The sequence below is a fragment of the Parvibaculum sp. genome (assembly GCF_045863935.1).
Taxonomy (GTDB): Bacteria; Pseudomonadota; Alphaproteobacteria; order Parvibaculales; family Parvibaculaceae; genus Parvibaculum.
Window position 1 is genome coordinate 57672 of the sequence record NZ_BTVP01000004.1, and the last position, 57142, is coordinate 114813.

Here is a 57142-nt window from a genome sequence, read left to right on the forward strand (position 1 = left end):
GGCGTGCCATGCGCGTAGGAGAGATAGACATATCCATTCTCGGCGAAGTCCGGATCAGGCAGTACCTCGAAGAGGCCGCCCTGGCTCTTGAAAAAGACCTCGGGTACGCCGGCAACGGGCTCGGGCGCCATCACACCATCCCGAAGCACGCGAATCTCACCCGGCAACTGGACGACGAGGATCGATCCGTCCGGCATGAAAGTGAGGTTCCAGGGATGATCGAGCCCTTCCGCCACGGCGGTAATCTTGTAGGGACTGTCGCCGGGAACCTCGTCCTGCGCTCGCGCAAACCCCGGTAGAGAAACCAGTAGCGCGGCCGCAGCCAATGCCCCTATCGCGAATGCCCGCTTCACCATCGGCTCTTTCCCATCCCAACTGCTGTTATTCTGTGCAATCATAGCGCCATATGGCGCTTGAAAGAAATGAGGGGGAAATGCGTATCGTGATGATTGTGCTGGGATTTGTCCTGGCTGTGATCGTGGCGACCGTGCTTGGCGCGATTGCTCATACGCAATTCGTTCTCGCCGAGCTGACGGGACTTGGCATTGAAATCCCCGTTTCGGATCGTCTGTCCACGACCATACATGACATCGCCGGCATGGGGCCGATGTTCGGTCTCATTGTCGCGATCGGGTTTCTCGTCGCGATGTCGGCGGCGGCGCTCGTCTACAGGTTTGCCGGAACTCAGCGCTATCTCGTCTATGGCGTGGCCGGGGCGGCGGCTCTTGCGGTCGCGCTGACGGTGATGGGCATGGTTTACGAGATCACGCCGATTGCGGGCGCCCGGACGACCATGGGCTTCGTCGCGCAGATGATTGCCGGCGCACTTGGCGGGCTAACCTTCGCCCGCGTGACGCGCTAGCCTCTGCCTGCCGGGGTGGCAGCCCCTGCCTGACAACCCGCCATTCTGCCCCTTGTGTGATCACCGCAGTGCAGCGCGCCGAAAAAGCGCTCGACGTGTCGTTTTTTGAGGTCCGGATGTTGTGTCCCCGGTTGCCTTGACGCGGCAATCCGTGCAGCCTTGAAAAACTGATATCGCACGGACCCACCTTCGGGATGGTCGCATGCCGGGGGATCCTGGAGCAGCGTCCATTCCAATGCCGATCAAAACGAAAGAGGCAACTTGCCGAGAGCAGCCAGAGTTTTCGTCCGGTATGTCGAGGCGGTGAACCGCGCGGTCGGCCGTGTCGTCATGCTGCTGATCTTCGTGATGATCGGCATTTTGCTCTACGCCTCCATTTCCCGCACCGTCTTCGACGTTCCGATCGCATGGGTCATGGAGATGGGGCAGTTTCTGCTCGCGGCCTACTATCTGCTCGGCGGCGGCTACTCGATGCAGATCAACTCGCATGTGAGGATGGACCTTCTCTACGGCCGATTGTCGCCGAGAAAGATGGCCTTCACGGACACCATCACGTCGTTCTTCCTCGTCTTCTATCTCGTCGTGTTGCTGATGGGCGGCATATCGAGCACGGAATACGCCATCACCTACCAGCAGGTGAACTACACCGCCTGGGCGCCACTTCTCTGGCCGATCAAACTCATCATGACGATCGGCATCGGGCTCATGCTATTGCAGGCGATCGCCTTCTTCTTCAAGGATCTGGCCCGCGTTCGCGGCGAGGACATCGCATGAGTTATGAACTCATCACCCTGCTGATGTTCTCCTCGCTCATGGTGATGCTGCTCACCGGCCAGCGTGTATTCGGCGCAATCGGTTTTGTGGCCGCTGCGGCGGCACTTCTTCTGTGGGGCGATGGCGCTTCCGAAATGCCGTTCAACGCCACCTTCCAGGTATTGAACTGGTACCCGTTGCTCACTTTGCCGCTCTTCATCTACATGGGCTACATGCTCTCCGAGTCGGGCATTGCGAGCGATCTCTACCGCATGTTCCATGTCTGGATGGGCTCGCTGAAAGGCGGTCTGGCGCTCGGTACGATCGGCCTCATGGTCATCATCTCCGCCATGAATGGTCTCAGCGTCGCCGGCATGGCGATCGGCGCCAGCGTTGCCCTGCCGGAACTCCTGCGGCGCGGCTACGACAAGGTCATGGTCACAGGCGTCATTCAGGCGGGCAGCTCGCTCGGCATTCTTATTCCGCCGAGCGTCGTCCTGGTCCTCTACGCGATGATCGCGCGCCAGCCCGTGCTGCAACTCTGGCTCGCGGGTATCATCCCCGGCCTTCTGATGGCCACGCTTTTCGGCATCTACGTTTATTTCCGGTGCAGGAGGCATCCGGAGCTCGGGCCTCCGCTTCCCGCCGAGGAACTCGAGAAGGTGACCTGGGGAGAAAAGCTCCGCCTGCTGAAAGCGGGCATTGCGCCGATCCTGATTTTCGCCTCGATGATGGGGCTCTTCTTCACCGGCGTCACGAGCCTGGTCGAGAGCTCCGCCGTCGGTGCGACGGCCGCCACGCTTACGGCGTTGTGGAAGCGTCGACTCACCTGGCGCGTGATGGACGACACGATGCGGCAGACGCTCAGCATCACCTGCATGTTTATGTGGATCATTCTGGCCGCGCTCTGCTTCGGGGCCGTCTATGACGGGCTCGGCGCCAAGAATGCGATCAGGGTTCTCCTGCTCGAAACATGGGACCTCGGACCCTGGGAAGTCCTCATCATGATGATGGTTTCCTTCGTGGTCCTCGGGATGTTCCTCGATGACACGGCGATGCTCGTCATCGTGGCACCGCTCTATATTCCGCTCGTCAGGACACTCGGCTTCGATCCGATCTGGTTCGGCGTTCTCTATGTCATTACCTGTCAGGTCGCCTACATAACGCCGCCCTTTGGCTATAATCTCTTCCTGATGCGTGCCATGGCGCCGCCTGAGATTACCCTTGTGGACATCTACCGCTCAATCGTACCGTTCGTGGTGCTCATGCTGATCACCATCGCGATCGTAATGGCCTTTCCGCAGCTCGCCCTCTGGCTGCCCAACATGTATTCCGGGCGATAGGGACGAGAGAAACACGGGCCAGTGAGGCAGTAGCGGATTTCTTCGTGCGAGCGGGCCGGGTCTGGCAATGGGGCTGGAAGCGACCCGAAACCATCCAGAGAAGAAGGAGTCTCTCCGATGACTGACGATCCCAAAAAGATCAATAAACGCGACTTTCTGAAAAAGGCAGGTGTCGGTGTCGCCGCCGTAGGTGCATCCACGCTTGCTGCGCCGGCGATCGTCCGGGCGCAGTCGCCGATCAAATGGCGCCTCCAGACCTATGCGGGTCCGGCGCTTGCGGAACATGTGATCAAGCCGTCGATCGACGCGTTCAACAATGCGGCGAATGGCGAGATGATGATCGAACTCTACACCGCCGATCAGCTCGTGCCGCAGGGCGAACTGTTCCGCGCTGTCCAGAACGGCACGATCGATGCGGCGCAGAGCGACGACGACTCGATGGCCGCGCCCATCGACGTATCGGTCTTCGGCGCCTATTTCCCCTTCGCCTCGCGTTACAGCCTCGACGTGCCGGTGCTTTGGGAATGGTATGGCCTTCGCGAAATATGGGAAGAAGCCTATGCTGAAGTGCCGGGCGTCACATGGCTCAGCACCGGTTCGTGGGACCCCTGCAACTTCGTGACGACGAAGCCGATCCGCAAGCTCGAAGACCTGAAGGGCCTGCGCGTCTTCACCTTCCCGACAGGCGGCAAGTTCCTTGAGCGTTTCGGCGTCGTGCCGGTGACGCTGCCATGGGAAGACATCGAAGTCGCCATCCAGACCAACGAACTCGATGGCGTTGCCTGGTGCGGTGCAACTGAGACCTACACGGTCGGCTGGGCCGACATCAACAAGTACTACCTCACCAACAACATCTCCGGTGCATGGGCGGGTTCCTACATCGCCAACACGGAGAAGTGGGAGGCGCTGCCGGAGCATCTGAAGACGCTCTTCAAGCTCACCATCGACAGCTCGCACTACTACCGTCAGCATTGGTACTGGTGGGGTGAGGCGCATTACCGTGTCACCGGCGGCAAGCTCGAACTCACCACCATTCCGGAATCCGAATGGAAGACGGTCGAAGACGAGGCGCTCAAGTTCTGGGATGAGGTCGCCCAGAAGAGCCCGCGCAATGCCAAGGTCGTCGAGATTCTGAAGAAATATGCCGACACCATGCGCAAGGCCGGTGCTCCCTACCGCTACGGCTGATCCGCGAACGCTTGCGTCGTTACATGTCGGGCTCCGCCGGAAGGCGGGGCCCGATTGTCGTTCGAAGCAATGCTGTCATCCGATCTGACGTCGCGAAACCCTCGCGGCGTCCACATGCTTTTGACAGATAGTAAGACGTCATTATCATCTTCTTCAAACGCAGGGCACATCGGCCCGGACGGCCGCACATGAGAAGGCGGCGGACAGATGAGGGATGAAATGTCGGACAAGGCAAATGCAGCGGAGCTCGGGTTCGATCCTTCCGCTCTCAAGGCAAAATATCGCGCCGAGCGCGACAAACGTCTGCGGCAGGATGCCAATGAGCAATATGTCGAGATCAAGGGACAGTTCGCTCACTATCTCGAAGACCCTTATGTCGAGCCGGGATTTGCTCGCGCGCCGCTAAGCGATGAGGTCGATGTCGTCGTAGTAGGCGGCGGCTTTGGTGGTCTGCTCGCCGGCGCGCGCCTGCGTGAGGCTGGCGTCGAAAGCGTCCGCATGATCGAGAAGGGTGGCGATTTCGGCGGCACCTGGTACTGGAACCGCTATCCGGGCGCCGCCTGCGACATCGAATCCTACATCTATCTCCCGCTCCTCGAAGAGGTCGGCTACATGCCGGTCGAGAAATATTCGAAGGCGGCGGAGATATTGGCGCACAGCCAGGCGATCGGACGCCACTTCGATCTCTATCGCGATGCCTTGTTTCAGACCGAAGCGACGGAGCTTCGCTGGGACGAAAAGATCGCCCGCTGGATGGTGCACACGAACCGGGGCGATGCCATCAAGGCGCGTTTCGTGGTCACGGCGAGCGGCCCGCTTCACCGCCCCAAGCTTCCGGGCATCCCCGGCATCGAAGGCTTCAAGGGCCATTCCTTCCACACGAGCCGCTGGGACTACGACTACACGGGCGGCGATTGCAACGGCGGTCTCGAAAAGCTGAAGGACAAGCGCGTCGGCATCATCGGCACAGGCGCGACGGCGGTGCAGTGCGTGCCGCATCTCGGTGCTCATGCAAAGGAGCTCTACGTCTTCCAGCGCACGCCGTCCTCGATCGACGTGCGCAACAACCGGCCGACCGACCGCGAATGGGTGAAGACGCTCAAGCCCGGTTGGCAGCAATACCGGATGGACAACTTCAACACGCTCGTCTCCGGCGGCTTTCAGGAGGAGAACCTCGTCAACGACGGCTGGACCGACATCATCGGCAACCTGCTCGTCATGGCGCGCAAGAAGGTCGATGGCCGCTCACCGGCTGAAATGGCGGAGATCGTTCAGCTTGCCGATTTCCAGAAAATGGAATCGATCCGCAAGCGCGTCGAGGAAGTCGTGCGGGACAACTCGACCGCCGAGGCGCTCAAACCCTGGTACAACCAGTTCTGCAAGCGTCCCTGTTTCCACGACGAATATCTGGCGGCCTTCAACCGTCCGAATGTTCATCTCATCGACACGCAGGGCAGGGGCGTCGAACGCATCACGGAAAATGCGATCGTTGCGAATGGCAAGGAGTACGAGATCGACTGCCTCATCTACGCGACGGGCTTCGAGGTCGGCACGGGCTATACGCGCCGTGCCGGTTTCGAAATCTACGGACGCGGCGGCGAAACGCTCACCGGGAAATGGAAGGACGGCGTCTCCTCCCTCCACGGCATGCACACGCGTGGCTTTCCGAATTGCTTTATTGTCAGCAATGCGCAGGCGGGCTTCACGGCCAACTATCCGCATATGCTGAATGAGCAGTCGAAACACCTGTCCTACATCGTCAAGCAGTGCATCGACCGGCAGGCCCGCGTGGTGGAAACAACGCAGGAGGCCGAGGAGAGCTGGCTCGACACGGTGCTCAAGGCGTCGGCCTTCAACAAGCGGTTCCTGGAGGAATGCACGCCCGGCTACTACAACAACGAAGGCAAGCCTTCCGAGGCGGCGATCCGCAACGGCCCCTTCGGTGGCGGTTCCATCGCTTTCATCAAGATTCTGGAGGATTGGCGCGCCGCGGGCGATCTGGCGGGCCTGGAACTGCATTGAGCCCCAAGTGTTGACGAACGGGGGTGCGGCGACTAGGTTTCGCCCGCGCAACCAAGGCGCGCAGCGCCTCGAGTCGGCCGCCAAGCGGCGGAAACCGGGGTCCTGAACGGCGCATTGGGGGATCGTCTAACGGTAGGACAGCGGACTCTGACTCCGCCAGTCTAGGTTCGAATCCTAGTCCCCCAGCCACTTCCCGTTAAGCTATTGATAATAAAAGGCTTTTTGGCACCACAACCGCCTGTGACACACAGGTGTGACACAGAACTGTGTCACACGGCTCCTCCGGGGAGAAGATCAGGCGGCCCGAAATGGGAGCCGAAGCCCTTGTCGACCCGTCATCTTCATCTCACCCGTAGAGGCGCGGTTTACTACTTCCGCGCCAGACTTCCCAGAACGCTCGCGCATGTGCTCGGCCAGCCAATGCTCGCCGTGTCGCTGCGCACCAAGGAGGCCGCTCCAGCCCGCCGCATGACGCGCCGGTGCTCGGCCGCACTAGATCGTCTGGAGGCCCAGCTCTTGAACGCGCCGTCGAAATTCCCCCTATCTAAGCTCCAGCTCCGCCTCGTGCTTGAAACGATCTTCAACCGCATCATTGGCGAGGGTGAGGCGCGCCGCGATGCGGACCCAACTGGATATGCTCGCTACGCGGAAGGCGACAGGGACTATGACGAGCCGGATCTCCCGGGTGACAGGAACAGCTGGACCAGCGAGCACTGGAACGCCTGGATGGAGTGGTGTGCCCGGGAGGATGAGCGGCCGGACGCCATGGCCGCCCGGTGGGAAGGGCTCGCTCATGGCAACATCACTAGCGATGTTCGGCCGATGCTCGATAATGCGCTTACTGCGCATGGACTGAACCTCACGCCCGCCGATCCTCAATATGAGGTTCTTGCTCGCGATGCGACGCGGGTCGCAGCGCAGGCCTATCGAATAGAGGCCGAACGTTGGAATGGTTCCTATGGGGTGCGTCAGGAGTTGCCGAGCTTCGTCGCGCAGAAATACCCGCTCGATAGTGCTCTCTTGCGCACCTGGACCACGCGCCTCAATCAAGATGAGGCGGTGTTTCTGTCACGCACAATTGACGAGGTGGCGCGCGACTTCGCGCGCTTCCGTCAGGAGCATGGCATCAGCCCCAAGACGAAAGCCGACGATGATCTGGCGCGTCGGTATTTCGTCGACCTGGTCGGCAATAGGCAGATCCAGGAGCTGACGCCAGAAGATGGGCAGAAATTCGCAAGCCAACTGCTCCGCGTGCCGCGCGACTATGGCAAAGGCCTCTATCGCCGCATGACGCCCCGCCAGGCGATTGCCCTTGCGGATCGTCTCGAACAGGAAATCGCCGCCGCTGACAGCGACCAGCAGTTGATCGCCGTCGAGTCACACCGTCTCACAGCCGCAGAAGCACGCCGGAAAGTCGAGCGCATGCGGAAAAAGACAGCAAACAAGCACCTGACATTCTTCACGTCACTCTGGCGCTCGCCGCTGGTTCCTCGGAGCCTCCGCGTCATGAACCCGTTCGAAGGCACTCTTTATAAGAAGCGGCTGATCGATACGGAGACGGCGCGCCGTGGCACCCGGGTTCCGTTCACGCAAGATGAGTTGAAGACGCTCTTCGCCTCAACGATCTGGAATAGCTGCCGTCGCCCCTTCCATGAAGAGAGCGCACACCAGAAGCGCCTCACGCCCTGGAAGTACTGGTGCCCGCTGATTGCGCTCTTCTCAGGCCTCCGGCGCGAAGAGGTCGCGAGGCTTCGCAAGGATGATTTCGACATCTCGAACGGGGTCTGGCTGTTGCGCATCCAAGCGACCTATGACCGCCGCTTGAAATCTGGGCTGCTGCCGGTCTCGTGGACGTCGAGTTAAGCTAACAACATCTTCTTTTCGAACTCCATAGGGTTCAGATACCCGAGCGTCGAGTACCGGCGCCGGGCATGTAGAAGCGTTCGATGTAGTCGAACACATCGGCCTTGGCCTGGTCTCTTATGCGGTAGACTCTCCATTGCCGCGCTCGCCATTGGGCTCGGACCAATGGCGCCTTCAATGGCTCGCTCCCAGCAATTGCCCGAGCGGCTCATCGAGCAGGCAACGCCATGATCGGCCATCAGCCGCTGGAACGGCTCGCTCGTATACTGGCTGCCGCGATCGGAGTGATGCAGCAGAGCATCGGGCTTGCCGCGCCGCCAGATCGCCGTCACCAGCGCATCGGCGACGAGTTGGGCCGTCATCGATGAACTCATCGACCAACCCACCACCCGGCGCGAGAAGAGGTCTATCACGGCCGCTACATAGAGCCAGCCTTCGGCCGTCCAGATATAGGTGAAGTCCGCCACCCATTTGCGGTTCGGGGGCATCGGCCTCGAACTGACGAGCCAGCACGTTCGGCGCGACGGCGTTGGTTGATCGCTCGCCATTATCCTTGGGGAGAGACCGCCGCCGGGGCCGCGCCCGCAAGGCCTGCTGCCGCATCAACCGTTCGATGCGATGCAGGCCGCAAGCGTGCCCGGCCGCCAGCACGTCATGCCAGACGCGCCGGGCTCCATAGGTCCGGTCACTGGCAAGGAAGCTCGATCGCACTTCATTGCCCAGCATCTTATCACTGCGGCTCCGCGCACTCGGGGCTCGCGTCAGCCAGGCATGGAAGCCGCTTCGCGAGACCCCGAGTGCCCCGCATAACCAAGCCACCGGCCAGATCCCTCGGTGCTTCGCGATGAAGGCGAACTTCATATGCTCTCCTTCGCGAAGTAGGCCGCGGCTTTTTTTAGGATGTCGCGGTACGGATTGAACTTGCCCTCAACCTTGGACCGGGCGGCCGGTGTCGGCAGATACGCCGCCGCCGGCGCGGGCGTCCTCTCCTCCGACATCATTCGCGTGCTGTTCGAGCGCGGCGCCTTCACGAGCGCGGACACGGCGGCGACATCGCGCGCCCTCGTCATCTGCGCGGCAGGTTTTCCCGCCTTCGCCCTCATCAAGGTTTTCCAGCCGGGCTTCTTCGCGAGAGAAGACACGAAGACGCCGCTGCGCTCCGCCGCGCCTTCACGCGGGGTTGAAGGCCGGTCCTTCCCTTCATCATTGACAGGGGGCCGCCGCGCGGGCTGGGATAGCCGTTCAAATGGCGCAAGAGGGGAAGGGGGCCGTCATGCTGAAGGAACGGCTCCATGCCGTGGGTCACGCCGAGAAGTGGCAACTCGACTATCTCTTCGATCTGAGCTTTCAGGCCTGGCTCGTCCATATCGGCGTCGTCACGGCAACGGTCGCGCTTCTCGTCTATGCCTGGCCGGGCGAGGCCTGGCCATGGGTCTGGTATGCCGCCATCTGCGGTCTTTCCGCCGCGCTTGCCGCCCTCGCATGGCGCTACACGCATGACCGCCCGGCGAGCGAGGACGCCGCCCGGCCCTATGGCGTGGCGCATACCGCGCTCACCTTCCTTGTCGGCATAAGCTGGGGCCTCGGGGCCTTCGGCGCGGCGACGGGCGAATTCCATCACCTGCTGGTTTACTCGCTGGCCCTTGGCGGCACCGCGCTCAGCGCCGCCTCCTCGCAACATGCGCTGCCGCGCTCCTGCTTCATCAGCCTCTGGACGTCCGTGCCGATGCTTGGCCTCGCGCATCTCTATCACGATTTCAGTTTTTTGGGCGTGACGGTCATGGCAATGATCCTGCTTTATGCAGGTGTTCTCTCGATCCTCAGCTTCCGCATGTTGCGCTTCATGACGGCCAACGTGACGCTTACGCGCTCGCTCGACGACAAGCTTGCCGAGATCACCGGAATGGCGGCGGAACTTGAAGAGGCCCGCCGGGAGGCGGTGGAGGCGAACCTCTCGAAATCCCGCTTCCTCGCTCATGCGAGCCACGATCTGCGCCAGCCGGTACATGCCATCGGTCTCTTTACTGCCTGTTTGCGCGACCTGCGGCTCGACGGCGAGGTGCGGCAGCATGTCGCCAGCATCGACAATGCGGCCCGCTCCGTGAGCCGCCTGCTCGGCTCGCTCCTCGATATTTCGCGTCTCGATGTCGGTGACATCGTGCCCCAGCCCGAGCGCATCTCTCTCGACGATGTGCTGCAAGGCATTGGCGGGCAGAACGCGGACGCCTTGCGCGAGAGCGGCTGCACACTCGTGCTGGAGCCGTCCGGCATCTTCGTGTCGGTGGACCCGGCCCTGTTCTTCACCATGATCCAGAACCTCCTCTCCAATGCGCAGAAATATGCGCGAGGCGCGACGGTTCGGATAACGGCCCGCACCGATGGCGAGGACCGCGCGGTCCTCGAGGTCGCGGATGACGGACCGGGCATCGGGGAGGCCGATCTCCGCCATATCTTCGATGAATTCTACCGCGCCGAAAACGATGCGCGGCACAGGGAAGAAGGTTTGGGTCTCGGCCTCGCCATTGTCCGCCGCCTTGGCGGGCTCATGGGGCTCGATGTCGGCATCGTCTCCGCCGAAGGGCGCGGCACCGCGGTTCGCATCGCCGGTCTTCCCGTCGTGGAGCCGGGCGCTGTCTCCGCCCCGCGCGCCCATCGCCAGCATCCGCTCACCGGCCTTGCCGTCTGCGTCATCGACGACGATCCCGAAGTGCTCGCCGCCACTGCGACGCTCCTGCGCCGCTGGGGCTGCGAGGTCATGGAGTTCGGCGGCCTGCCGCAGGAAGCCGCCGGATGCGATGCGATCGTCAGCGATTTCGATCTCGGTGGCCCGCTGGACGGGCTCGGTGTCGTCGCACGGATACGCGAGATGGAGGGCTGGCCCGTGCCTGCCGCCATCCTCACGGGCCGCTCCGAGCCGGAAACGCTGGCGCATCTCGCCCGCTCCGGCATTCCCTTTCTGCGAAAGCCCGCGCATCCCGCCGAACTGCGCGCGCTCCTGACCGGCTTCGCGCTTGGCGATGAAGCGAAGGAAGACGAAGCGAAGGAAGACGAAGCGAAGGAAGACGAAGCGAAGGAAGACGAAGCAACCGCTTCCTGACCGTTCAGAGCAGCTTCACCGCCACGCCCGCGGCCGCCGCGCGGCTCGCGACGCCGAGTGTCCTCAGCAGCGCCGACACATGCATCCGCGCCGTCACCGGCGAGATACCGAGCTGGCGTCCGATCTCCTTGTTGGTCATGCCGGTGGCGACGAGCCGCAGCACTTCGCGCTGGCGCGGCGAAAGCTGCACCTCGCTTTCCCCCGTCCCCGTGCTCGCGCTCATGCCAGCCCGGACGGCCGGTGTCGGCAGATGCGCCGCCGCCGGCCTCACCACGATCTCGCCGCCATGGATCGCGGTAATCGCCTCGGCGATCTCCTCCGGCGGCACGGCCTTGCCGACAAAGCCGTCCGCGCCCGCCGCCATCACCGCGCCGATGGTTTCCCTGTCATCGGCCATGGAGACGATGGCGAGCGTCGCGCGCGGGAATTGCCGCCGCAGCATGCCGATGGACTGGTCGGGCACGAAGCCGGGAAACAGCAGGTCGAGCACGAACATGTCCGGCGCCTTGCCGTCCCGGGCCGCCGCCAGCACCTCCTCGAACGACCCCGCCTCGCATATCTCCGCACCGGGGCAGGCCCTGCCGAGAATATGCCGCATTCCCATCCGGAACACCGGATGATCGTCTGCGATGATGATGCGTTCTTCGGCCAAGCGCCCGCGTCTCCCTGAATTGGCGGCCTCTTGCCGGAGTCTATCCCCCGGCAGGGTTAATGACACCTGTACATCTGTACATCTGTCACCCGGTGTGCCCGCCGCCGATTATGTCCTCGACTTTCTCCAATGACAGGCGGGGGGGCCGATCATGGGCGTGAAAAGCGGAAACCGGGCAGCAGCGCCGCGCACCATGCGCGTTACCACATGGCGCTTCATGCGGGTCCGGCGCAGGGCTGTAGAGCCCGCCATTCTCCGGCGTAACCTGACGCGGCGGCTCCTCTCCGGGGTCGGCATTGCCGCCCTTCTCACGGGCGCAAGCCTCGCGCTGCTTCCAGCCCCCGCCCGCGCCGATACCTCATGGACGGGCGCCGCCGACGGCGATTGGAACAACGCGGCCAACTGGTCGAACGGTCTGCCGGTCAACACTTCGGGAACGACCAAGATCGAGGGGCCTGTCGCCGCAACTGTCGACGGTATCGGTGTCACGGACTCCGGCCGCACCAATATTGGCGGCTCCACGCAGGACGGTTCGCTCATCGTGGAGGGCGGCGGTACGCTGAATGTGGGGGTATTTGAACTCTTCGGATATAATGGCTTCAGCGGCACCGCAACCATCCGTGGCGCCGGGTCCGGGATAACCGCTTCGTCAGACACCTTTGTTGGCGCCTATACGGGCATCGGCCATATCTTCATTGAGGACGGCGGAACCCTGACCACCCCCTATTCTACATATATGAGCCAGTATAACGGCTCGCTCGGTACCGTAACGGTGACTGGTTCAGGTTCGACCTGGAACAGCGGCAGCACGATCCGGTTGGGTGGCTCCGAAGGCAATTACGACGCCACGGGAATTCTGACGATTGCGGATGAAGGCCATGTCAACATCGGCAGTGGCAACAGTGACTTGCAGGTCGCCAATTCGGCGGGCTCCACCGGCACACTGAATATCGGCGCGGCGGAAGGCGATGCCGCCGTCGCGGCAGGCACGCTCAACGCCGCCTCTGTCGCCTTCGGAGCGGGCGACGGCACAGTTGTCTTCAATCATACGGAAACGGATTATATTTTCTCTCCGTCCATCTCGGGCAATGGCGAAGTCCGCCAATTGGCCGGCACGACGATCCTGACCGGAGCGAACAGCTGGACGGGCGGCACCACAATCTCCGGCGGCATGCTTGCCGGCAACACGGCAAGCCTTGTGGGCGATATCCTCAACAATGCGACCCTTGCCTTCGATCAATCCGCGGATGGCAGTTTCTCCGGCGCTGTCTCCGGCACCGGCAGCCTTGTGAAGCTCGGCAACGGCGTGCTCACCCTCACCGGTACCAATAGCTATGGGGGCGGCACCACGGTTTCCGCCGGCACACTGCGCGCGGGCAATGCGACGGCTTTCGTCGCCGGCACGGCTTACACCGTCAATGGCGGCACGCTCGATTTCAACGATTTCAGCCGCACCATCGCCGCCCTCTCGGGCACGGGCGGCACGGTCGATCTCGGTAGCGCGACGCTGACTGTCGATCAGAGCGTGAACACCGTCTTCGCGGGCGCGATCGGCGGCAGCGGCGGCCTGGTCAAATCCGGCGCGGGAACGCTGTCCCTCACAGGCGCCAGCGTCTGGACCGGCAACACGTCGGTCGATGCCGGCACGCTCGGCATCGTCGGCGGCGGCACGGTCTCGAACACCACCGGCTATATTGGTAACTACGCCACAGGCACCGGCGAAGTCACGGTTTCCGGCGCGGGTTCCACCTGGACCAACAGCGCTCAGCTCCGTATCGGCGACTCAGGTAATGGTACGCTCGACATCACGGGCGGCGGAGTTGTCTTCAACACCACATCCTATGTCGGTTTGAACGTCGGCGGCACCGGCGAAGTCACGGTTTCAGGCGCGGGTTCCACCTGGACCAACAGCGCCGACCTCAATGTCGGCTTCTACGACACTGGTACGCTCGACATTACCGATGGCGGCGCGGTCTCCAACACCACGGCCTATATCGGCCGCTACGCCGGCGGCACCGGCGACGTGACGGTCGATGGCGCGGATTCCATCTGGACCAACAGCGGCAACCTCTATATCGGCAATTACGGCACCGGCACGCTCGGCATCACGGGCGGCGGCACGGTCTCGAACGCCTCGCAGGTCTATATCGGCCGCGAATCCGCAGGCACCGGCGAAGTCACGGTCGATGGCGCGGATTCCACCTGGACCAACTCAAGCTACCTCATTGTCGGCGATCGCGGCACCGGCACGCTCGGCATCACGGGCGGCGGCACCGTCTCGAACACGGAAGGCAATATCGGCTTTATCGCCGGCGGCACCGGCGACGTCACGGTCGATGGCGCGGATTCCACCTGGACCAACAGCAGCGAACTCTTTGTCGGCCGTTTCGGCACCGGCACGCTCGGCATCACGGGCGGCGGCGCTGTCTCCAACACCGCCGGCTATATCGGCTTTAGTGCCAGCGGCATCGGCGAAGTCACGGTGACGGGCGCGGATTCAATCTGGACCAACTCAAACTCCCTCGATGTCGGAAGGTCCGGCTCCGGCACGCTTGGTATCACGGGCGGCGGCGCCGTCTCCAGCACCACGGCCTATATCGGCCGTTACGCCGGCGGCACCGGCGGCGTCACGGTCAATGGCGCGGATTCCACCTGGACCAACAGTGGTCAGCTCCGTGTCGGCGATGCCGGCACCGGCACGCTCGACATCGCGGGCGGCGGCGCTGTCTCCGCCACCATCGGCTATATCGGTTTGGAAGCGGGGAGCACCGGCGACGTAACGGTTTCCGGCGCAGATTCCACCTTGACCAATTCGGGCACTCTCGCTGTCGGCTTTTACGGCGCCGGTACGCTCGACATCACCGATGGCGGCACGGTCTCAAATACAGAGGCTTATATCGGCCAGGCCGCAAGCGCCGCCGGCGAAGTCACGGTCGATGGCGCGGATTCCACCTGGACCAACAGCGGCGAACTCACTGTCGGCCGTTACGGCACCGGCACGCTCGGCATCACGGGCGGCGGCACGGTTGAGGTCGGCGGCGGCGCCGGCACGGTGAGGATCGCCGATCAGGCCGGTTCCACCGGCACATTGAACATCGGCGCCGCCTCGGGCGATGCGGCGGTTGCCGCCGGCACGCTCGATGCCGCCTCCGTCGTCTTCGGTGCGGGCACCGGCACGCTGGTCTTCAATCACATGGATAGCGATTACCTCTTCGCCGCCGGCATTTCCGGCGCCGGCGAGGTGCTGGTCGAAAACGGCGAGATGGTGCTCACCGCCGCCGCCACCCATACCGGCGGCACGACGATTTCGGGCGGCACGCTGCAACTCGGCAATGGCGGCGCGACGGGTTCCGTCTCCGGCGGCATCGTCAATGACGGCACGCTGGTGATCGACCGCTCCAACGCCTTCACCTGGGCGGGCGTCATGTCCGGCGCCGGCGACTTCCGTCAGGCGGGCGCCGGCGCGACGACGCTGACCGGCGACAGTTCCGCCTTTGCCGGCGCGACCTTCGTCGATGCGGGGGCGCTGATCGTCAACGGCCTTCTCGGCGGCACGCTCGATGTCGGCGCGGGCCTGCTCGGCGGTTCCGGCACGGTCGGCACCACCGCGCTTGGCGCCGGCGCCATCTTCGCGCCCGGCAATTCGATCGGCACACTGAATGTCGCGGGCGACCTCCTTTTCGGTTCTCTCTCGATCTACGAGGTCGAGCTCGACGATGGCGGCAATACGCCCGGCGTCAACAACGACTTCATCGACGTCGCGGGCGCATTGACCATCGACAGCGGCGCATCGGTCTCGGTCAGGCCCGAAAACGGCACCGACGACGGCTCCACCTACACGCCCGGCCTCGTCTACACGATCCTCTCCGCGGCAAACGGTATCACCGGCGCTTTCGATGCGGTGACGGCGAGTTTCGCCTTCCTCACACCGTCGCTCGACTACGACGCCAACAATGTCTATCTGACCCTCAACATCGTGGCGGATTTTCAGGATGTCGCGCAAACGCCGAACCAGCAGGGCGTGGCGAACACGGTCCAGACCTTCGGCCCCGGCAATACGCTTTACGACGGGCTTCTCGGTCTGACGGAGGATCAGGCGCGCTCTGCATTCAATTCGCTCTCGGGCGAGGCCCATGCCAGTGCTTCAACGGCGCCGCTTCCGGGCATGCAGCAGATTCGCCAGCAGATTCTCGATCGCCTCGCCCGGATCTTCGGCGGCGGCTTTGGCGGCTTCGGCTCGGCCGCGGCGAAACAGGCGCCGGCGGCCGGCGATGCACCGGCACCGGGACATGCGGTCTGGGGCCAGCTTTTCGGATCATGGGGCAAGACCGACGGCAATGCCGTCTCCGCCGCGATCGACCGCGACAGCTACGGCTTCATCGGCGGCGCCGACCGCGAGATCGCGCCGGGCGTCCATGCGGGTGTCGCTCTCGGTTACAGCCGCTCGACCTGGGACGTTTCTGCGCGGTCTTCGTCCGGCGACAGCGACAATTTCCATATCGCCGGTTATGCCGGTACGACGCTCGGCGCCGTCGATCTCAAGGGCGTTGTCAGCTACGCCTATGGCCGCGCCGATACCGACCGCACCGTGATCGTTGGTGTACTGACGAATGAGCTGTCGGCCAGCTACGCGACCCATACGTTCCAGGCCGGTATCGAGGCCGGTTACGACCTCGATATGGGCCCCGTCGTGCTGACGCCTTTCGCCGGCCTCGTCGGCGTCCATGTCGAGACCGAGGGCTTCACCGAGACCGGCGGTCCGGCCGCGCTGACCTTCGCCTCCACCGGCAACACCACCGGCGTCACCACGCTCGGCCTGCGCGCCCGTCATCAGGCGGGCAGCGTCGGCATGACCGGCGCCGCCGCCTGGCGCCATGCCTTCGGCGATGTCGAGCCCACCTCGCGCGCCGCCTTCGCCTCGTCCCCCGCCGCCACCTTCGCGGTCAGGGGCGCGCCGCTTGTGCGCGATGCATTGGCGGTGGAAGGCGGATTTGAGGCGCGCATCGATCGGGCGGCAACGCTCTCGTTCGGATACTCCGGGGAATACTCATCCGATACGCGCGATCACGCGCTCATGGCGGAGCTGCGCGTCGAGTTTTAGGCCGTAAACTCATGAACGGGGTTCGCAAATCGGTTGTGTCGCGATTTGAATTTCCTGAAGGGGGATCTGGATGGCACGTTACGATCTGAGCGATTTCGAGTGGTCCGCGATCGAGCCGGTGCTTCCCCCGGAAGTCCCCGGGTGTTCCTCGGGTGGATGACAGGCTGAGCTTGCCCCCAACCCTGGACCGGCCCTCTGGCTGAATTTAGAAGGATGTCGAATTGCGAGGCCCTAAAGCCCGGCCGGTCCTTCTCAGGCTTTTCAAGCGCACTCCTCCCATACTTTCATCAAGGGAGCGGACGCCGGATCGTGACCCTTCACACACCGCGCAACCGGAAGCTTGAGCTTCTCGACGAGGTGATATCTCTGAAGGTTCACTCGTCGTTCTCCCTAGCTTCGCAATACCGGCTTGGCTGGAATAACGGGAGCGAGAGCGTTTCCAGTCGGTGCGGTGCGTCGGTGCGCGCATTGGCCGGATAGCTGCAGGTGCTGCAGACACCCGTCCGAGATTCTCTGGAAACCTTACAGGGGCTTGAAAATCGCGGTCGGTGGGCGATCCACTGTTGGGCGGGGGCGGCCCACTTCCCTCTCCCCTGTTCCCCAGCCAGCCATCGCCCGGAATAGTTGCGTCTCCCCGCCTTTACCGCGCCGCTCAGGCTGCTACACTTCACCCAACTGAAAAACATAGGGAATCCGGTCGAAGCGCGGCCCGCCTCTGGCGGTTGGCATGTGCTTCCCGGGTCTGAGAGACAGTGCACCATAAGGGTGACGACGGCATGGTGGGTCTTGGCGGGGCCCCCGCCGCTCCAGAGGGCCTGCCGCAGGCCCCATCCGCCACGAAGAGTTCGGCTTCACCGGAGGGAGGGGCTGAAGACGCGCAACCGCGCGGTGCCCGGGATACCGGGGACGGGATCGTACCGCCCCGCAAGTCGCGCAGGCGCGGCCGCCGGGGTAGGGGGCGCCGCAAGGAAGAAGCCCGCAAGGAAGCAGCCGCGGCTAACCCCGAGCCGAAGCCTGTCCGGAAATCGCCTCAAAAACCGTCGGGCCAAAAGCCGTCGAACCGAAATCTGTCCAAAAGGCCGGGTGCCGCCGACAAGCTCTATGCCGCGCTCGATCTCGGCACCAACAATTGCCGTCTTCTGATTGCCCGCCCGTCGCCGGAAGGCTTCAAGGTCGTCGACGCCTATTCCCGCATCGTCCGTCTGGGAGAGGGGCTCGCCAGCACAGGCGCGCTAGGCGAGGCGGCCATGAAGCGGGCAATCGACGCGCTGCGCATCTGCGCGGAGAAGATGGCGCGCCGCGGCGTTATCCGCTCCCGCACCATCGCGACCGCCGCCTGCCGCACGGCGGATAATGGCGCCGATTTCATCGAACGCGTGAAAAGGGAGACGGGCCTCTCGCTTGAAGTCGTCTCGACCGAGGACGAAGCGCGCCTCGCCGTTGCGGGGTGCGCACCGCTTCTCGACAAGGCGTGCAGCTCCGCGCTCGTCTTCGATATCGGCGGCGGTTCCACGGAGCTCATCTGGGTGCGCATGGACGGGGGAAGCGACGCCCGCCCCGCCATCGCCGACTGGACGTCGCTGCCCTGCGGTGTCGTAACGCTCGCCGAGCGCCATGGTGGCGTCGAGGTGCCGGAAGACACATATGCGCGCATGGTGGGCGAGGTGAGCGGCCAGCTCAGTCCCTTCCTGGAGCGGATGAAAGACGGCGCCGGAGGCGATGCATCGAATTTCCACCTCCTCGGTACCTCCGGCACGGTCACCACCATCGCGGGCGTCCATCTGGGTCTCAGCCGCTATGATCGCACGCGGGTCGATGGCGTCTGGATTTCGCCGGATGACGTTCAGGGTGTCACCAGGTCTCTTCTTGCCATGGACTATGGCAGCCGCGCGGCGCACCCTTGCGTCGGGCAGGAGCGGGCAGACCTTGTTCTCGCCGGTTGCGCCATTTTCGAGGCCATCGCCCGTGCCTGGCCGGCTGACCGCTTGCGCGTTGCCGATCGCGGCCTGCGCGAAGGTATCCTTCTTTCCCTCATGGAGGCCGATGCCTCCCGGCGCAGGCGCCGCCGCCGGAAACGGCGCCGTAGATCGAGCCCGGACGCCGGCGGCAATGGAACGATGTGACGATGGCAGATGACCGCAAGAGCAAGGGTAAGGGTGGCAAGAGCGCTGGTGACGGCGGCGCGCGCGCGCTGAAGGTGCGCGTGAAGACGGCGCGCAAACGCACGACATCCTCGACCCGCTGGCTGCAGCGCCAGCTGAACGATCCCTATGTCCACGCCGCCAAACGCGAGGGGTATCGCTCCCGCGCCGCCTTCAAGCTTGCCGAGATCGACGACAAGTATCGCCTGCTGAAGCCGGGTGCGCGCGTGGTGGATCTTGGCTGTGCTCCTGGCGGTTGGTGCCAGATAGCGGTCGCGCGGGCAAAGGCGGCAAGCGAGGACGGAAGCCGGGGCCGCGTCATCGGGCTCGACTACCTGGAAACCGAGTCGGTGCCGGGCGCGACCATCCTCCAGCTCAACTTTCTGGACGAGGGCGCGGACGACCGGGTGAAGGAACTGCTCGCGGGCGAGGCGGACCTCGTGCTCTCCGACATGGCCGCCCCCACCACCGGCCACAAGCAGACCGACCATATGCGCATCATGCATCTCTGCGAGATCGCGGCGCATTTTGCGGTTGAGGTGCTCGCCCCGGGCGGGGCCTTTCTGGCCAAGGTCTTGCGGGGCGGAACGGAGAACGAGCTTCTCACTCTCCTCAAGCAGCACTTCAAGACCGTCCGCCATGTGAAGCCGAAGGCAAGCCGGGCCGATTCGGCGGAGATGTACGTGCTCGCCCAAGGCTTTAAGGGACGTTCCGGAAGTGAAGCCGAAGACCTCGCGTGATTATTTCGCAACCGCGGCATACTGCCCTTTGCTTTCCCGCATATAGGTGTTAAAAGCCAGCGCCAACACAGCATAGGGTGGCCGGCTCTTAACGGCCCAGGAGGTTGGCAGCATGATCCGTGAAGCATTGACGTTCGACGACGTTCTCCTGCTGCCTGCTGCCTCCACGGTCCTGCCCACGCAAGCCGACACGCGCACCCGCCTGACCCGTACGATACAGCTCGGCATTCCCATCATTTCCGCCGCCATGGACACGGTCACGGAAGCTCGCCTGGCCATCGCCATGGCGCAGGCAGGCGGCATCGGCGTCCTCCATCGCAACATGTCACCCGAGGCGCAGGCCGAGCAGGTCCGCCAGGTGAAGAAGTTCGAAAGCGGCATGGTGGTGAACCCCGTCACCATCGGCCCCGACGCGACGCTCTCCGAAGCCCTCTCGGAAATGCAGCGCCACGGCATTTCGGGCATTCCCGTGGTCGAACCCGATACCGGCAAGCTCGTCGGCATCCTCACCAACCGCGACGTCCGCTTCGCCAGCAATCCGAAGGAACCTGTCCGCAACCTGATGACGAAGGAAGGCCTCATCACCGTGGCCGATGGCGTCAGCCAGGAAGAGGCAAAGCGCCTTCTCCACATGCACAGGATCGAAAAGCTCCTTGTGGTGGACGGTGCCTATCGCTGCATCGGCCTCATCACCGTGAAGGACATCGAGAAGGCGCAGCTTCATCCCAATGCCGCCAAGGATGAGCAGGGCCGTCTCCGCGTTGCCGCCGCGACCACCGTTGGCGACGAGGGCTATGGCCGCTCCGAAGCGCTGATCGCCGCTGGTGCGGATGTGATCGTGGTCGATACGGCCCACGGCCATTCCGCCCGCGTCGCCGAGGCCGTGACGCGGATCAAGAAGCTCTCCAACAAGACGCAGGTCATCGCCGGCAATGTCGCGACCGCGAGCGCCGCCATGTCGCTCATCGACGCGGGCGCGGATGCGATCAAGGTCGGCATCGGCCCCGGCTCCATCTGCACCACGCGCATCGTTGCGGGCGTCGGCGTGCCCCAGCTCACCGCGATCATGGATGTGGTAGAGGCCGCGCGCAAAAACGACACGCCCGTCATCGCCGATGGCGGCATCAAATTCTCGGGCGATCTCGCCAAGGCGATCGCCGCCGGCGCCGACTGCGCCATGCTCGGCTCGCTTTTCGCGGGCACGGAGGAAAGCCCCGGCGAGGTCTTCCTCTTCCAGGGCCGCAGCTACAAGTCCTACCGGGGCATGGGCTCCGTCGGCGCCATGGCCGTCGGCTCTGCCGACCGCTACTTCCAGCAGGATGTGAAGGATTCGCTCAAGCTCGTGCCGGAAGGCATTGAAGGACAAGTGCCTTACAAGGGGCCCGTGGGCAACGTGATCCATCAGCTCGTCGGCGGGCTGCGCGCCGCGATGGGATACACCGGCAACGCGACAGTGCAGGACTTCCAGCAGAATGCGGAATTCGTGCGCATCTCGTCGGCCAGCCTGCGCGAGAGCCACGTTCACGACGTGACGATCACGCGCGAAGCGCCCAACTATCCCGGCGGTGGCAACTGACCGCCGGCCTGACACCGGGTGACGCAAGATGACACCCGGCGCACGTCTGCAATCGGCGATCGAAATCCTCAACGACATCTTCCTGAGCGGCCGCCCGGCGGATCGCATCATGGAGAACTGGGCACGCTCGAACCGCTATGCCGGCTCGAAGGACCGCGCCGCCATATCGAACCTCGTCTACACCGTGCTTCGCCGCCGGGCGGAACTTTCCGCCGCCACGGGCCATGAGGATGCAAGGCTCCTCGCCTTTGCGGCACTTGCGCTTGTCGAGGGCGAGGGAGTGTCCGCGCTCGCCGATGGCTCCCGCCACGCTCCCGCTCCGCTGACTGAGGAGGAGAGGGCCGTTCTTGACGCGGCTTCCCTGCCGGGCCCGGATGCTGCGCCCTGGGTCAGGCTCAATTATCCCGAATGGCTTCACTCCGAATTCGAAGAGGCGTTCGGCGCCGCGCTCGAACGTGAGATGGCGGCCCTCATGGACCGCGCCCCGACCGACCTTCGCGTCAATACGTTGAAGGCGAACCGCGAGGCGGCGCTTGCTGCGCTGGAGGAGGCGGGGCTGTCCGCCGAGCCCTGCCCATGGTCGCCCTGGGGGCTTCGCCTGACCTCGCGCGGCAATCTGCCGGGCCTGTCCGTCTATCGCGATGGCGCCATCGAGATACAGGACGAAGGCTCGCAGCTTGCCTGCCTTCTGGCGGGTGTGAAACCCGGCGAACAGGTGGTCGATCTTTGCGCGGGCGGCGGCGGCAAATCGCTGGCGCTCGCCGCGATGATGGGCAATCGCGGCCAGATATATGCCTGCGACACGGATGGCCGGCGTCTTGCGCCACTCGAGCCCCGCGCCCAGCGCGCGGGCATCCGCAATCTCCAGACGCGCACACTCGGCCCCTTCAGGCCCGGCGAAGCCGATACCGATTTCGCCGGTCTCGAAGCCCGCATGGATTGCGTCCTTGTCGATGCACCTTGCAGCGGCACTGGCGCCTGGCGCCGCAGCCCCGACGCCCGCTGGCGTCTCGACCCCGGTACGCTCGAAAGATACCGCGCGGCACAAGCAGAAGTGCTTGCGCGCGCCGCCGCGCTGGTCCGCCCCGGCGGCCGAATCGTCTATGTCACCTGTTCGCTTCTGCCATCCGAGAACGAGCGGCAGGTGGAAGCCTTCCTCGCTGCCCATCCGGATTTCAAGCCCGTTCCCTGGACGGCGGAGTGGCCCGAAGGCCTCGTGCCGCCGCCGGCAGTGGTAGGAGACTGGTTTCGCTTGAGCCCGGCCTCGACCGGCACGGACGGCTTTTTTGTCGCCATTCTTCGGCGGGAGGCAGGGGAATGATGCGCTGCGGCATCGGGCTTGACGGGTCGGGGGAAGGATGGTCTATCGGATACATTCCCTCCGACGGGCCAGGATCCATGGCGGCCTCATTTTCCCGAAAATTGTCGCGTTACGCGCTGCTCCCGGTCTGGCTCTTCCTGCTCGCGGCTTTCCTTCTGCCGCTGGCAGCACACGCCGTCGATGCCCGCTCCGAGCGAGCCTCCCTGCGCCTGGCAGAGAAGGGCGTTGCGGCGGCAGCCGAAGGACGCCTCGAAGAGGCGCAGCGTCTGCTGGAAGAAGCGGTTGTCTCCAATCCCGCCAATGCGAATGCCTACGCCGAACTGGCAGCCGTGCAGAATGCGGCCGGCAATCCCAGGCTCGCCCGCAAATATTATGTCATCGCCCTCGAGATCGATCCGGTGCTTCCCGCAGCGCTGGGCGGCCTCGCGCGCCTGAACGTCGACGCCGGAGATCGCGACGCGGCGGAAATTCTCTTGCAGAAGCTCCGCGCGACATGCCCCGTCTGCGCCGAAATTCGAGACATCGAGCGTGCGATCGCGGACATCGAAACCCCACCCCAACCGAAACCAAATCCGTAGACGGAACATGACCGAAGACCGCATTCTCATCATCGACTTTGGCAGCCAGGTCACGCAGCTCATTGCAAGGCGCGTCCGCGAAAGCGGCGTCTATTGCGAGATCGTGCCTTTCAACAAGGTCGAGGAGATGTGGGAAGGCTTTGGCCCGAGAGGGATCATCCTTTCCGGCAGCCCCGCCAGCGTCAGCCGCGAAAACAGCCCGCGTGCGCCTCAGTTCGTCTTTGAGGCAGGACTGCCCGTTCTCGGCATCTGTTACGGGCAGCAGACCATGACGCTGCAGCTCGGCGGCAAGGTCGAGGGAAGCGACGAGCGCGAGTTCGGCCGCGCCTCGATTGAGCTGGTCGAGGACACGCCTCTGCTCGACGGAATCGTCAAGAAAGGCGAGAGCGAGCCCGTCTGGATGAGCCATGGCGACCGCGTCGTCGCCATCGCGCCGGGCTTCAAGGTCGTGGCGCAGAGCCGCGGCGCGCCTTTCGCCGTCATCGCCGACGAGGAACGCCGTTTCTATGGCGTCCAGTTCCATCCCGAAGTCGTCCACACGCCGCGCGGCCGCGACATGCTGTGGAATTTCACGCATCGCATCTGCGGCTGCAAGGGCGACTGGACCATGGCCGCCTTCCGCGAAACCGAAATCGCCAAGGTGCGCGCACAGGTAGGGTCGGGCAGGGTGATCTGCGGCCTTTCCGGCGGCGTCGATTCATCGGTCGTCGCCGTGCTGCTGCACGAAGCGATCGGCGACCGGCTTCAATGCGTCTTCGTCGACACCGGCATGATGCGCGCGGGCGAGGCCGAGCAGGTCGTCTCGCTCTTCCGCGATCACTACAACATCCCGCTCGTCGCGGTCGACGCGAGCGAGCTTTTCCTCGGCAAGCTCGACGGTGTCACGGACCCTGAACAAAAGCGCAAGATCATCGGCGCGACCTTCATCGACGTCTTCGAAGCGGAAGCAAAGAAGATCGGCGGCGCGGATTTCCTCGCGCAGGGCACGCTTTACCCCGACGTGATCGAGAGCGTCTCCTTCGCGGGCGGACCTTCCGTCACCATCAAGAGCCATCACAATGTCGGCGGGCTGCCCGAGCGCATGAACATGAAGCTCGTTGAGCCGCTCCGCGAACTCTTCAAGGACGAGGTGCGCGAGCTTGGCCGCGAACTCGGTCTTCCCGAGCAATTCGTCGGCCGCCATCCTTTCCCCGGACCGGGCCTCGCGATCCGCGTGCCGGGCGAAATCACGCGCGAGCGCCTCGAGATCCTGCGCAAGGCGGACACCATCTATCTGGAAGAAATCCGCGCGGCCGGTCTCTACGACCGGATATGGCAGGCTTTCGCCGTGCTGCTGCCCGTGCGCACGGTCGGCGTCATGGGCGATGAGCGCACCTACGATTATGTCTGCGCGCTCCGCGCCGTCACCTCATTGGACGGCATGACAGCGGATTATTATCCCTTCTCTCACGAGTTCCTCGGCCAGGTCTCGACCCGCATCATCAACGAAGTCCGCGGCATCAACCGCGTCGTCTACGACGTGACCTCGAAGCCGCCGGGAACTATCGAGTGGGAATGATTCAGACCCATCCGAACGCCGTCGATTTTACGCTATAGCCCTCCATAACACGCTGAAATAGCTAAATAAATTTCTCGACATCTATCGCCGTCTATCGCGGGGCAAGCCTCGGGATTGACGGTATAGATGACGGTATGGCGGCTCTTGTTTCACCGTCAGATTGCATATACCGTCACGGCTTAGAGAGCTTGTGACGGTATTTTTTCGGCATTACTCCTTTGAAATTAAAAGGAAATTTGCCGTTGAGGGAGGCCGGTTTTGGCCTGACGGTATAATTGGTGGCTCTCTAGCGTTTTTTGAACGATTTCGGAGGGTCCAATGCTGACTGACGCTGCCATCAAGGCACTGAAACCAAAAGACAAATTATACAAGGTCGCCGACCGTGACGGTATGTACGTCGCGGTCCAGCCTTCGGGGGCGATCGTGTTCCGCTACGACTACCGCATGAACGGTCGCCGCGAGACATTGACGCTCGGCCGGTACGGCTCGGCCGACCTGTCTCTGGCGCGTGCGCGGGAGAAGCTCATCGACGCGCAGCGCGCCATTCTCGAAGGGCGGTCGCCTGCGCAAGAGAAGCAGCGGGAGAAGCGCCGGATCAAGGAAGCCAAGAGCTTCGGCGAGTTTGGCGAACGCTGGCTGCAAGAGCACCGGATGGCGGAAAGCACCCGTGCCATGCGCCGCTCGATCTACGAGCGGGACATCCTTCCGACATTTCGGAATCGGCTGCTGACGGAAATCAGCCCCGAGGATTTGCGCGCGATGTGCGAGAAGGTGAAGGCGCGCGGCGCACCCGCCACGGCAGTCCATGTGCGGGACATCGTGAAGCTGGTTTACGCCTTCGCGATCCTGCACGGGGAGAAGGTGCCGAATCCCGCCGAGGAAGTCGGGCCGGCCTCGATCGCCACCTTCGTTCCCAAGGACCGTTCGCTATCGCCCGCCGAAATCCGCGTCATGCTCAGCCAGCTTGAGCATGTGGCGACCCTGCCGACCATTCGGCTCGGGGTGAAGCTGTTCCTCATCACCATGGTCCGCAAGAGCGAGCTACAGGACGCGACCTGGGATGAAGTGGACTTCGAGAATGCGGTGTGGTCGATCCCGAAGGAGCGGATGAAGCGCTCCAAGGCGCACAACGTCTATCTGCCGGAACAGGCGATCGACATCCTCGTTGCGCTCAAGACCTGCGCTGGCAATTCGAGATACCTGCTGCCGTCGCGCTATGATGCGGACGCGCCGATGTCGCGGGCGACGTTCAACCGCGTGACCTATGCGGTCGTTGAGCAGGCCAAGAAGGCGGGATTGCCGCTGGACCCGTTCACCGTCCACGATCTGCGCCGGACGGGTTCGACGCTGCTCAACGAGCTGGGCTTCAACAGCGACTGGATCGAAAAGTGCCTCGCGCATGAGGATGGCCGGTCGTCGCGCGGCATCTACAACAAGGCGGAATATGAACATCAGCGTCGCCACATGATGCAGCAATGGGCCAATCTCATCGACGCTTGGGTCGCAGGCCAGAAATACGTCCCGACGCTCTATCCGGCGACCATGGACCTTCTGGTTCCCGAGCCTAGCCTTTGATGGGCCGGGCCTTCCTCAGATTGACATCTGGGGATGGCGCTCGCTTGATGGCTTTTGCTCTGGAGGCTTGGCGGCGCTGCTCAAGCCAAGCCTCCACTTCGCCGAGATCCCACACCACGGTTCGGGCGGTCAGATAGAAGCGCTGAGGAAACTCGCCGCGCTGCTCCATGTCATAGATGGTCGTGTCGGCGAGCGGGACGATCTCGCGGAGCTGATGCCGGCGAATGGTGCGCTTGGTCAGTGGGGGCGACTGGCTCATTTCCGGCCCCCGTCGTCCGCGATCCGCGTAGTGCGGGCCTTCATGTCTTCATTGTCGGTCGTTCCGATGTTCAGGGTCGCCATAGCGCGCCTCGCTCCTTCAGCACCGTGTCCAGGGTTTGCCGGGAGGCGGCCAGCAACGTGACTGCGATCTCCTTGGCATATGGCGGACTGTGGAGGGCGATCGGCGGCGTGTAGCGTGCCGTATTTGCGCCTACGCGCAGAAGGCACCCCGCCGCCGCTAGCGGGAGAAGGTCGAAGCGTTGGGAGCAGCGGAGGCGCAGCCGCTGCCCCCAACGGCTTAGCCGGGCGTGCGCCGGGACTTGGCGAAGCCGCGATCGGTGGCGATGAAGCGTTCGAGCATCGGCACGATCAGCTTGGCCGGCTCGATGGCCGCGCCGCCTTCGGCGAGCAGGCGGCCATATTCGGTGAGATCGCGATGGAGCGCCGCCGGCATCTCCAGCGCGATCTTAACGGGTTTGTCGTCGGCGATGGGGCCGAGTTTCAGCTTGGTCATGGATCAGCTCCTGTAGGGCTCGAACACGATGTCGCGCGTGACGATGACCCTGACCGGGAAGCCGGGGCGGATGGTCAGCGTCGGCGCGACCTGCAACTGGCGCTGGATGATCTGCTGACCGGCCTGATTGATCGTATCCTGTGCGCCGCCACGAATGGCGCGGAGCAGGCGATCGTTGTCGTCGGTGGCGAGTTCCGCGCCGACGCCGAGCAGGGTCGAGAGCGCGGCGGCCTTGGCGAGATCCCACCAGTGGTAATCGACGCCATCCTCAAGGCCGGCATAGCCCTGCGTGTCGGCGCCGGGCTGGCGCTCGAGAACGATCGAGCGGCCGTTCGGCATGATGAGCCGGCTCCAGACGAGCAGCACGCGGCGCTGTCCGAATTGCACGCCGTTGTCATACTGGCCGATCAGGCGCGTGCCCTGCGGCACGAGCAGGATGCGCCCGGTCGGGCTGTCGTAGATGTTCTCCGTGACCTGGGCGGTGATCTGGCCGGGAAGATCGGAACGGATGCCGGTGATGAGCGCCGCCGAGATGACGGCGCCGGCCTGAAGCACGAAGGGCGACGCCGGCGGCGTGACGCGATCGGGCGTGACCGTGCGCCGGTCTGCGGCCGCATTGAGGAAGGCGAGTTGCTTGTCCTGTCCGGTGGCGGGCTGGCCCGCTGCGCCGGCCAGGTCGAGGCCCCCGAGACCGGGCATCGCGCCGGATGCGGTTGCGGCCGTCGAGCCCTGCCGCGACTGGAAGAAGACAGTGCTGAGACGGGCGGCCTCTTCTTCGGCACGGCGGCGTTGCTCGGCCTCGCTGACGCCGGGCGTCGGAACCGCGGGTGTCACGACGGGCTGGCCGTTGTTCTGCGCATCGAGGATCGGTCGGCCGAGATCGCCGGGCAGCGCCGGCCCCAGGACCGGGCCGGTATAGTCCTTCGGCAATCCCGCAAGGCCATCGGCGGTCTGGCGGTTGCTGGTCGAGTAAAGCTCCTCGCCGCCATCGCCCGGCGCACGGGTCTGGAGCGCGTAGATCAGCGATCCGCCGATGCCGACCAGGGCGACGGCGGCGACGCTGGCGAGCATCTTGCGCGACAGGCGGGTGACGCGCGGCGGCTCGCTGCGCAAACGCATGGGCTCGGCGTTGGTGTCTGGGGTCTCTGTCATGATTGCGGTCTCCCGTCGGTGCGGACGATCCTGACGGTTTGCTGGCGGTCGCCGGCGCCAAGGCGGAGCTCGGCCGCGCCGAACAGCCGGTCGACGATCAGGATGTGTTGGTAGATGCGGCTGTTGACGATTTGGGTTTCGCCATTGGGGCCGAGGACGAAGATCGGCGGCATCTCGCCCTGCACGATGCCGCGCGGGAACTCGACATAGACGCGGCGGCCGTCGTCATAGACGGCGATGGGCTTCCACGGCGGATTGTCGCCGGTAAGGCCGTAGCGATAGTTGCGCGCGGCGACAGCCGGAATGACCGGCGTTGCCGGAAGGGCTTGGCTTCCGCCGCCTGCCGGCTGCGGATAGGCCCAGGCGACGGCGGGCATATAGGGCTTCTCGCCTGAACGCAGCTCGATCATGTAGGTGCGCTTGTCGGTCGTGATGACGAGATTGGTGGTGATGTCGGCGCGCGAGGGCTTCACCAGCACCAAGACGCGGCGGCCGACGCCGGAGCCGGATTCGGTATCGCCGATGATCCAGCGGGCGGTGTCGCCCGCCGCGATCGGCCCGGAGCCGGTCAGGCTCTCGCCCGGTTCGAGCGCGATGCTCGTGATCTGGCCGGGCGCGGCATAGACTTGGTAGAGCGCGCCCTCCGACCACGGATAGACCTGGATGGCATTGTAATAGCCCTCGCGGCGCGGCTGCACGCGCGCGGCGGCATTGGCGTTCTCGACGCGCCCCGTGGGCGTGCCGGCGGTCTCGCCGCCGCGCGCGACGGTCCAGGCCGGCGGCGTGTTGAGCGGCTTGGGGCGCTCGTCCGTGACGGTGACGGGCACGGTGGGCAGCGGCGGCACGCTGGCGTCGTAGCTGATCTCGGGCGGCTTGAAGGTCGCGCAGCCGGCGAGCGCTGAAGCGGACAGCAAAAGGGCGATGGCGGCAGGCGTGCGGAAAGTGCTCCTCATTGGCCCATCTCCCGCGACCAATTGATGGCGTTGACGTAGATGCCGAGCGGATTGGCTTTCAGGCGTTCGGCGTCGCGAGGCGGCTGAAGCGTGATCGTGAGGATCGCGGTCCAGCGCTGGGTCGAAGCGAGCGCGCCGTTCTCGAACTGCCGCTCCGTCCAAGCGACGCGGAAGCTGTCGGGCGATGCGCGGATGACGCTGGAGACGTCGACGGCGATCTGCTGCTTGCCGACCTTGGCGAACGGATCGTTAGTGCGAGCATAGTCGTTGAGCGCGCCCGCGCCGCGATCGGTCGTCCAGTCATAGGCGCGAAGCCAGTTCTGCCGGACGATGATCGGATCGGCGGGAATGCTCCTGACCTGCTCGATGAAGCGGCCGAGATGCCATGCGATCTGGGGATCGGTCGGGCGGAAGTCGGCCACGGCCGGCGCGACGGCCTGCGATTGGCCGAGCTTGTCGACCTGCACCACCCAGGGCACGACGGTCCCGCGCGCGGACTGGATGACCAGCGCCCCGGCGAAGCCCGCCGAGAGGATCAGCGAGCCAAAGGCCATGTAGCGCCAGTTTTTGGCTTGCACGCGGGCGGAGCCGATGCGTTCGTCCCAGACTTGGCCGGCCTTCTGATAGGGCGTCTCGGGTTGGACGGTCTTGCCGTAATGGGCGGCTGGTCTTTTGAAGAGGTTCATGAGCGGTCGCTTTCAGAAAGGTTGATGGAAGAACCGGAGCCGTGGCTGTCGCCGGAGCGGACGGCATGAGCGGCAGCGCTGACGCCGTGGCTGACCGTCTGGCCGCGCTTCATGCGCTTGGCCCAATCGGGCGGCGTGCCGTCCGAAGTGGCCGATGGCGTGGGCGTGCCGGCGGCAGCTTCGCCGCCGACCGTTCCCATGGTCGAAGAGCCGCCGGTCGCGCCGAAGCCGGCCTTCGCGCCGTCGCTGAAGCTGGATTTGAGGCTGGCGGCCGCACGGCGAAGCGGCGACATGGCCGCGTTGCCCGCTGCGCCGCCGGCTGCGCGCCCGACGCCGCCGAGTCCCGACGCCACACCCGAAGCGCCGGACTTGCCGAGCGAGCCCAGGCTGTAGGCGGCGGATGCAGCACCCGCCGCGGTCGCGCCGCCGCGCGCTGCTGCCGCGCCACCGGAGAGCAAGGCGGTGCCGCCCTTGGCGGCGAGCATCGCACCGCCACCGGCGGCCATGGCAGCGCCGCCGACCGCGAGGCCGGTGCCGACCGCTGCGCCCGCGCCGAGCTGCGGGCCGCCGGAGACGAGGCCATTGGCGATGCCGGGGCCGAAGATGCCGAGACCGACCAGCGAGAGCGCGGCGAGCACGACGGCCATGGCGTCGTCGATGCTCGGGGTCGTGCCGCCGAAGCCCTTGGTGAACTCGCCGAACAGGGTCGAGCCGATGCCGATGATGACGGCGAGCACCAGGACCTTGATGCCGCTGGAGATGACGTTTCCGAGCACCTTTTCGGCCATGAACGAGGTCTTACCGAACAGGCCGAACGGGATCAGCACGAAGCCGGCCAGCGTCGCCAGCTTGAACTCGATCAGGGTGACGAAGAGCTGGATGGCGAGGATGAAGAAGGCGAGGATCACCAGCGCCCAGGCGAAGAGCAGGCACGCGATCTGGATGAAGTTCTCGAAGAAGGCGACCCAGCCCATCAGGTCGGAAATGGATTCGAGCAGCGGCCGGGCGGCGTCGAGGCCGGTCTGTGCGACCTTGCCGGGGCGCAGCAGATCGGCGGTTGAGAAGCCGGTGCCGCTGGCCTTGAGTCCGAGGCCGGCGAAGCTCTCGAAGACGATCTTCGCCAGGTTGTTCCAGTTGCCGATCAGGTAGGCGAAGATGCCGACGAACAGCGTCTTCTTGACGAGCCGCGCCATGATGTCGTCATCGGCGGCCCAGGACCAGAAGAGCGCGGCCAAGGTCACGTCGATGACGATCAGCGTCGTGGCGATGAAGGCCACTTCGCCGGACAGGAGGCCGAAGCCGGAGTCGATGTAGCGGGTGAAGGTTCCGAGGAAATTGTCGATGACGCCTGCGCCGCCCATGGCTCACCTTCCTTCTGGTGCGGCCGGCGCGGGCGCGCGGCCAAGGAAGCGGTCGCGGGTCTCGGACCAGACGCGCAGGCAATCGGCATCGTCGGCCGCTTTCTGGCCGAGCCTCTGGCATCGGCGCTGGCCTTCGCGCAGCGGATCGCGGTCGGGTTGGTGAAGTGCAGCCGGCGAAGATGCCGGCGATTCCTCCTTGCGGGTCATCTCGATCGCCGTTGCCGTGACGGCGACAGCGACGAACACGATAGCGCCGAGGCGGGCCAGCATCTTGCCGTCCATGAGGATGCTCCTTCTGGCGATTACTTGCCGCTGTTGAACATCTGCGCGTTACCGGGCTGGTAGCCGGCGCCGGGCGTGAGGAAGCGGCGGCGCTGTTCACGCCCCTGTTCGGCGGCGGCGGCGCGTTCCGCGTCGGTCAGCGCGCTCGCCCGGCCATTGGCCGAGACGACCGCGACGAGATCGGAAAGCTGCTGCGACTGAAGCGCGAGGAGCTGGTTGCCCGCCTGCGTCGCCTGAAGCGCGCCGGTGGCGGACTGGCTCTGGCCGACCAGCGCGGACATCTGCGCACGGTTGCTGTCGATGTTGCCGACGACGCCGGCCTGCACGCGCATCGCGTCCTGCAAGCCGCCGACCGTGTTCTTCCAGCGGTCGCGGGCATTGGCGACGAGCTGCTGATCGGACGCCGAGAGCGAGACGTTCCCGTATTTCTGCTGGAACATCTGGTCGATCTGCTGGACGTTGAAGGCGATACCCTGCGCCTGCTGGAGAAGCTGCTGCGTCTTCTGAACGGACTGCTGAATCTGCTGGAGCGCCGAGAACGGCAGGCTGGCGAGGTTCTTCGCCTGATTGATGAGCATCTGCGCTTCGTTCTGAAGCGAGGTGATCTGGTGGGTGATCTGCTCCAGCGTGCGCGCGGCGGTCAGGACGTTTTGCGCGTAGTTCGAGGGATCGAAGACGATGATGGCGTGCGCGGGCGTCGCCACCATCGGCGAGATCACGAGCGGCGCCGCCGCCAGCATGGTTGCGGCGAGCGCCATGGCGCGCGAGCGGAAACGACGGATAATCATGGTCAGGACTCCTTTGCTGCGGTGGGAAAAGTCGGGATGAGGTCGGCCGCCCATTCGGCGTCGCGGGCGCGCAGCCACGCGGCGAGGAAACCTTCGCGGCCGTGTTCGGCGACGAGGTTGGCGATCAGCGTCTGATCGGATTTCGAGGAGGCGGCGCAGAGCGCGAGGCCAACTTCGGACAGGCCCAGCTCGAACAGGCGATTGCCGCGCCGCGATTGGCAGTAGTAATCCCGCTTGGGCGTCGCCCGTGCGAGGATCTCGATCTGGCGATCGTTGAGTCCGAAGCGGCGATAGATGGCCGTGATCTGCGGCTCGATCGCCCGTTCGTTCGGCAACAAGAGCCGCGTCGGGCAGCTTTCGATGATGGCCGGCGCAATGCTCGAATTGTCGATGTCGCTGAGCGATTGCGTGGCGAAGATGACCGATGCGTTTTTCTTGCGCAGCGTCTTCAGCCATTCGCGGAGCTGGCCGGCGAAACCATCGTCGTCCAGCGCCAGCCAGCCTTCGTCGATGATGAGCAGCGTCGGGCGGCCGTCGAGCCGGTCGCCGATGCGATGGAAGAGATAGGCGAGCACGGCGGGAGCGGCCCCGGTGCCGACCAGCCCCTCGATCTCGAACGCCTGCACGTCGGCGCCGCCCAGATGTTCGGCCTCGGCATCGAGGAGCCGTCCATAGGCCCCGCCGACGCAATAGGGTCGGAGCGCCTGCTTGATGTCGTTGGACTGGAGCAGGACGGCGAAGCCGGTGATGGTGCGTTCTTCGACCGGGGCGGAGGCGAGCGAGGTCAGGGCCGTCCAGATATGCTCCTTCACCTCCGGCGTGATCGTGATGCCTTCGCGCATCAGGATCGCCACGATCCAGTCGGCCGCCCAGGCGCGTTCGTAGGAATCGTGGATGCGGGCGAGCGGCTGGAGCGAGACGGAAGCATCGGAGCCTTCGGTGAGGCCGCCTCCGAGATCGTGCCAGTCGCCGCCCATGGCGAGCGCGGCGGCGCGGATCGAACCGCCGAAGTCGAAGGCGAAGACCTGGGAGCGTTCGTAGCGCCGGAACTGCAACGCCATGAGCGCGAGCAGCACGGACTTGCCCGCGCCGGTCGGGCCGACTACCAGCGTATGGCCGACGTCGCCGACATGAAGGGATAACCGGAACGGGGTCGAGCCTTCGGTCTTGCCGTAAAGCAAGGGGGGCGCACCGAAATGCTCGTCCCGTTCCGGCCCCGCCCACACAGCCGAAAGCGGGATCATGTGGGCGAGATTCAAAGTGCTGATGGGCGGCTGGCGGACGTTGGAGTAGGCATGGCCGGGCAAGCTGCCGAGCCAGGCGTCCACCGCGTTGACGGTCTCGACCATGGCCGTGAAGTCGCGGCCCTGGATGACCTTCTCGACGAGCCGCAATTTCTCGTCGGCGATACGCGGGTCGCCATCCCAGACGGTGATGGTGGCCGTGACATAGGCCATGCCGGCGACATCCGCGCCAAGCTCCTGCAAGGCTATGTCGGCGTCGGCCGCCTTGTTGGCCGCGTCGGTATCCACGAGGGCGGATGCCTCGTTGGTCATGACTTCCTTGAGGATCGCGGCGATCGATTTGCGCTTGGCGAACCACTGGCGGCGGATCTTGGTGAGGAGCTTGGTCGCGTCGGTCTTGTCGAGCAGGATCGCGCGGGTGGACCAGCGATACGGGAATGCGAGCCGGTTCAGGTCGTCGAGCAGTCCGGGCGTCGTCGCGGTCGGAAAGCCGATGATGGTGAGGACGCGCAGATGCTCCGGCCCCAGGCGCGGCTCTAGCCCGCCGGTCAGCGGCTGATCGGCGAGCAGCGCATCGAGATAGATCGGCGTCTCGGGAACGCGGACGCGGTGCCGGTTGGTCGAGACGGTCGAGTGCAGATAGGTCAGCGTCTCACTGTCATCGAGCCACGCGCATTCGGGCATGAAGCCGTCGAGTAGCGCCAGGACGCGGCCGGTGCGGTCGGTGAAGGTGCGCAGGATTTCTTGGGGATCGACGCCGGTGCGCTCGCGGCCCTCATAGAGCCAGGTTTCGGCACGGGCGGCTTCCTCGGCCGGCGGCAGATAGAGGAAGGTCAGATAATAGCCCGACACGAAATGCGCGCCGGCTTCCTCGAAATCGGCCTTGCGCTCGGCGTCGACCAGGCCGGACGCCGGATCGGGAAGCACGCTGTCAGGATAGGTCGCGGCCTCGTGGCGCTGCGCCTCGACGAAGATCGACCAGCCGGAGCCGAGACGGCGGAAGGCGTTGTTGATGCGGCCGGCGACGGCGACCAGCTCGGCGGCGACGGCGCTGTCGAGATCGGGACCGCGAAAGCGCGCGGTGCGCTGGAAGCTGCCGTCCTTGTTGAGCACGACGCCCTCGGCCGCGAGCGCGACCCAGGGCAGATAGTCGGCAAGGCGCGAAGCCGAGCGGCGATATTCGGCGAGGTTCATCATGGGGTGCGCCTCCTTCAGACCGCGAGATGGCCGGGGATGCGCAGATGGCGGCGCCCGACCTCGACGAAGAGCGGATCGCGCTTGGCCGCCCAGACCGCCGCGAAATGGCCGACGGCCCAGATGAGCAGGCCGACCAGCCAGAGGCGCAGGCCGAGGCCCACGGCCCCGGCCAGCGTCCCGTTGAGGATCGCGATGGAGCGCGGCGCGCCGCCGAGCAGGATGTGCTCGGTCAGCGCGCGGTGAACCGGGACGGTGAAGCCCGGCACGTCCAGTTGCTCGAACGCGACCGCCATCAGACGAGCGCCCCGCCGCCGAACGAGAAGAACGAAAGGAAGAAGCTCGACGCGGCGAAGGCGATCGACAGGCCGAACACGATCTGGATCAGCTTGCGGAAGCCGCCCGACGTGTCGCCGAAGGCGAGCGCCAGGCCCGTCGCGATGATGATGATGACCGCGACGATCTTGGCGACGGGGCCTTCGATCGACTGGAGGATTTTCTGGAGCGGCGCTTCCCACGGCATGGAAGAGCCGGAGGCGTGCGCGGCGGGCGCGAGGACGAGATTGACATAGGCGACGGCGGCGACCGTCGCGACGGTGCGGCGGACGCGCATGGGGATACGGATCATGAGGGGTCTCCTGTGCTGCTGGGGGTGGCTGAGGTGATGCGGTAGTCACCGTCCGGCCCGAGCCCTTCGACACGGGCGAGTTCGGCGAGCCGGCGCGCGGACCCGCGGCCGGAGAGGACGGCCACGAGGTCGATGGTCTCGGCGATCAGGGCGCGCGGGACCGTGACGACGGCTTCCTGGATGAGCTGTTCGAGCCGGCGCAGCGCGCCGATGCCCGTTCCGGCATGGATGGTGCCGATGCCGCCGGGATGGCCGGTGCCCCAGGCTTTGAGGAGATCGAGCGCTTCGGCGCCGCGCACCTCGCCGACAGGAATGCGGTCGGGGCGCAGGCGCAGCGATGAGCGGACGAGATCGGAGAGCGTCGCGACGCCATCCTTGGTCCGCATGGAGACGAGGTTGGGCGCTGCGCATTGCAGCTCGCGCGTGTCCTCGATGATGACGACGCGATCGGCCGTCTTTGCCACCTCGGCGAGCAGCGCGTTGGTCAGCGTGGTCTTGCCGGTCGAGGTGCCACCCGCGACGAGGATATTGGCGCGCGCCGCGACGGCCGCGCGCAACGTCACGGCCTGGTCCGCCGACATGATCCCGGCGGCGACATAATCGTCGAGGGTGAAGACGGCGACGGCGGGCTTGCGGATGGCGAAGGCCGGCGATGCCACGACGGGCGGAAGCAGGCCCTCGAACCGCTCGCCGGTCTCGGGCAGCTCGGCCGAGACGCGCGGGGATCGGGCGTGAACCTCCGCGCCGACATGATGGGCGACCAGGCGCACGATGCGCTCGCCGTCGGCGGGCGACAGGATTTCGCCGGTGTCGGACAGTCCTTCGGAGAGCCGATCGATCCAGATGCGCCCGTCCGGGTTCAGCATCACCTCGACGACGGCGGGGTCTTCCAGAAAGCGAGCGATGGCCGGGCCGAGCGCGGTGCGGAGCATTCGCGCGCCGCGCTGGATCGCCTCCGGTTTCTGGTGAGAAGAAGTCATGCCGTCCCCAAGTTTTGAAGGGGACGCAACAGACAGTTCCCCGATCGGGGATGATTAAAGGAGCCCGAAATCGGGCCTGTTCAACAAGTATCGAGAGCCGTGCGGCGGTCGGCGGCTATCGGCGGCGAATAGGATGTGTCGGTTATTCTGGCGCTGCGTCGTTCGCCTATTGCCGGTCTGCTGTCGGCCCTTCGGGGATCGACTCAACGTCGCGCGAAAGCTCCTTCAGGAACCTGTCGCCGCTCGCCAAACGCTTGCCGAGATTCTGCATGAAGCCCTCGAACCGTTCGGCGCCTTTCGCGCGCGCCGCGGCCTGTGCGTTCTCCGGCAGCGGCGGCGTGGACGACAGCCAGATCAAGACGAAGAGCGAGAGCGTTTCGCCGAGGACGGCGAGATCCTCGTCGAGCGTGTCGATTTGGCGGCCGAGCTTGTCGAGGCGGCGCGACATGGCGGCCTCCAGCTTCTCGGTCGTGTCGCCGGACAGGAACGACGCGACGGCGGCCTCCACGATAGCCGAGGCCGAAACCTTGCGGCGCATCGCAAGGGCATCGACCTGTTTGAGCAAGGCGGGATCGAAATAGACATTTCGGCGGGTGCGGGTCGGCATGGCGCGTCCTTACAGTTCGATGCCGTCGCCGGGGTCGAGCGAGGCTTGCCGCGCGACCATCCGCATCCGGTTGCGCATGGCGTTGGCCTTGGCAGCGTCCACATCGGGTTCGTCGTCCAGCAGCTCGACATCCTGCGCGGGCATCGGCGGCGGGATGATCTCTTCGTGCTCAGGCAATTCCGGCTCGCGGCGGATGCCGGCATTGGCCGGGTCGCCGCCGTCTTCGCCCGCGCCAATCGCGCCCGTCTGGCCTGCGGCGCCGACGACGCGACCCGACCAGTCGTCGGACGTGGCGGCGTTGGCGGGAGCCGCCACCAGCTCGGGCGGCGTGATGATGCGCTCCTGCAAGCGCGCGTCCTCGAAATAGCGGGCCTTGGTGGCGCGGATCGGCGGCGTGCCGGCGACCATGACGATCTCTTCGGAAGGCGGGAGCTGCATGATCTCTCCGGGCGTCATCAGCGGCCGCGCCGTCTCCTGCCGCGAGACCATGAGATGGCCGAGCCAGGGCGAAAGCCGGTGGCCGGCATAGTTGGTGGAATCGCGCAGCTCGGTCGCGGTGCCGAGCGCATCGGACACGCGCTTGGCGGTGCGCTCGTCGTTGGTGGCGAAGCTGACGCGCACATGGCAATTGTCGAGGATGGCGTTGTTCGGCCCATAGGCGCGCTCGATCTGGTTGAGCGATTGGGCGATCAGGAAGCCCTTGAGGCCGTAGCCCGCCATGAAGGCGAGCGCGGATTCAAAGAAGTCGAGCCGGCCCAGCGCCGGAAACTCGTCGAGCATCAAGAGCAGCCGGTGGCGCTTCGTTGTCGCGGTCAGCTCCTCGGTCAGCCGGCGGCCGATCTGGTTGAGGATGAGGCGGATGAGCGGCTTGGTGCGATTGATGTCGGACGGCGGCACGACGAGATAGAGGCTGACGGGCTTTCGGCTGCCGACAAGATCGGCGATGCGCCAGTCGCAGCGCGCCGTGACACGGGCGACAACGGGATCGCGGTAGAGGCCAAGGAACGACATGGCGGTTGAGAGCACGCCCGATCGTTCGTTGTCGGATTTGTTCAGCAGCTCGCGCGCCGACGATGCAATGACGGGATGGACGCCGGCTTCGCCGAGATGCGGCGTGTCCATCATCGCGCGCAGGGTGGCTTCGACCGGGCGGCGCGGATCGGACAGGAAGTTGGCGACGCCGGCCAGCGTCTTGTCCGTCTCGGCGTAGAGGACATGCAGGATCGCGCCGACAAGCAGGCTGTGGCTGGTCTTTTCCCAATGGTTGCGCTTGTCGAGTGATCCTTCCGGATCGACCAGGATGTCCGCGATGTTCTGCACGTCGCGGACTTCCCATTCGCCCTGGCGGACTTCGAGCAGCGGATTGTAGGCCGACGATCGCGCATTGGTCGGATCGAACAGCAGCACGCGGCCGTGCTTGGCGCGAAAGCCCGCCGTCAGCGTCCAGTTCTCGCCCTTGATGTCGTGGACGATGCAGCTCCCCGGCCAGGTCAGCAGCGTCGGCACCACGAGGCCGACGCCCTTGCCCGAACGGGTCGGCGCGAAGCATAGGACATGCTCGGGGCCGTCGTGGCGCAGATAGCTGCGCTCGTATTTGCCGAGCACGACGCCATCGGGGCCGAGCAACCCGGCGACCAGCACCTCTTCCTTCTCGGCCCATCGCGCCGAACCGTAGGTGGCGACGTTGCGGGCCTCGCGCGCCCGGATCAGGGACATGAGGATCGCGGCGGCGATGGCGATGAAGCCGCCGGACGCGGCGATGATCGAGCCTTCGGTGAAGATCGCCGGCGCATAGGCGTCGTAGGAGAACCACCACCAGAAGAAGGCCGGAGGATAGTAGATCGGCCAGCCCGACAGCTCGAACCACGGATGTCCGAGCTGCGGCTGAAAGCCGAGACGCCATGCGGTCCACTCAGTCGCCGCCCAGGTCATGATGAGAACGATGGTCAGGACGACGGCGATCTGACCCCAGAGTATTCGGCCTCCACGCATACAGGTTCCAATCGGCAAAAATGTCGGAGCCGATCAGAGAATGGGGGTTTTCGGGAGGTGCAACAGGTAACGCTCGACCCGAGTGCAGCCGGATACTGTCGGCGGCGAATAGGACGGGTTGCGCCGCCGTTCATGGCTGCACAACCGATCAGGGTGAACGAGAGAGAGATTCAACCGTTACCGTTTGACCGGCGCATCTGGCCTGCCAGGGCGAGCAGATTTCGGAGTGAGGCACTGCGATTGTGCGGAGACCAGACTGCCGAAAAGACAACCGGTTCTGGCTCGTCAGTGATTGGCAATAACGCGACGCCAGCAGTAGGAAATAGCCCGCTTGCGGCTCCAAGGAGCGTGATGCCGAAGCCTTGTGCGATCATGGATAGTAGCGTGCTGCGCTCCACCTCGAAGCGCCGGATGATCGGCGAAGGCCATCGTCCGTTTAGGCGCATGATGATATGGTCATGAACCTGCGGACCCGTGCCACCATGGCGGACAAGGAAGGTCTCTCCCGCCAGATCGGCCCATGTAACGCTGCGCTGCTCGGTGAGCCTATGGTTCGACGGCAGCGCGGCAACCAACGGTTCGCTCCATATCGGACGGGAATTGCAGTCGGGCAGATCGAACATGCCGACTAAGAACGCGACGTCGATCCGGTGGGCGCGCAGATGTGTGAGCGCATCTCGCGCCGATCCTTCGGTCATTTCAACGGCGACGGCCGGATATTCCGCACGGTATCTCGTTAGCAGACAGTCGAGAAAACTGCCTGGGATCAGGCCATGGACGCCGATGCGCAGGCCGCCGCCTTCTCCCGATGCGGCCAGGTTGGCGGTCTTCACCGCATGGTCGAGATGATCGACGCCGGCCGCGACACGCTCCACGAAATGCCTGCCGGCTTCCGTCAGTCGGACGCCGCGGGTATTGCGCTCGAATAGCGGGATGCCAAGCTCTTCTTCCAGCGCCCGTATTCGTGCGCTCACGCTCGATTGACTGATCCCGAGCGCCTTGGCGGCGTGGTGGAAGTTCAGATGTTCGGCGACAGCCAGCGTTTGAATCAGGGACGCCATCGGAATACGCCCGCCGAGAAGCTGGAGTGGCTGCCGTGCTTTCGTGTCCTTGAAGCGTCGTCGCCGCATATTCGCTCGCTTTCTCAGACGCGATCAGGCGGTTGCCGTGATCGCGCCGTCTCCGCGAGTTGCAGATTCAAGAGGTTTCATCGTCACTTCCTCATCTCCCGGTCTTCATGCATTAAAAGGTTTGGAGGCCCCGCGCTGGGCTCGAACCAGCGGTGGAAGAATTTGCAGTTCTTCGCGTAACCACTCCGCCACGGGGCCGTATTGCTCTGCCTGCTATGCCGCGCGTTTCGAGAGGTAGGCGAAAGCCGCGTCGCAGCATTCGGCGAATAGACGGATTTCCTCGTCGGTGACGATGAGCGGCGGGAGCACGCGCGTAACATTGTCGGCGGCGGCGATCGTCAGAGCCTTGGCTTGGGTGCGCAGGGCTTCGACGATTTCATGGGGAGGGTGGCTTGTTCTGATCCCAAGCATCAGCCCGCGACCTCGCACCTCAGCGATCAGGCCAGGAAAACGCTTGGCGACCTCCTCCAAGCGGGTGTGCAACAAATTGCCCTTGCGGCGTATCTCCGCAAGAAAGCTGTCGTCGTGCACGACGTCGAGAACTGCGTTAGCGACGGCTACCGCAAGCGGATTACCGCCGAAGGTCGATCCGTGCGCTCCTGGCATCATGCCGCGCGCTGCATCTGTGGTAGCGAGGCAAGCCCCGATGGGGAAGCCACCACCAAGCCCCTTTGCCAGAGTCATGACGTCCGGTGCGACTCCTAGCTCTTGGTGTGCGAAAAGATGACCTGTGCGACCCATCCCGCACTGGATCTCATCGAAGATTAGAAGAAGCCCCTGTTCGTCGCAGAGATCGCGGAGCTGACGCAGGAAGGTGTGGCTCACCGGCCTGATGCCGCTCTCTCCCTGAATAGGCTCGACCATGATGGCTGCGGTCTGCGACCCAACGCTGGCGCGAACGGCCTCGATGTCCTCAAGCGGGCACAGGTCGAATCCATCGGTCATGGGTCCAAAACCTTCGAGGTATTTGGGGTTCCCACCGGCGGCCATGGTGGCGAGCGTGCGACCATGGAATGCGCCCGTGAAGGTGATGACGCGCCATCGCTCGGGACGGCCGCAAGCGTCCTGATGGCGGCGCGCGATTTTGATGGCGCACTCGTTGGCCTCGGCCCCGGAATTGGCGAAGAAGGCGACGTCGGCGAAACATGCGCTGGTCAGGCGTTCTGCAAGCCGCTCACCTTCTGGGATGCGATAGACATTCGACAAGTGCCATAGCTTGCGCCCCTGACGTTCAAGGGCTGCAAGAAGGTGGGGATGGGAATAGCCGAGCGCGTTGACCGCGATGCCAGCGCCGAAATCGAGATAGCGTTCGCCATCGGAGGCTGTGAGCCAAGCTCCTTCGCCATACTCGAATAGGACGGGGGCACGTTGAAAAACCGGAAGAAGCGCGCTGGTCATTCGACTGCCTCCGCAATTTCCGCGGGACGGGCTGACCGGGCTAACTCGGCAAGCGCCGACCAGCGTGGAAAGGCGGTGCGAGCCGAGACCAGCGCGGCGATCAGGGCGTTTTCGTCTTCGTCCGTGTGGAGCGGTGTGGGCGTGATACGCAGTCGCTCCGTTCCGCGAGGCACGGTCGGGTAGTTGATTGGCTGGATGTAGATGCCGTCTTCGGTCATCAGCCGATCTGTGATTGCCTTGGCGAGGGAAGCCTCGCCGATCATGACGGGGAGGATGTGACTCGGGCTCGGCAGGACCGGGATGCCGTTGGCAAGCATCTTCTCCTTGAGCGAGACGGCGCGTCTGGCGAGTGTGCGCCGGGCCGTCCCATCCTCCTTCAAATGACGCAGGGCCGCGCGGATGCCGGCGACGACCGAAGGCGGCAAGGCGGTACTGAAAATGAAGCCGGGGGCATGGCTCCTAATGAAGTCCACCGCCTCGCGGCTGCCGGCAATGTAGCCGCCGATCGAGCCGAACCCCTTGCTGAGCGTGCCCTGCACCATGTCGATGCGGTCGAGAACGCCATCGCGTTCCGCTACTCCGGCCCCTCGTGCGCCGTAAAGGCCGACGGCATGAACCTCGTCGACGTAGGTAAAAGCGTTATGCCGCGCGGCGACATCGCAAATAGCTTCCATAGGGGCGAAATCACCGTCCATGGAATAACAGCTCTCGAAGCAGATGAGCTTGGGGCGGTATTTGCAGACCGAGGCGACCTGCCGTTCAAGGTCGTGCCAGTCATTGTGTGCGAATATTCGCTTTTCGGCGCCCGAACGGCGGATACCTTCAATCATCGAGGCATGATTCAGCTCATCGGAGAAGATCACGCTGGATGGCAGAAGACGGCCTAGCGACGAGAGGGCTGCATCGTTGGCGACATAGCCGGATGTGAACAGCAAGGCTGCTTCCTTGCGATGCAGGTCGGCGAGTTCACGTTCCAGCAGGACATGCTCGTGGCCTGTGCCCGAGATGTTGCGCGTGCCGCCTGCGCCGGCCCCGTATTGCTCCAGAGCGGCGCGTGCAGCATTGACGACATCGGGGTGGACGCCCATCGCCAGATAATCATTGGAGCACCAGATAGTGATGCGCCTGCCGATACGGTGGTCGTAGGCATGGATACCGCTCTGCATCTCCCGTTCGAGGTCGGCGAAAGTGCGATAGCGGCCTTCTTGGTGCAATTGTTCGAGATCGTGAGAGAAGAACTCCCGATAGTTAAACAAGCTCATTGAATGTTCTCCGTGCGCATCGACAGCAATGCGTCAATGACGCTACCGAGCTGCATTTCGTGCTCACCTTCCGCAATCGTGCGTCCCAGCACGTCGAGCACCACGCTGGCGGCATCGCGTGTCGCCTCGACGAGAGCATGTCCGTGCGCGAGGTTCGCGGTTAAAAGGCCAGTGAAGAGGTCGCCTGTGCCGACGGGCACGATGGGCAACCGAGGGGACGCCAGCCTGGTGCGCGTCTCGCCGTCGAAGACGACGTTCTCAAGCGAACCGTCGGGCGTATCGGGAAAAGCGCAGCCGGTGATAACTAACCGCGCGCCACGAAACGCCTGTATCCTCGTCGCACCTGTCTCCAGCTCGTGCCAGGACCGGGGCTGGCTCTGCGTAATCAGTCCGATCTCGAACTGATTTGGCGTCAGAAGGTCGGCTAGCGGCACAAGATGATCGAGCAGACATTCGATCACCTGATCAGCGACGAAGACTCCCAGGTTGGAGTCGCCCATGACCGGATCGCAGATGTAGGTGATGTGCGGATTGAGTTGTCTCGCTCGCTTGACGAAGGCCGCCACCACCTCGCCATTGGCGCGAGAGCCGAGGTAGCCCGAAACGATGTAACGGCTCGTCTCGACCAGGCCCCGTTCTTCGACTCCGCGCAGCAGATCGCCGACCAGTTCCGATTCGAGCACCCGCCCGCGCATGGTCTCAAAACCGGGATGGTTAGAGAGCAACGTCGTGGGCACCGCGGCGACATTGAGCCCGCGCGTCTGCATGGGCAGGACGGCAGCGCTGTTGCCGACATGCCCATGCACAACCTGGCTCTGAATGGAGATAATGGATGTCGCCATTGCCATCACTCAGCCGCGCCCTCGCTAGCGACCAGTTCGGGACGCCGCTTCGGCAACTGGCCGTTCAGCACGATGTAGGCGACGAGGCCAATCACCAGCCCCCAGAACGCACCACCGATGCCGAACATTTTGATGTTCGCGGCCGAAGCCAGAAAGGTGATGAGCGCCGCTTCACGAGACGCGGGGACCGCCATGGCTCCGGCGAGGCTTCCGCCAATGGTGCCGAGCAGCGCCAGACCGGCGAGCGTAGTGATGAACGTCGCGGGGAATGCCATGAAGACGGCCGCGAGCGTCACGCCGAACACGCCGACAAGCACATAAAATACGCCTGCCGCGATCCCACCGATCCAGCGCTTGGACGGTTCCTCGTGCGCCTCTCGACCAGTGACAATCGCTGCGGTGATCGCTGCGACGTTGAAGGCATGTGAACCAAACGGCGCCATGATGAGCGAGCCGAGGCCGGTGACGGTGACAATGGGGTTCGCGCTGGTCTTGAAGCCGTCGTTGCGCAGGACCAATATGCCGGGCATGTATTGGCCGGTCAGAGTGATGAGGAACAACGGCAGCGCAACGCTCAGAAGTGCGTTCAGCGAAAACTCCGGCATCGTGAAGACGGGTGCCGCGAACTTCAGTTGCAGGCCAGACAGATCAACACGGCCCTGCACTAGCAGGAAGACAAGGCCAATCATCAATATGCCAACTACGGCATAGCGAGCGGTGAAGCGCTTCAGCAGCACGTAAGCAACGATTAGTAGCCCAACGAGCACTGGGTCAACGCTCGCGCCGCCGAACGCTCCAATACCGAATTGCAGCAGGATGCCAGCAAGCAGGCCCGAGGCGATGCCGGGCGGGATCAGACGAATAAGCTTCTCGAAATAACCCGAAAGCCCAAGAACGACGAAGGCAACCGCTGAGATGATGTAGGCCCCTATGGCTTCAGGATAGGGCGTAGTGGCGAGTGCGGTCACGAGGAAGGCCGCCGCCGGTGTTGACCAGGCGGTGATGATCGGCTCGCGATAGCGCCAGCTCAGCATGAGACCAGTCAGACCGACGCCGATCGAGACGGACCAAACCCAGGATGCCGTTAGTTCAGGGCTCAGGCCGGCAACCTTTGCTGCCTGAAACACCAGAATGAACGTGCCGCCATAGTTGACGATGACGGAAATCAGCCCCGCAACGATGGGATGGGTGAGATCATTTAGCCGAAGGGGTGATGGTGACGGACTCGAAGGCATAGTTCTGACAACTCTCCTGAAAGGCGGGCGCTAGGCCGAAAACGCAGCCTCACATCTAGCCGATCAATGGCCTGATGTTCCCTGCCATTTTTCTTGAGAGCTTCAGACCATTTATTTAGGCGTATTCCGGCCCAAAAGAGCGGGTCGCGACTTGTCCATCGCGGGCGTGGCGATGCCGTCTGATGCTTGAGGGCGGAGCTTCATCCGACGGCGGACTGAATGGCACGCTCGTCATTCCCTCGCCGAACATTGGGGTAAGGAAGATCCAGAATCCTGCCCTCCCGTTCAGATGAGTTCTCGCAATGTCAGAAGAGCGCCCGAGGCGAAAAGGAGCCAGACGAGAAGCCAGCGGAACTGGTGGTCGGTCAGACGGCGAAAAACTGCGATGCCGATTTGTGAAGAGATCAGGGTCGCTGGGAGTGCGATTGCCATCAGGATCAGCGTGTCGCGCGAATAGTATCCCTGCCAGGCGAAGAGGACAGCGGCGGTTCCGAGGATGACCACGTTGTAGGGCCGGAGCACGGCGCTGGTTTCGCCCTTCGTCCAGGGCCGCATCGCGCACCACATAGTCGGCAGCGCACCGGATAGTGAGGCCGCGCCCCCGAGGACGCCGCCCAAAAAGCCGACCACCGAGTCTGCAATCGGCATCGGGCGATCAATCTGCGGGAGCGTTCGACGTAGCGCGAAGAACGCGCCGAAGAGAAGCATGAACCCGGCGATCACAAGCTTCAACGCCGCTGCGCTGATGAGGCTTAGCGCCGCCGACCCAAGCGGTATCCCGACGAGCGCAGGTAATAGGAACCGTGCGAGGCGTCCTGTTCCACCCCGGAGGTCGCGGCGAATGACCCAGATGCTTTGAAGCCCACTCACCACGGACATAGCCGCGACGATGGAGACCGCCTGCCAGGGCGGCATCACCTGAAGCCATATGCCGAGCGAGAGCAGCGCCGTGCCGAATCCGGCAAGCCCATTGATGAATCCGCCAGCGGCCGCGCCGGCCAGTAGAGCGAGTATAAGTTCAAGCGACACGTCAATATCTTCCTGGAAAGGCCGCAACTCGTTGCAGTCTTGACTTCTAATCGTATAATGGCCTGATGAATCCCGCCATTTTGCCGAATGGAATCAGACCAATTGTTCAAGCACTCCCAACTGGAATCCGTAAAAGCATGGCTCGCGCATCCCGCCCATGCGGCGATGCCGCTTCACGCGCGGATACAACGGGCGATCCGGCAACTGATCCTCGACGGCGCACTTGGTCCCGGTAAGCCGCTGCCGGCCTCGCGCGCGCTCGCCAGTTCGCTGGGCGTCTCGCGCGACACGATTGAGTCCGCTTACGCGCAGCTTCATGCCGAAGGGTTCATCGAACGACGGGTGGGCAGCGGCAGCTTCGTGGCCGAGATGACGGAGTTCACGCCAGGCAGGCGGCGCTCAAGGCGCGATGCGCTATTGCGCAATCAGGCGCCGAACCTCAGTAAGCGTGGCGCAGCTATGTTTCACAGCGGAGGCGTGCGCGGAATATTAGCGCCTCGTCCTTTTACGCAGGGCATACCGGAAACGCGGACCTTCCCGCTTCAGCTATGGGAGCGTCTGGAGAGACAGGTCTTAAAGGAGGTCGGCACGCAAGCCCTTTTGCACGGCGATCCGCAAGGGGCCGAGCCGTTGCGGCGAGCAATCGCGGACTATGTGAACCTTGAACGTGGAGCCCGCGCCACAGCCGACCGCGTGCTGGTGCTCACCAGTTCCCAACAGGCGATGATGCTGTGCGCGACTATGCTGCTGGACCCCGGCGATCGAATTTTCATCGAAGATCCCGTTTATTACGGCGCGCGGAAGGCTTTCGACGCTGCCGGCCTCGAATGTGTGCCTGTTCGCGTCGATCGTCAGGGCATCGTGGTTGAGCAGATCATGGATGACCCGCGCAGGGCAAAGGCGGTCTCCCTGACACCTTCCCACCAGTTCCCGACCGGGGCGACGCTGGCGCTGGATCGCCGCCTGGCTCTGATCGAGTGGGCGGCCCAGCATCAGACATGGATCATCGAGGATGATTATGACAGCGAGTTTCATTACGCAGGCAAGCCTACAGCCTGTGTGCAGGGCCTCGACCCGCATGACCGGACCATCTACATCGGCACCTTCACCAAATCTCTCTTTCCCGGTCTGCGGATAGGTTACGTTGTGCTGCCGCCGCAACTGGTGAAGCCTATGACCGTCGCACGGTCGCTACTTGACGGCCACACAGCCTCAATCGCGCAACTGACGTTGGCCCGGTTCATGGAGGGGGGACATTTCGGGGCACATGTTCGCGCCATGCGCGGCATTTATGCTGAGCGGCTCGAAGTGTTGGCCAACCTTGTCAGGAAACATCTTTCGGCGTTTGTCGAGCCGAGGGTTCCTATCGGTGGACTGCAAATGCCCTGCGTGCTGACCTGCGACGTGTCCGAGCGTGCGGCGGTTGATGCGGCAAGGCGCGTAGGAGTCGACCTTACCGGCTTGTCGGCCCTTCACGCCGCCGGTACAGGCAAGGCAGGTTTTCTGATGGGCTTCGCGGCCTATACGCCGGCTGAGATCGAGGTCGCGGTCAGGAAACTTGCAAAAGCGCTTCAGTCTATAGCTTCGGAAAACGCCGCAGAATCAGGCGGCTCTAAGAGCCCATCATCCCCCGGCACCTCGTCGCCCAGAGCAAGCTGACGCCCTGGACAGGAGCAAGTCAGCAATCAGATTGGTCTGGAGCGCTATCTCGAAGTGGATGGCTCTATCAGACCACTCCTATGATAGGGACTGGCAGACAGTCCGCCGCCGCAGCTTCGTGCGACGCCGGATGATATTCCATGACCTTGAAGGAGATCAGCAATGGAAGCATTGACCGCGCGCCCCCCAAGTCGGCCGATACCGGACGGAAGTATTGTCGACGCCAGCTTTTCAGGCGTTGACGGTGCCGTGTTCGAAGCGATTGCGGACGAGCGGGATCGTCAATGTAATTCCATCGAGCTAATCGCCTCGGAAAATTTCGTCAGCCCCGCCGTTCTCAAGGCCCAGGGTTCGATTCTCACCAACAAATATGCCGAGGGCTACCCGCATCGTCGCTATTACGGCGGTTGCGTCAATGTCGACGTGGTCGAGAACCTGGCCATTGAGCGCGTGAAGCAGCTTTTCGGCAGCACCTACGCCAATGTCCAGCCGCATTCGGGAAGCCAGGCCAATCAAGCCGTGTTCCTCGCGCTTCTTCAGCCGGGCGATACGATCCTTGGCCTTGATCTGAAAGCGGGTGGCCACCTCACGCATGGTGCTCCGGTCAATATGTCGGGCCGATGGTTCGATGCGGTAAGCTACGGCGTCGATCCAGACAGCCATCTCGTCGACATGGATCACGTTGCGCAGCTCGCTCGCAAGCACCGCCCCAAGCTCCTGATCGCAGGTGGATCAGCTTATCCTCGTGTGTTGGACTTCGCGCGCTTCAGGCAGATCGCTGACGAGGTAGGCGCGATCCTGATGGTGGATATGGCGCATTTTGCCGGGTTGGTCGCGGGCGACGCCTTTCCATCGCCGATGCCGTTCGCCCATGTCGTAACCTCAACAACGCACAAAACGTTGCGGGGACCACGCGGCGGCTTCGTGCTGACCAACGACGCCGAGATCGCGAAGAAGATCAATTCCGCGACATTCCCCGGCCTGCAGGGCGGCCCGCTCATGCACGTCATCGCGGCCAAGGCCGTGGCGTTCGGCGAGGCGCTTCAACCGGACTTCAAGACCTATGCAAAGTTGGTCGTCGAGAACTGCCGTGTTCTCGCCCAGACGCTCGCCGACGATGGCTTGGCTATCACAACGGGCGGCACGGATTGCCACCTCGCGGTTGTCGATCTGCGCCCGCTCGGCGTCACTGGCAACATTGCCGAGAAGGCACTTGAGTCTGTCGGGATCACCCTCAACAAGAACGCGATCCCGAACGATCCAGAAAAGCCGATGGTGACGTCCGGCATTCGGGTCGGCAGCGCGGCCGGAACCTCCCGCGGCTTCGGCCCCGACGAATACCGTCAGATCGGGGGGCTTATCCTCGACACGCTTCATGCCATTCGTGGCGAAACGCTCTACGCCAATCGGGAACGTATCAACGGACAGGTGCGCGATCTCGTGGCGCGTTTCCCATTGCCTTATTGACCGTCCTGGCGCGGGGCCTGTTCTGACATGACTTCATCCCTCAAGGCCGATCTTTCGCCTGCGGACATTGCGCGCTTCGGTGACGATCCCGTCACCTCCTTCGCCGTGAACCTGAGAGCGGTGAAGGAGCGTATCGCTGCGGCCAGCCTTCGCAGCGGCCGTAGTCCCAGAGATGTGCGCCTTCTGCCCGTCACCAAGACGGTCCCCGCCCATATTCTGCGCTTCGCCTTCGCAGCAGGCATCTCTGATTTCGGCGAGAACAAGCTGCAGGAGGCGCGCGACAAGCAAGCCGATCTCTCAGATCTGGAGATCCGTTGGAGCATCATCGGCCATCTCCAAACGAACAAGGTGAAATATCTTGTTCGCTTCGCGTCGGAGTTTCACGCGCTCGACAGCGTCCGTCTGGCCGAGGAGATGAACCGTCGCTTGGATGCCGAAGGCCGTGATCTCGACGTTTTCGTTCAGGTGAACACGTCGGGCGAGGACAGCAAGTATGGTTTGCAACCAGATGAGCTGGTCCCGTTTGTCGAGCGCTTATCTGAATACCCTCGGCTGAAGCCGCAGGGGCTGATGACGCTTGCGATCTTCAGTGCCGATGCGGAGCGTGTGCGAACCTGTTTCCAATTGCTACGCAACTTGCGGGATCGCGCTGTCCACGTTCATCCCGGCCTGACCCAACTGTCGATGGGCATGTCTAGCGATTTCGAGATAGCGATCGAGGAAGGCGCGGATGTTGTCCGGGTCGGCCAAGCTATCTTCGGTCCCCGGCCTGGAGGAGACGCACTTTATTGGCCGGGTCTCATCCCCAATCCTCAATCTCAAGAACAAAAAGAAGAAATATGAATGTCTATCCCCTTCATCGATATCCAGGCTCAACGCGGTCTTATTGGCGACGCGATTGATACAGCCATGCTCGCTGTAGCAAAGAGCGGCCAGTTCATCATGGGGCCGCAGGTTCGTGAGTTTGAAACGAAGCTCGCAGCCTTCGGCGAGGCCAAGCACGCTCTGTCGTGCTCGAATGGCACCGACTCGTTGATGTTCCTATTGATGGCCTGGGGCGTCGGGCCGGGCGATGCCGTGTTCTGTCCGTCATTCACTTTCGCCGCGACCGCTGAGGTCGTTGCCCTCGTCGGCGCCACGCCCGTCTTTGTCGACATCGACCCGGACACCTACAACATGGACGCAGTTCACCTAGAGGCGGCGATCGAGGTGATAAAGCGGGAGGGTCGATTCAGGCCCCGCGTTGTTATTGCGGTTGATCTCTTCGGACAACCCGCCGACTACCCCGCCATCGCTGCTGTCACCCGTGAATACGGTTTGAAGCTGCTGGCTGACACCGCACAGGGCTTTGGTTGTCGCCTCCAAGAGAAGCATCCTCTTCACTGGGCGGACGCATCAAGCCTCTCGTTTTTTCCGGCAAAGCCGCTCGGAGCCTATGGCGATGGCGGCGCCATTTTGACCAACGATGACGAACTCCATGACGTCCTCACCTCCATCCGGGTCCATGGCCAGGCTACGTCACGCGACGCCGCAGCTCGTGGCTTCGAGCATGATCCGAAATATCTCAACATGCGCCTCGGCTCGAACGGTCGCCTCGATACGATTCAGGCCGCAGTCCTGATTGAGAAGCTCGCGATCTTCGACGATGAGATCGCCCGCCGCAACCGCATCGCTGCCCGTTACGGCGATGCGCTCGCGCCTCACGTCGCGGTTGTGCCGTCAGTTATCGTCGGTGGCGTTTCGGTATGGGCGCAATACACCATCGAACATGAAGACCGGGACGGGCTGGCCGCGCACTTGAAATCGCGCGGTATTCCGACGGCCGTTTATTACCCGATCCCACTCCACCAGCAGCCCGCCTATAGCCATTATCCTGTTGGCCCGAGCGGATTGGCTGTCACGGAAAGTAAGGCGAAGCGCGTCATCAGCCTGCCCATGAGCGCCTACCTCGACGAAGGTATCCAGGACACGATCGTCGAGGGCCTGAAATCTTATGGCTGAGCGAGGCAGTGCAGCGATCCAAGCTGGACGTCAGGCTGGACCGCTTCGCGACGCTCTCCTGTTTGGGGCGCCGCTTCTTGTCCTTGCCTTGGGACACATGCTCTCGAACATGCTGCGCACGCTGCCGGCGATCGCAGCCGATGTCATCAGCAGCGACATCGCAGTTTCGTCGGAAAGCCTTGCCAGCATCACCGGGGCATACCATTTCGCCTTCGCGGCCGGGCAGATTCCAGTCGGCGTCGCTCTGGATCGTTATGGGGTTCGCACCGTATCCTTGACCCTGTTCGCCATTGTCACGGCCGGCGCTGTCCTTGCAGCGAGTGTCGGCGGCGCAGTAGGCTTTCTCATCGCGCAGATCGTCCTCGGTATCGGCTGCTGCGGGATGCTGTTGTGCCCGATGACGTTGGCCGCCAAGCTGCTGACTCCCAAGCAGTTCGGGTTGTGGTCCGGCCTCATCCAGGGCGTCGGCAATGCCGGGATGTTGCTGTCAGCGAGTCCGATGGCATGGCTTGTCGAGCAATATGGATGGCGCGCGGGGTTCTGGGTCTCAGCGATCCTGGCCGTCCTTATAGCAGCGTTAGTTTCGAACTTCGTTCCCAACGCCGCGCCGGATCGAATGGCGGCTCGGACGACTTTGAAGGCGGAGGCGCGGGAGGTCGTGCAGATCGGGCTTTCGCGCCGTCTGCGCGGCGTCATCATCCTCGCCTTCTCCTCCTTCGCAGCCGCCATCGCTGTGCGTGGGCTTTGGGGCGGGCCTTGGCTAATGGAAATCAAACAGCTCGGCCGTGTCGACGCAGGGAACGCGCTGCTGCCATTGACGCTCGCGCTTGTGGTCGGGCCGATGATCTACGGCATCCTCGATCGCCGCCTCGGCCAGCGCCGCGGACTCCTCATCTACGGCCATGTGGTAGCAGGGGGCGCACTGTTGGCCGTCTCTGCGGGAGGGCCGGCTGGCATCCTCTCTCACACAGTCGGCGCAACCGTCCTGCAGGCTGGTTTCGATGTGTGGGCGTTCTTCGTCTTCGGAGCGGCTATTGCGGTGCAACCACTTCTCTTCGCAATGGGACGCGCCGCTGTATCCCCCGATCGAGCGGGTAAGGCGTTAGCGGCCGTGAATCTCTCGTTCTTCGGAGGAGCCGCCGTCCTTCAGGCGCTGACCACTCCCGTGGCGGCGACGTGGGGCCTCTCCGCAGTTATGAGCTTCCTCGGCCTGGTCGTGTTGGCCGCGACGGCGGCCTTTACGGTTCTGACGAAAAGAATTTGACGGTAACGTGCTCTCAGGCCGACCTGTCGGCAGAGATCACGGCTGCACACTTGGTTAGCCACTTCCACATCATGACGGTCCCGGCGCTTCTTTCGCTGCTCGGCGAGGGCTGGGCCGCAGTTGACGAGGACGCCACCAGCTATCGATGGACCAACCGCGAGCTGACGGCGATGCGATTCCAGATGTTGATGGTGCCGATCGCGACGATGAGCTGTGCGATTTGTTCTTCGGAAAAATGCTGACGCACCAGGTCGTAAGCACCATCGGGAGCGCCCGTCTGGGAAATGAGGGTTAGGCTTTCCGTCCACTCGAGAGCAGCGCGTTCCCGTTCGTTGAACAGCGGAGATTCCCGCCATACCGAAACTAGAGGGAGCTTTTGAGCTGGAATGCCGTCAGCTACGGATTCCTTGACGTGCATGTCGACGCAATAGGCGCACCCGTTGATCTGTGACGCCCTCAGCTTGATCAGATGCAGCAAATTGAGGTCGATACCGGATTGCTTGACTGCGGTATCGAGCGCGAACACGGCTGCATAAAGGCTCGGCGTGGTGGCAGATACGTTAAGTCGTTGTTTCATAGAATTCCTTTGGGTTGTGCGGTCGGTGGCTTTTAGGGAACCGCTGTCGAGCCGGGCTCTAGATCCGGGATCGGGGGGTGATAAGGCAGCGGATGGGATCATCTTCCGGACAACAATTGTGACGTCGCGTAGCGGGCGAAAGCGGAAAGAATCGACGGGGCCTCCGTCGAAGGCTTTACCAATCGCCGCAACTCAACGGCATCCAGCCCCTGTTTGGTGAGTTGCTTCGCAAGCACATCAACATAGGCGCCCATGATCTCAGCCGAGTATTCCGGATGAAACTGCACTCCCCAGGCATTTTCTCCGTAACGGAATGCATGGTTCTGGTCGGCATCGGATCGTGCCAGGCGAACGGCTCCGTCCGGCAATCGAGTCACAGACTGCCAATGCACCGTCTGCGCCAGGAACCGCTCCGGCACGTCCGCGAAGAGCGGGTCAACATTCGCCCGCTCCGTGCAAGCGACGGTGACTGTGCCGATCTCTACGCCCTGCGGACGCTGTTCGACTTCGCCTCCCAATGCGTGCGCGAGCAGTTGGTGGCCATAGCAGATCCCGAGGATCGGCAGCCCATCACGCACCGCGCGAACTGTCCATTGCTTAAGGGTCTCGCTCCATGGCTCCCGGTCAGTAACCATTGCGTGGGAGCCCGTGATGACTGCCCCGGCGAACTGGTTGGACTCCGGCAAAGGATCGGCTGTTCTAGCGTCAACAACTTTGACAGCACTTGCCGCAGCGCCGATCGCGGCGCGAATCCAATCCTCATAGTCGCCCTGCGTCTCGACCATCGAAGGGTAGGCTTCTCCGGCCTTGAGTATTGCGATGGGTTTGGTGGCGACTGTGTAATCCATAAGCCAGATTCCGAGCTTAAAATTGCAGTCGATAGCGGACGAATTCGTCTGCTTCGACAAACTCGTCATAGAGGCGGCGGGCCGGGTTATCATCGCGCGTATGCCAATACAGGGTCGACCAGCTCTTCTCCCGGCCGCGGTCAACCAGGTCCTGTATCAGTTTCCTGCCGATTCCCTTTCCTCGACAGGCAGGATCGACGAACAGGTCTTCGAGATAGCAAACGGGACCAGCTACCCAGGTGCCGTGATGCAGGACGCTGACGCTGAATCCCACCGGGTTTGCGCCAATTTCGGCGATACGCCCCATGACAGATGATCCGGGGTCTAGAATGCGTTGCCAGGTTCGGGAGGTGATTTCAGACGCGACGCTTGTCTCGTAAAAGGCGTTGTAGCCGTCCCAAAGCCGGCGCCATTCAGTCTCATCTAACGGCTGTATGTCGCGGATGATGATGTCGTTCATTAAGCAGGCCTCCAGTGCCTGGCCGGCTACTGTAGCGCCGGAGTATCCTCGACTTGTTCGCGACATTTCGCGTTGAAGACGCGCTCGGTCGATGCGGGCTGTTTCAGCAGCATGGCTGGCGGTCGGATCGGCCGCGGCGTGAGATTGCCACCGCAATTCGGGCAATTGCCGCCCGGAAAGGAGTCGGCACAAGCCACGCAAAAGGTGCATTCAAAGGTGCAGATGCGGGCGTCGCTACTCTCCGGCGGAAGATCACGGTCGCAGCATTCGCAATTCGGACGCAGTTCAAGCATGAAGCCTCTCTACGATTTCAGTTCATACGTGACCCAGTGGGTCGCCACCGCAACGTCGTCATAAAGCCGCCGCGCGGTTGTATTGTCGGTCGCGGTGATCCAACGCACCGAAGGCCAGCCGCGCTCACGCGCGATCTCGGCAATCTGCTGGATGAGCTTGTGTCCAACACCACGGCCGCGCTTCAAGGGATCAACGAACAAATCGTCGAGGAACCCAGCGTCATTGCCCTGCAACGGTTTGGGTTGTGGCCGGTAGTGCGCAAGGCCGATCAATTCACCGCTGGCACCAACAGCGACCAGCCCTTCCAATGGGTGAGCCGGATCGTGGAGCCACGCCCAAGTCTGATCCAGAATGGCGTCGGTAATCTCTCGTTTGTAGAACGTGGCATAGCCTCGGTAGAGAGGACGCCAAGCGGCTGCATCTTCGGTCGATACCGGCCGAACCCGAATGTCTGTTGTGTTCGACGAACCCGTAGCCGTCATAGTTCCTCCCTTCTGTTGTTCGCCGTCACTGACGGTCGCTCGTTGCATCGTCCGCCATGAATTTCGAGATGACCGCGCCGGGAAGCGCCTCGGCCGCATAGGTGAAAGTGCCGGAGTTTCGCACTTCCTCGGCGGCGCGCATCAGCCCGCCGAACGCGGCGCGCGCCATCGAACCCCCAACGCTGATGCGGCGAACACCCGCATCTTCAAGCTCGGATACCGAGTAGGTCGGCCCCTTGAGACCCATGACCACGTTCACCGGCTTATCAACCGCGCGACATACGAGTCTGATCGCTTCTATGTCGGGCAGTCCCGGCGCGTAGAGGACTTCCGCACCCGCTTCGGAGAACGCCTGAAGTCGTTTGATCGTGTCGTCCAGGTTCTCGCGGCCGTAAAGATGGTTCTCGGCTCTCGCCGTCAGGACGAAGGGAAGATTGCGTGCGGCCTCGGCGGCAGCGCGGACCCGATCGACAGCGTGAGCAAACTCATAGATCGGATTGTCGGGATCGCCGGTTGCGTCCTCAATCGAGCCTCCAACCAGCCCGACCGATGACGCCATGCGGATGGTCTCCGCGCAGATATCGGCACCTGCGCCAAACCCGTCCCCGAGGTCGGCGGAGACCGGCAGATGGGTGGCGCCGACGATTTCGGCAGCGTTCGCCAGTATTTCGTCTCGGCCGAGGCCAGTCAGCGAGTCGCGCCGTCCCTTCGAGAAGGCATATCCCGCGCTCGTGGTCGCGAGTGCTTCAAAACCGAAACTGGTCAACAGCCGGGTCGAACCGGCGTCCCAAGGGTTCGGGATGACAAAGGCTGCGTCCCGCTGGTGCAAGGCCCTGAATAGCTGGAATTTCTGTTGCTGGTCCGACATGGTATTCCCTCCCTATGTCTGCATGGGCTGGGCTGGCGCTCTCAACGCAATCGCAGCGGCGATCAGGATCAACGCGAAGCCGAAGAGATCGGCGGGTGTTGGCCGCTCGCCGAGGACTATCGCCGATGCGATGACGCCGAAGACCGGGACCAAAAGGGTGCCAAGTCCTGCGGTTCCCGCAGGAAGGCGGTCGAGCACTTTAAACCAGAGCGGATAGGCGACGGCGGTTCCGGCAACGACACCATAGAGCAACCCGAGCCAGGGGAGCACGCCGACAGGTGCATCAACCCCGACGCCGGTGAACAGCATCCCGATGATGGAGACCAGCGCACCGGCAAGAAGCTGATAGATGGCGACGGCAAGCGGGTGCGCAGGAACGCGCGCCCATTTGAGATAGACAATGCCGATTGCCCAACAGATCGCCGAACCAATCGCAGCGAGCGCACCCAGCGAAACACCGGCCTGGATCAGCGGCCAGAGCAGCACAAGCAGGCCGGCCGCGCACAGCACAAGGGCGGCGATCCGGGCGGTTGTCAGGGTCTCCTTGAGGATCACACGGGCCGCGAGCGCCACCCATATTGGCATGGTGTAGGCACAAATCGCGGCACGCCCGGTCGAGGTGTAAAGAATGGCTATTGCGGATAGCGCTCCGAAACCGCCACAGGCGAACAGCCCCGACACGATCAGATGGAAACGGTCGCTGACTTTACGCACGCGAAGGCTCGCGCCGATCATGGGCGCGAGTATGGCCAGCAACCCCGCGCCGGCTAGGAAGGACAAGGTGCGGAAGGTCCACGGCGAGAAGGCGCGCAGACCGAAATTGGTCGCGATGTAGTTCACGCCCCAAAGGAACGCGACCAGAAGCAAAGCTGCTCTGGCCGCGAAGGGCTCTGATGTCTGCCCGGAGGCCGCACTGGTGACGCTCACTGATCGAACGCCAGCTTACTCAGTTGCTGTCCTGAACTGTCGAAGTTGTCGGCCTTCAACCAGCGTTCATAGCCGGCGCGTAGGCGCGGCCAATCGCTGTCGATGATCGAGAACCACGCAGTATCGCGGTTACGGCCCTTGACGACCATATGCTGCCGGAAAATGCCCTCGAAACTGAACCCGAAACGCTCCGCTGCTCGCTTGGAAGGAAGATTGGCGTTGTCGCACTTCCACTCGAAGCGGCGGTATCCGAGGCGGAACGCATAGTCGGCGAAGAGGAACAGCGCCTCTGTCGCGATCCGCGTTCGCGTGATCGCTGGTCCCCACATGATGTTACCGATTTCGATCACGCCATGGACCGTATCCACGCGCATCAACGCCTGCCGT

At 63.7% G+C, this 57142-nt stretch carries 49 protein-coding genes, 2 tRNA genes and 4 pseudogenes (2 of these 55 only partly in view); 23 read left to right on the forward strand and 32 right to left on the reverse strand.

Annotated features, from left to right (window positions below):
• Positions 1–356, reverse strand: partial view of a PQQ-dependent sugar dehydrogenase gene (locus ACKUUH_RS02920; protein WP_407948360.1) — the start only. 778 nt of this gene lie to the left of the window's left edge; only the first 356 of its 1134 coding nucleotides appear in the window; its start codon is at positions 354–356; the stop codon falls past the left edge of the window.
• A gap of 77 nt (positions 357–433) precedes the next feature.
• Here ACKUUH_RS02920 and ACKUUH_RS02925 point away from each other — a divergent pair, with 77 nt between their 5' ends.
• From ACKUUH_RS02925 to ACKUUH_RS02955, 7 genes are all read left to right on the forward strand, one after another.
• The gene (locus tag ACKUUH_RS02925; RefSeq protein WP_407948361.1) at positions 434–862 is read left to right on the forward strand and encodes a hypothetical protein; all 429 of its coding nucleotides are present in this window, start codon (positions 434–436) and stop codon (positions 860–862) included.
• Between the two features lie 261 nt (positions 863–1123).
• Complete coding sequence (locus ACKUUH_RS02930; RefSeq protein ID WP_407948362.1) at positions 1124–1636, forward strand: TRAP transporter small permease subunit; 513 nt, start codon at positions 1124–1126, stop codon at positions 1634–1636.
• Positions 1633–2958: a TRAP transporter large permease subunit gene (locus ACKUUH_RS02935; RefSeq protein WP_407948363.1), complete on the forward strand. Its 1326-nt coding sequence runs from the start codon at positions 1633–1635 to the stop codon at positions 2956–2958. Before ACKUUH_RS02930 ends, ACKUUH_RS02935 begins: the two co-directional genes overlap by 4 nt.
• A gap of 117 nt (positions 2959–3075) precedes the next feature.
• Positions 3076–4146, forward strand: coding sequence for a TRAP transporter substrate-binding protein (locus ACKUUH_RS02940; protein WP_407948364.1), 1071 nt, complete (start codon positions 3076–3078; stop codon positions 4144–4146).
• A gap of 207 nt (positions 4147–4353) precedes the next feature.
• A complete protein-coding gene (locus ACKUUH_RS02945) occupies positions 4354–6168 on the forward strand; it encodes a flavin-containing monooxygenase (RefSeq protein ID WP_407948365.1) in 1815 nt (604 codons plus the stop codon).
• 115 nt (positions 6169–6283) lie between these two features.
• Positions 6284–6357 (forward strand) — tRNA-Gln (locus tag ACKUUH_RS02950).
• A 135-nt stretch (positions 6358–6492) separates the two neighbouring features.
• Positions 6493–8031 (forward strand): DUF6538 domain-containing protein, encoded by a 1539-nt coding sequence (locus ACKUUH_RS02955; RefSeq protein WP_407948366.1) that lies wholly within the window; start codon positions 6493–6495, stop codon positions 8029–8031.
• Here the strand turns inward: ACKUUH_RS02955 and ACKUUH_RS02960 are convergent.
• A pseudogene (locus ACKUUH_RS02960) lies at positions 8028–8928 on the reverse strand (IS3 family transposase); the annotation flags it as partial. The gene ACKUUH_RS02955 and the pseudogene ACKUUH_RS02960 sit on opposite strands and share 4 nt — an antisense overlap.
• Positions 8929–8931: 3 nt before the next feature.
• Between ACKUUH_RS02960 and ACKUUH_RS02965 the strand changes: the two are divergent.
• Both ACKUUH_RS02965 and ACKUUH_RS02970 read left to right on the forward strand, forming a co-directional pair.
• A pseudogene (locus ACKUUH_RS02965) lies at positions 8932–9132 on the forward strand (lipid II flippase MurJ); the annotation flags it as partial.
• A gap of 145 nt (positions 9133–9277) precedes the next feature.
• A complete protein-coding gene (locus ACKUUH_RS02970; protein WP_407948367.1) occupies positions 9278–11128 on the forward strand; it encodes an ATP-binding protein in 1851 nt (616 codons plus the stop codon).
• Between the two features lie 4 nt (positions 11129–11132).
• Here ACKUUH_RS02970 and ACKUUH_RS02975 read toward each other — a convergent pair whose 3' ends face one another.
• Complete coding sequence (locus ACKUUH_RS02975; RefSeq protein ID WP_407948368.1) at positions 11133–11780, reverse strand: LuxR C-terminal-related transcriptional regulator; 648 nt, start codon at positions 11778–11780, stop codon at positions 11133–11135.
• 151 nt (positions 11781–11931) lie between these two features.
• On the opposite strand from ACKUUH_RS02975, the gene ACKUUH_RS02980 reads away from it, so the two are divergent.
• The 9 genes and pseudogenes from ACKUUH_RS02980 (at position 11932) to ACKUUH_RS03020 (ending at position 26370) form a co-directional block, all read left to right on the forward strand.
• Positions 11932–16881: an autotransporter domain-containing protein gene (locus ACKUUH_RS02980; protein ID WP_407948369.1), complete on the forward strand. Its 4950-nt coding sequence runs from the start codon at positions 11932–11934 to the stop codon at positions 16879–16881.
• A gap of 70 nt (positions 16882–16951) precedes the next feature.
• Positions 16952–17045: pseudogene (locus ACKUUH_RS02985) on the forward strand (IS5/IS1182 family transposase); the annotation flags it as partial.
• 588 nt (positions 17046–17633) lie between these two features.
• Positions 17634–19004 (forward strand): Ppx/GppA phosphatase family protein, encoded by a 1371-nt coding sequence (locus tag ACKUUH_RS02990; protein ID WP_407948370.1) that lies wholly within the window; start codon positions 17634–17636, stop codon positions 19002–19004.
• A 2-nt stretch (positions 19005–19006) separates the two neighbouring features.
• Complete coding sequence (locus ACKUUH_RS02995) at positions 19007–19762, forward strand: RlmE family RNA methyltransferase (protein ID WP_407948371.1); 756 nt, start codon at positions 19007–19009, stop codon at positions 19760–19762.
• Positions 19763–19874: 112 nt separating this feature from the next.
• Positions 19875–21338: an IMP dehydrogenase gene (gene guaB / locus ACKUUH_RS03000; protein ID WP_407948372.1), complete on the forward strand. Its 1464-nt coding sequence runs from the start codon at positions 19875–19877 to the stop codon at positions 21336–21338.
• Positions 21339–21366: 28 nt separating this feature from the next.
• A complete protein-coding gene (locus tag ACKUUH_RS03005; RefSeq protein ID WP_407948373.1) occupies positions 21367–22659 on the forward strand; it encodes an RsmB/NOP family class I SAM-dependent RNA methyltransferase in 1293 nt (430 codons plus the stop codon).
• 77 nt (positions 22660–22736) lie between these two features.
• Complete coding sequence (locus ACKUUH_RS03010; RefSeq protein WP_407948374.1) at positions 22737–23237, forward strand: tetratricopeptide repeat protein; 501 nt, start codon at positions 22737–22739, stop codon at positions 23235–23237.
• A 7-nt stretch (positions 23238–23244) separates the two neighbouring features.
• A complete protein-coding gene (guaA, locus tag ACKUUH_RS03015; protein WP_407948375.1) occupies positions 23245–24795 on the forward strand; it encodes a glutamine-hydrolyzing GMP synthase in 1551 nt (516 codons plus the stop codon).
• A gap of 318 nt (positions 24796–25113) precedes the next feature.
• Positions 25114–26370 carry a tyrosine-type recombinase/integrase gene (locus ACKUUH_RS03020; RefSeq protein ID WP_407948376.1) on the forward strand — a complete coding sequence of 419 codons (1257 nt, stop codon included), beginning with the start codon at positions 25114–25116 and terminating at the stop codon, positions 26368–26370.
• On the opposite strand, the gene ACKUUH_RS03025 is transcribed toward ACKUUH_RS03020, so the two are convergent.
• The 21 genes from ACKUUH_RS03025 to ACKUUH_RS03125 all read right to left on the reverse strand — a co-directional run bounded on the left by ACKUUH_RS03025 (position 26360) and on the right by ACKUUH_RS03125 (position 45908).
• Positions 26360–26629: a helix-turn-helix transcriptional regulator gene (locus ACKUUH_RS03025; RefSeq protein WP_407948377.1), complete on the reverse strand. Its 270-nt coding sequence runs from the start codon at positions 26627–26629 to the stop codon at positions 26360–26362. The genes ACKUUH_RS03020 and ACKUUH_RS03025 overlap by 11 nt on opposite strands.
• Before the next feature lie 300 nt (positions 26630–26929).
• A complete protein-coding gene (locus ACKUUH_RS03030; protein WP_407948378.1) occupies positions 26930–27145 on the reverse strand; it encodes a DUF2274 domain-containing protein in 216 nt (71 codons plus the stop codon).
• A gap of 3 nt (positions 27146–27148) precedes the next feature.
• Positions 27149–28297 (reverse strand): TrbI/VirB10 family protein, encoded by a 1149-nt coding sequence (locus tag ACKUUH_RS03035; RefSeq protein WP_407948379.1) that lies wholly within the window; start codon positions 28295–28297, stop codon positions 27149–27151.
• Positions 28294–29250 (reverse strand): P-type conjugative transfer protein TrbG, encoded by a 957-nt coding sequence (gene trbG / locus ACKUUH_RS03040; protein WP_407948380.1) that lies wholly within the window; start codon positions 29248–29250, stop codon positions 28294–28296. Before trbG ends, ACKUUH_RS03035 begins: the two co-directional genes overlap by 4 nt.
• Positions 29247–29936, reverse strand: coding sequence for a conjugal transfer protein TrbF (trbF, locus tag ACKUUH_RS03045; protein ID WP_407948381.1), 690 nt, complete (start codon positions 29934–29936; stop codon positions 29247–29249). Before trbF ends, trbG begins: the two co-directional genes overlap by 4 nt.
• Positions 29933–31297 carry a P-type conjugative transfer protein TrbL gene (trbL, locus tag ACKUUH_RS03050; RefSeq protein ID WP_407948382.1) on the reverse strand — a complete coding sequence of 455 codons (1365 nt, stop codon included), beginning with the start codon at positions 31295–31297 and terminating at the stop codon, positions 29933–29935. The genes trbF and trbL overlap by 4 nt, the downstream gene beginning before the upstream one ends.
• 3 nt (positions 31298–31300) lie before the next feature.
• Positions 31301–31579 (reverse strand): putative entry exclusion protein TrbK-alt, encoded by a 279-nt coding sequence (trbK-alt, locus tag ACKUUH_RS03055; protein ID WP_407948383.1) that lies wholly within the window; start codon positions 31577–31579, stop codon positions 31301–31303.
• A gap of 20 nt (positions 31580–31599) precedes the next feature.
• On the reverse strand, positions 31600–32367 hold the full coding sequence (trbJ, locus tag ACKUUH_RS03060) for a P-type conjugative transfer protein TrbJ (RefSeq protein WP_407948384.1): 768 nt from the start codon (positions 32365–32367) through the stop codon (positions 31600–31602).
• Between the two features lie 2 nt (positions 32368–32369).
• On the reverse strand, positions 32370–34808 hold the full coding sequence (gene trbE, locus ACKUUH_RS03065; protein WP_407948385.1) for a conjugal transfer protein TrbE: 2439 nt from the start codon (positions 34806–34808) through the stop codon (positions 32370–32372).
• 14 nt (positions 34809–34822) lie between these two features.
• The gene (locus ACKUUH_RS03070; protein ID WP_013500640.1) at positions 34823–35101 is read right to left on the reverse strand and encodes a VirB3 family type IV secretion system protein; all 279 of its coding nucleotides are present in this window, start codon (positions 35099–35101) and stop codon (positions 34823–34825) included.
• A complete protein-coding gene (locus tag ACKUUH_RS03075; protein WP_407948386.1) occupies positions 35101–35433 on the reverse strand; it encodes a TrbC/VirB2 family protein in 333 nt (110 codons plus the stop codon). Before ACKUUH_RS03075 ends, ACKUUH_RS03070 begins: the two co-directional genes overlap by 1 nt.
• Entirely contained in the window at positions 35430–36413 is a 984-nt protein-coding gene (trbB, locus tag ACKUUH_RS03080; protein WP_407948387.1) for a P-type conjugative transfer ATPase TrbB, read from the reverse strand. Before trbB ends, ACKUUH_RS03075 begins: the two co-directional genes overlap by 4 nt.
• 166 nt (positions 36414–36579) lie before the next feature.
• Entirely contained in the window at positions 36580–37020 is a 441-nt protein-coding gene (locus ACKUUH_RS03085) for a CopG family transcriptional regulator (RefSeq protein WP_407948388.1), read from the reverse strand.
• 9 nt (positions 37021–37029) lie between these two features.
• Positions 37030–39012 (reverse strand): conjugal transfer protein TraG, encoded by a 1983-nt coding sequence (locus ACKUUH_RS03090; RefSeq protein ID WP_407948389.1) that lies wholly within the window; start codon positions 39010–39012, stop codon positions 37030–37032.
• Between the two features lie 170 nt (positions 39013–39182).
• On the reverse strand, positions 39183–40073 hold the full coding sequence (locus ACKUUH_RS03095; protein WP_407948390.1) for a LysR family transcriptional regulator: 891 nt from the start codon (positions 40071–40073) through the stop codon (positions 39183–39185).
• 191 nt (positions 40074–40264) lie between these two features.
• A tRNA-Cys gene (locus tag ACKUUH_RS03100) sits at positions 40265–40340 on the reverse strand.
• Positions 40341–40355: 15 nt separating this feature from the next.
• Positions 40356–41540, reverse strand: coding sequence for an aspartate aminotransferase family protein (locus tag ACKUUH_RS03105; RefSeq protein WP_407948391.1), 1185 nt, complete (start codon positions 41538–41540; stop codon positions 40356–40358).
• A complete protein-coding gene (gene hemA, locus ACKUUH_RS03110; RefSeq protein WP_407948392.1) occupies positions 41537–42802 on the reverse strand; it encodes a 5-aminolevulinate synthase in 1266 nt (421 codons plus the stop codon). The genes ACKUUH_RS03105 and hemA overlap by 4 nt, the downstream gene beginning before the upstream one ends.
• Positions 42799–43644: a pyridoxal kinase gene (gene pdxY / locus ACKUUH_RS03115; protein WP_407948393.1), complete on the reverse strand. Its 846-nt coding sequence runs from the start codon at positions 43642–43644 to the stop codon at positions 42799–42801. The genes hemA and pdxY overlap by 4 nt, the downstream gene beginning before the upstream one ends.
• 5 nt (positions 43645–43649) lie before the next feature.
• The gene (locus ACKUUH_RS03120) at positions 43650–44879 is read right to left on the reverse strand and encodes a benzoate/H(+) symporter BenE family transporter (protein ID WP_407948394.1); all 1230 of its coding nucleotides are present in this window, start codon (positions 44877–44879) and stop codon (positions 43650–43652) included.
• 285 nt (positions 44880–45164) lie between these two features.
• Positions 45165–45908 (reverse strand): sulfite exporter TauE/SafE family protein, encoded by a 744-nt coding sequence (locus ACKUUH_RS03125; protein WP_407948395.1) that lies wholly within the window; start codon positions 45906–45908, stop codon positions 45165–45167.
• Between the two features lie 102 nt (positions 45909–46010).
• Here ACKUUH_RS03125 and ACKUUH_RS03130 point away from each other — a divergent pair, with 102 nt between their 5' ends.
• From ACKUUH_RS03130 to ACKUUH_RS03150, 5 genes and pseudogenes are all read left to right on the forward strand, one after another.
• Positions 46011–47567: a PLP-dependent aminotransferase family protein gene (locus ACKUUH_RS03130; protein WP_407948396.1), complete on the forward strand. Its 1557-nt coding sequence runs from the start codon at positions 46011–46013 to the stop codon at positions 47565–47567.
• Positions 47568–47816: 249 nt separating this feature from the next.
• A pseudogene (gene glyA, locus ACKUUH_RS03135) lies at positions 47817–49034 on the forward strand (serine hydroxymethyltransferase); the annotation flags it as partial.
• A 27-nt stretch (positions 49035–49061) separates the two neighbouring features.
• The gene (locus ACKUUH_RS03140) at positions 49062–49877 is read left to right on the forward strand and encodes a YggS family pyridoxal phosphate-dependent enzyme (RefSeq protein WP_407948397.1); all 816 of its coding nucleotides are present in this window, start codon (positions 49062–49064) and stop codon (positions 49875–49877) included.
• Positions 49878–51035 (forward strand): DegT/DnrJ/EryC1/StrS family aminotransferase, encoded by a 1158-nt coding sequence (locus tag ACKUUH_RS03145; RefSeq protein WP_407948398.1) that lies wholly within the window; start codon positions 49878–49880, stop codon positions 51033–51035. It abuts the gene before it with no gap.
• Positions 51028–52299 (forward strand): MFS transporter, encoded by a 1272-nt coding sequence (locus ACKUUH_RS03150; RefSeq protein ID WP_407948399.1) that lies wholly within the window; start codon positions 51028–51030, stop codon positions 52297–52299. Before ACKUUH_RS03145 ends, ACKUUH_RS03150 begins: the two co-directional genes overlap by 8 nt.
• Before the next feature lie 139 nt (positions 52300–52438).
• On the opposite strand, the gene ACKUUH_RS03155 is transcribed toward ACKUUH_RS03150, so the two are convergent.
• The 8 genes from ACKUUH_RS03155 to ACKUUH_RS03190 form a co-directional block, all read right to left on the reverse strand.
• Positions 52439–52876, reverse strand: a complete 438-nt coding sequence (locus ACKUUH_RS03155) for a carboxymuconolactone decarboxylase family protein (protein WP_407948400.1) — start codon at positions 52874–52876, stop codon at positions 52439–52441.
• Positions 52877–52974: 98 nt separating this feature from the next.
• On the reverse strand, positions 52975–53724 hold the full coding sequence (locus ACKUUH_RS03160) for a glutamine amidotransferase (RefSeq protein WP_407948401.1): 750 nt from the start codon (positions 53722–53724) through the stop codon (positions 52975–52977).
• Positions 53725–53740: 16 nt separating this feature from the next.
• Positions 53741–54184 (reverse strand): N-acetyltransferase family protein, encoded by a 444-nt coding sequence (locus ACKUUH_RS03165; RefSeq protein ID WP_407948402.1) that lies wholly within the window; start codon positions 54182–54184, stop codon positions 53741–53743.
• A gap of 26 nt (positions 54185–54210) precedes the next feature.
• The gene (locus ACKUUH_RS03170; protein ID WP_407948403.1) at positions 54211–54477 is read right to left on the reverse strand and encodes a DUF1272 domain-containing protein; all 267 of its coding nucleotides are present in this window, start codon (positions 54475–54477) and stop codon (positions 54211–54213) included.
• Positions 54478–54486: 9 nt separating this feature from the next.
• Positions 54487–54960 carry an N-acetyltransferase family protein gene (locus tag ACKUUH_RS03175; RefSeq protein WP_407948404.1) on the reverse strand — a complete coding sequence of 158 codons (474 nt, stop codon included), beginning with the start codon at positions 54958–54960 and terminating at the stop codon, positions 54487–54489.
• 25 nt (positions 54961–54985) lie between these two features.
• Entirely contained in the window at positions 54986–55828 is an 843-nt protein-coding gene (locus ACKUUH_RS03180; protein ID WP_407948405.1) for an oxaloacetate decarboxylase, read from the reverse strand.
• A 12-nt stretch (positions 55829–55840) separates the two neighbouring features.
• Positions 55841–56755 carry a DMT family transporter gene (locus ACKUUH_RS03185; RefSeq protein ID WP_407948406.1) on the reverse strand — a complete coding sequence of 305 codons (915 nt, stop codon included), beginning with the start codon at positions 56753–56755 and terminating at the stop codon, positions 55841–55843.
• On the reverse strand, positions 56752–57142 hold the 3' portion of the coding sequence (locus ACKUUH_RS03190; protein WP_407948408.1) for a GNAT family N-acetyltransferase. 272 nt of this gene lie beyond the right edge of the window; only the last 391 of its 663 coding nucleotides appear in the window; its start codon lies beyond the right edge, outside the window; the stop codon is at positions 56752–56754. Before ACKUUH_RS03190 ends, ACKUUH_RS03185 begins: the two co-directional genes overlap by 4 nt.

What these genes read in the sequence shown, in the direction of transcription:
- ACKUUH_RS02925 (WP_407948361.1), top strand. Translation starts at nt 434, where the DNA reads ATGCGTATCGTGATGATTGTGCTGGGATTTGTCCTGGCTGTGATCGTG.
- ACKUUH_RS02935 (WP_407948363.1), top strand. Translation starts at nt 1,633, where the DNA reads ATGAGTTATGAACTCATCACCCTGCTGATGTTCTCCTCGCTCATGGTG.
- ACKUUH_RS02940 (WP_407948364.1), top strand. Translation starts at nt 3,076, where the DNA reads ATGACTGACGATCCCAAAAAGATCAATAAACGCGACTTTCTGAAAAAG.
- ACKUUH_RS02945 (WP_407948365.1), top strand. Translation starts at nt 4,354, where the DNA reads ATGAGGGATGAAATGTCGGACAAGGCAAATGCAGCGGAGCTCGGGTTC.
- ACKUUH_RS02970 (WP_407948367.1), top strand. Translation starts at nt 9,278, where the DNA reads ATGGCGCAAGAGGGGAAGGGGGCCGTCATGCTGAAGGAACGGCTCCAT.
- ACKUUH_RS02980 (WP_407948369.1), top strand. Translation starts at nt 11,932, where the DNA reads ATGGGCGTGAAAAGCGGAAACCGGGCAGCAGCGCCGCGCACCATGCGC.
- ACKUUH_RS02995 (WP_407948371.1), top strand. Translation starts at nt 19,007, where the DNA reads ATGGCAGATGACCGCAAGAGCAAGGGTAAGGGTGGCAAGAGCGCTGGT.
- guaB (WP_407948372.1), top strand. Translation starts at nt 19,875, where the DNA reads ATGATCCGTGAAGCATTGACGTTCGACGACGTTCTCCTGCTGCCTGCT.
- ACKUUH_RS03005 (WP_407948373.1), top strand. Translation starts at nt 21,367, where the DNA reads ATGACACCCGGCGCACGTCTGCAATCGGCGATCGAAATCCTCAACGAC.
- ACKUUH_RS03010 (WP_407948374.1), top strand. Translation starts at nt 22,737, where the DNA reads ATGGCGGCCTCATTTTCCCGAAAATTGTCGCGTTACGCGCTGCTCCCG.
- guaA (WP_407948375.1), top strand. Translation starts at nt 23,245, where the DNA reads ATGACCGAAGACCGCATTCTCATCATCGACTTTGGCAGCCAGGTCACG.
- ACKUUH_RS03020 (WP_407948376.1), top strand. Translation starts at nt 25,114, where the DNA reads ATGCTGACTGACGCTGCCATCAAGGCACTGAAACCAAAAGACAAATTA.
- ACKUUH_RS03025 (WP_407948377.1), bottom strand. Translation starts at nt 26,629, where the DNA reads ATGAGCCAGTCGCCCCCACTGACCAAGCGCACCATTCGCCGGCATCAG.
- ACKUUH_RS03030 (WP_407948378.1), bottom strand. Translation starts at nt 27,145, where the DNA reads ATGACCAAGCTGAAACTCGGCCCCATCGCCGACGACAAACCCGTTAAG.
- ACKUUH_RS03035 (WP_407948379.1), bottom strand. Translation starts at nt 28,297, where the DNA reads ATGACAGAGACCCCAGACACCAACGCCGAGCCCATGCGTTTGCGCAGC.
- trbG (WP_407948380.1), bottom strand. Translation starts at nt 29,250, where the DNA reads ATGAGGAGCACTTTCCGCACGCCTGCCGCCATCGCCCTTTTGCTGTCC.
- trbF (WP_407948381.1), bottom strand. Translation starts at nt 29,936, where the DNA reads ATGAACCTCTTCAAAAGACCAGCCGCCCATTACGGCAAGACCGTCCAA.
- trbL (WP_407948382.1), bottom strand. Translation starts at nt 31,297, where the DNA reads ATGGGCGGCGCAGGCGTCATCGACAATTTCCTCGGAACCTTCACCCGC.
- trbK-alt (WP_407948383.1), bottom strand. Translation starts at nt 31,579, where the DNA reads ATGGACGGCAAGATGCTGGCCCGCCTCGGCGCTATCGTGTTCGTCGCT.
- trbJ (WP_407948384.1), bottom strand. Translation starts at nt 32,367, where the DNA reads ATGATTATCCGTCGTTTCCGCTCGCGCGCCATGGCGCTCGCCGCAACC.
- trbE (WP_407948385.1), bottom strand. Translation starts at nt 34,808, where the DNA reads ATGATGAACCTCGCCGAATATCGCCGCTCGGCTTCGCGCCTTGCCGAC.
- ACKUUH_RS03070 (WP_013500640.1), bottom strand. Translation starts at nt 35,101, where the DNA reads ATGGCGGTCGCGTTCGAGCAACTGGACGTGCCGGGCTTCACCGTCCCG.
- ACKUUH_RS03075 (WP_407948386.1), bottom strand. Translation starts at nt 35,433, where the DNA reads ATGATCCGTATCCCCATGCGCGTCCGCCGCACCGTCGCGACGGTCGCC.
- trbB (WP_407948387.1), bottom strand. Translation starts at nt 36,413, where the DNA reads ATGACTTCTTCTCACCAGAAACCGGAGGCGATCCAGCGCGGCGCGCGA.
- ACKUUH_RS03085 (WP_407948388.1), bottom strand. Translation starts at nt 37,020, where the DNA reads ATGCCGACCCGCACCCGCCGAAATGTCTATTTCGATCCCGCCTTGCTC.
- ACKUUH_RS03090 (WP_407948389.1), bottom strand. Translation starts at nt 39,012, where the DNA reads ATGCGTGGAGGCCGAATACTCTGGGGTCAGATCGCCGTCGTCCTGACC.
- ACKUUH_RS03095 (WP_407948390.1), bottom strand. Translation starts at nt 40,073, where the DNA reads ATGGCGTCCCTGATTCAAACGCTGGCTGTCGCCGAACATCTGAACTTC.
- ACKUUH_RS03105 (WP_407948391.1), bottom strand. Translation starts at nt 41,540, where the DNA reads ATGACCAGCGCGCTTCTTCCGGTTTTTCAACGTGCCCCCGTCCTATTC.
- hemA (WP_407948392.1), bottom strand. Translation starts at nt 42,802, where the DNA reads ATGAGCTTGTTTAACTATCGGGAGTTCTTCTCTCACGATCTCGAACAA.
- pdxY (WP_407948393.1), bottom strand. Translation starts at nt 43,644, where the DNA reads ATGGCGACATCCATTATCTCCATTCAGAGCCAGGTTGTGCATGGGCAT.
- ACKUUH_RS03120 (WP_407948394.1), bottom strand. Translation starts at nt 44,879, where the DNA reads ATGCCTTCGAGTCCGTCACCATCACCCCTTCGGCTAAATGATCTCACC.
- ACKUUH_RS03140 (WP_407948397.1), top strand. Translation starts at nt 49,062, where the DNA reads ATGACTTCATCCCTCAAGGCCGATCTTTCGCCTGCGGACATTGCGCGC.
- ACKUUH_RS03145 (WP_407948398.1), top strand. Translation starts at nt 49,878, where the DNA reads ATGTCTATCCCCTTCATCGATATCCAGGCTCAACGCGGTCTTATTGGC.
- ACKUUH_RS03150 (WP_407948399.1), top strand. Translation starts at nt 51,028, where the DNA reads ATGGCTGAGCGAGGCAGTGCAGCGATCCAAGCTGGACGTCAGGCTGGA.
- ACKUUH_RS03155 (WP_407948400.1), bottom strand. Translation starts at nt 52,876, where the DNA reads ATGAAACAACGACTTAACGTATCTGCCACCACGCCGAGCCTTTATGCA.
- ACKUUH_RS03160 (WP_407948401.1), bottom strand. Translation starts at nt 53,724, where the DNA reads ATGGATTACACAGTCGCCACCAAACCCATCGCAATACTCAAGGCCGGA.
- ACKUUH_RS03165 (WP_407948402.1), bottom strand. Translation starts at nt 54,184, where the DNA reads ATGAACGACATCATCATCCGCGACATACAGCCGTTAGATGAGACTGAA.
- ACKUUH_RS03170 (WP_407948403.1), bottom strand. Translation starts at nt 54,477, where the DNA reads ATGCTTGAACTGCGTCCGAATTGCGAATGCTGCGACCGTGATCTTCCG.
- ACKUUH_RS03175 (WP_407948404.1), bottom strand. Translation starts at nt 54,960, where the DNA reads ATGACGGCTACGGGTTCGTCGAACACAACAGACATTCGGGTTCGGCCG.
- ACKUUH_RS03180 (WP_407948405.1), bottom strand. Translation starts at nt 55,828, where the DNA reads ATGTCGGACCAGCAACAGAAATTCCAGCTATTCAGGGCCTTGCACCAG.